Origin of the sequence: Parasedimentitalea huanghaiensis (assembly GCF_009753675.1) — a bacterium.
Lineage (GTDB): Bacteria > Pseudomonadota > Alphaproteobacteria > Rhodobacterales > Rhodobacteraceae > Parasedimentitalea > Parasedimentitalea huanghaiensis.
Window position 1 is genome coordinate 1 of record NZ_WQLV01000004.1, and the last position, 54,276, is coordinate 54,276.

Here is a 54,276-nt window from a genome sequence, read left to right on the forward strand (position 1 = left end):
GCGCATGTGGCCGAGTGCCTGCCCGAGATCTGCACACTGGACTGCGGCACCATGAACTTTGCCGAGGCCGATTACGTGATGACCAACACGCCGGGCATGTTGCGCGCAATGGGCCAGATGATGACAGATCTCGGCGTAAAGCCCGAGATTGAGGCCTTTGACACTGGCCATCTGTGGTTTGCCAAGGAACTGGTGAAAGAGGGCGTGCTGGAAGGCCAGGCGCTGGTGCAACTGTGCATGGGTGTGCCATGGGGCGCGCCGAATGATTTGAACACATTCATGGCGATGGTCAACAATGTGCCAGATGACTGGAACTGGTCGGCCTTTTCACTGGGGCGGGACCAGATGGCCTATGTCGCGGCGAGTGTTCTGGGCGGCGGCAATGTACGCGTCGGGCTGGAGGATAATCTGTGGCTGGGCAAAGGCGAGTTGGCTGAGAACTGGCAGCTTGTCGAACGTGCGGGCACCATTATTGAGAACATGGGCGCGCGGGTGATTGGGCCTGATGCAGTGCGTGAGAAACTGGGCCTGGTGAAGCGTGCACCGGTGGCGAAGTAGGCCTATCTCCGGCGCGTGAAAACATGGACAGATCCAGTCTCCCTCGCAATAATCTTTTCTATCAAAGGTATTGGAAAAGGAAATTCGACATGGTTTTGAAAGTGACACGCTATTCTATCTCTGTCCTACAAAAAGTGATTACCACTTTGGTTTTGACAACGGCGACCGCACAGGCCGCGGATGCGCCGCTGTGGGAAGGTCACTGGAGTGGAAACGCAAACTGGTGTGAGCGGGCAGGGGATGTCGGGGACGAAACCCCGACCTATTATGGCAAAGATGGCCTGTTTGGGATGGAATGGAGCTGTGATGTTGCCAAGGTCCAGGAAACAGGTCTGCCGAATTCCTGGGTCCTGAATCTCGACTGTCTGGATGCAGGCTACAGCTATCAGGAACAGATGATGCTTCTGGTGACCCACGAGGATCGATTGCTGATCCTTGGAGAAAGTGGCGTCACGGCAAATCTGGTCCGATGTAAGAAGTAAAAGGAAGATCACGTGAAAACAGCAGCAATCATCGGTGGTGGTGTTATTGGCGGCGGATGGGCGGCCCGGTTCTTGTTAAACGGTTGGGATGTGCAGGTGTTTGACCCGGACCCCGAGGCTGAGCGCAAGATCGGCGAGGTGCTGAGCAACGCGCGTCGCAGTCTGCCAGGGTTGGGCAATGTTGCGCTGCCGCCCGAGGGGAACCTGAGTTTTCATGGCTCGATGTCAGAAGCGGTGGTTGGTGCTGACTGGGTTCAGGAAAGCGTGCCCGAGCGGCTGGACCTGAAGCGCAAGGTCTATCAAACTTTGCAGGAACACTGTGATCCGAAGGCAATTCTGGGATCATCCACCAGCGGGTTTAAGCCAAGTGAATTGCAGGGCTGTGCCTCGCGGCCTGAGCAGATCGTAGTGACGCACCCATTCAACCCGGTTTACTTGTTGCCATTGGTCGAATTGGTCGGCACCGAGGCGAACCCGCCGGAAATGATCGCGCAGGCGAAAGAGATCATCACCAGTATCGGCATGTATCCACTGCATGTCCGTAAGGAAATCGATGCCCATATCGCGGATCGGTTCCTTGAGGCGGTCTGGCGCGAGGCGCTGTGGCTGGTCAAAGACGGCATTGCCACGACCGAGGAAATTGACAACGCAATCCGTTATGGTTTTGGTATCCGCTGGGCGCAGATGGGGCTGTTTGAGACCTATCGTGTGGCGGGGGGGGAGGCAGGCATGAAGCACTTCATGGCGCAGTTTGGTCCTTGTCTGACGGCGCCGTGGACCAAGTTGATGGATGTGCCTGAGTTCACAGATGAACTGGTGGACCTGATTGCCGATCAATCAGATGAACAGTCCGGTATGCATTCGATCCGCGAACTGGAGCGGATCCGCGATGACAATCTGGTTGGCATGATGCGGGCGATGTCGGCCAATGATTGGGGCGCAGGTGCATTGCAGAATGCGCAGGATAAGGAGCGTGAAGGTGAGGCCGGGTTGCTGAGCCATATCGACCAGATTGGTGATTTGTCCAAGCCGGTGCTGACTCTGAACCGCACGGTGCCGCTGGATTGGACCGACTATAACGATCATATGACCGAGAGCCGATATCTGGATGCCTTTGCGCAATCCACTGACCGGCTGATGTTGTTGATTGGCTGTGATGCCGAATACATCGCCTCAGGCGGTAGCTATTTCACCGCTGAAACCCATATCCGTCATATTGACGAGGTGCATGCTGGGCATTCCATTCAGGTTCGAACTCAGGTGATACTGGGAGCGGGTAAGAAGATGCACCTTTGGCACGAGATGTATGAGGGAGACCGCTTGCTTGCCACTGGAGAGCACATGTTGCTGCACGTGGACTTGGCGACCCGGCGCTCTGCACCACCTGCAGAACATGTAGAAGCTGCGCTGGTAAAACTGGCAACGGCGCATGCTACGTTGCCTGCACCAGATGGGTTAGGCCGTGCTATCGGTGCGCCGCGGTAATGGTGCGAGTTCTGATCACTGCCGGTGCGTCCGGTATTGGCCGCGCCATGGGGGAGGGATTTGCAGCTGCCGGTTATGAGGTCTGGGTTACTGATGTAAACGAGGCCGGACTGGGTGAATTGCCATCCAACTGGATCACTCATCGCGCTAATGCGGCGAGCGAAGATGATATGCGGGCGGTGTTTGCGGCTATTGCAGCAGCCGGCGGTGTGGATGTGCTCTGTGCCAATGCCGGTATTGCCGGGCCCACGGCCAAAGTAGAGGATGTGGAACTCGCAGACTGGCAGGCCTGCGTCAGCGTCAATCTGGAAGGGGCGTTTTTGGCAGCGAAATACGCAGCGCCGCTGATGAAGGCGGCGGGGAAGGGGGCCATCGTCGTGACGTCATCGACTGCAGGGCAGTACGGCTATCCCAACCGTGCGCCTTATTCGGCGGCGAAATGGGCGGTGATCGGTCTGACCAAGACGCTGGCAATGGAGCTGGGACCACATGGTATTCGCGCCAACGTCATCTGTCCTGGCGCTGTCGAAGGCCCCCGTATCGAGGGCGTGTTAGAACGTGAAGCAGCGGCCAAGGGGATGACCCGGGATGAGGTCTATCAGGGTTATGCCTCAGGCACCTCGATGGGGCGGTTTGTCGAAGCTAGCGATATTGCCAACATGGCAGTGTTCCTGGCCTCCGACGCGGCCCGTCTGGTGTCGGGGCAGGCCATTGCGGTGGATGGCCACACCGAAAATCCGGACCCTAAGGTCTAGTGCACCGGTGGCTCAGGTCACTGCCGTGACCTGAGCCTGAACGCCGCCCTGTGGGCGTCGTGCAGCCCTAGCTGGCAATGGTTGCCTTAAGTGCGCGCAGATGGCCCGGCAATTGCCGGGCTGTCAGGTCGGCTTCGCGGATCAGGGTGTCGAAGTGTTTTGTAAAGGTCTCAATCCGGTCGCTATCGCGAAAGGCCATATAGTGGCTACCAGCATAAAACACACAGAGTAACGGGCCGAAGATGGTCAGCGGTGATGAGTACAATCGTTTGGCATCAAACAGATAGACCCGTAGGCGCGGATACAGTTGGGTGCAGAGGCGCTCAAAATTGTCGAGCTGTTCAAGACGAGTTTCAAGTTCCAGGTCCTGATAGTAGCCGGTGCCATGCGCAAAGCTGTGCAGCTCATAGATTGGCAGGGCGATTTCATAATCCGACTGCGATTGCCGCATCCATGACAAGCGGTCCTCGGACGCACCAATCGCCTGGGTGGCTGTACGCCCCAGATGTGGGGTGTATTCCCATTCTAACATGGCGCGGGTTTTCATCATGTCGGGCAGGGTGGCGGGGACGTGACGGATCTTGTAACCCGCTGCTTCGCGGTGCCAGTCAAAGATGCGCGCATCGACCAGAGAGCGCGGGGCTTCGGACAAGGAAAGAGCACCGGCCAGAAGTTCAGCGGCGCTTTCGGGGCGGTCCGACAGGCTGAGTAACCAATCCGCCGAAACCCCCAATGCAGTTGCACAGGCTCCAACCACATGAGCATTGGGAAGCCGGGCGCCGTCACCAGTGAGCAGTTGTGAAATTGTTGACCGATCCACGCCGATTTGCCGCGCCAATGCACTTTGGCTTAGCCCGCTATCTTGCAATCCACGATTTAGACGGATCCGAAATTGTTCAGCGCGGACGCGTTTGTCGATTTTTGTGTTCATGTGTGGATTTATATCACCGTTGTTGAATTTTGTTAATCAGATACGGAATTTTGAACAATGCCACGTCGCGGTAGACCTGAACAGACATTTGCTCAGGAGGAACAATGGAAACGCGATTACGTTCACTGGTGAAAGCGCTAATCTGGAACGCCATTGGCTTGGTGATGATGGCACTGGTTGGTTTTTTTGCAACGGGATCAGTCGCGATTGGCGGAGTAATAGCGCTGACCAACACGGTCATCGGTTTCTCTTGCTACCTGTTGTATGAGCGAATTTGGTCGCGGATCCGGTGGGGGCGCCACCATGTCTAAACCGCTGTCCAGAGCTCCGGAGTGGGGTACATTTCTGCTCATACTGTCCTGTTACGGTCTATGGTTTGTTGCGTTGGCTTTGTTGCCTGATGTGAGCCTGTTTCTGACGGTAATTGTGAGTTCTGTGCTGATTGCCTTTCATTCCTCGCTGACACATGAGGCGCTGCATGGTCATCCGTTCCGTAGCAAGATGTTGAACGAGACGCTGATGGCCGCACAGCTGAATATGGCGATCCCATACAATCGCTTTCGCGACACCCATTTGGCCCATCATCAGGATGAATCCCTGACCGATCCGTATGACGACCCGGAAAGCAACTTTTTGGATCCTGCGGCCTGGCGAGAAATGCCGCGATGGAAGCGCCGCCTTTACCGTGCCAACAATACCCTTTTGGGTAGGATTCTACTGGGACCGATGATTGGGCAGTGTTGTTTCCTTGCAAGTGATGCGAGAGCCGCATGGAGGGGGGACCGTTCCGTGATATGGGCTTGGGCACTACATGTGCCGGGGGTGGTGATGGTGGTGTGGCTGGTCAGCCTGACTTCGATGCCATTTTGGGCGTATTGTATCGCCGCCTACCTGGGGCTGGGACTGGTCAAAGTCCGCACCTTTCTGGAACATCGCGCGCATGATCAGATGCATGCCCGCACTGTTGTCGTTGAAGATCGAGGGCCGCTAGCATTCCTGTTTCTGAACAATAACTTCCATGTGGTTCACCATTTGCACCCAGGCGTGCCCTGGTACGCGTTGCCGAAATTGTATCGCGAACGTCAGAGCGATTTCAGCGATGCCAATGAGGGCTACATCTACCCCTCTTACCGCGACGTGTTTCGCCGTTATTTTCTGCGTGGCAAGGACCCGGTGCCGCATCCGCTCTGGCACAGCGGCGAATAAGTCGCCATAACCCGACGTATGAGTTTATGGATTCCCGTCGCCATCGCCGCCGCAACGTTTCAGACCGTGCGGTTTATGCTGCAAAAGGTCTTAAGCAGCGTCAGTCTGTCACCAGCGGGGGCTACGTTTTCCCGCTTCATCTACTCGGCGCCCTTTATTCTCGCCGGATTATTCATCTATCTGATGGTTTCTGGGCAACAGCTACCGTCACTCCCGCCCAAGTTTTGGATGTTCGCCTCTATTGGCGGATTGTCGCAAATCCTAGCCACGATTTGTGTGGTGGCGTTATTCAAACAGCGCAACTTTGCGGTCGGCATCACTTTTAAAAAAACCGAGGTGATTCAGACTGCCATTGTTGGCCTGTTGGTGCTTGGTGATCAAGTTACGGTCTGGGGCTGGGTTGCGATTGTGATTGGTTTGCTGGCGGTGCTGGTGCTGGCCAAGCCCCCCAACAGCAGCGGGCACTGGTGGCAGCACCTTACCAACCGGGCGGCCCAGTTTGGGCTTGGATCTGGAGTGTTGTTTGCTTTCTCCGCCGTTAGCTATCGTGGGGCCTCACTCCAGTTGGGCGACCTGGACGCGATGTTCCGCGCGGGCGTTACACTGGCGGTGGTGGTCAGCCTGCAAACCCTGATGATGTTGGCCTGGCTAAGCTGGCGCGACAGGGCTGAGATCACCCGCGTCTGGGCCGCACGTCGCGTTGCGATCTGGGTAGGGCTGACCAGCATGGGCGGCTCGTTTTGTTGGTTTTGGGCTTTCTCTTTGCAAAACGCAGCTTACGTAAAAGCGCTGGGTCAAGTGGAGTTGATCCTGTCGATTCTGGCGACAGTTCTGTTTTTCAAAGAAAAAATCAACTCGCGTGAGATCTTGGGTATGGCACTATTGGTGGTGTCCATTTTGGCGCTGGTGCTGGCCATTTAAACTGGACGTTCGAGGCGACCCTGTCGGGGCTAGCCAGTTTCGGGCATTTCCGTACCGTGTAGCCGAAGGAACAGGCTGGCCTCGTCGTTGTTTCGAAAATAAGGCACCGAACTGGGCGGCGTCAGATCCGTAATACGAGCGGCGACTTCGGCCAATACCACTTCGGTAATGAACGGCAGGTCAAACTGGCGGGCCTGGGATAGTTTGATCCACTGCAAATGGGACAGTTCGTCAGAGGCCTGTGAAAAATCATCCAGATCGCCGGAGATCTGGTCCGCATCAACAAGGAAAAACCGGGCATCAAATCGTCGTGGTCGCCCGGGCGGGGTCAGGGCGCGGAATACATATTGCAGGCCGTTGCCTGATGGTAGAAATCCTGTTGAAGCAAAATCAGCCCAATCGGCTGGCGGGACGTCAGGCCAATCGCCGCGCTCACCCAGTACCAACCCGGTTTCTTCCCACAGTTCACGTATTGCAGCCACTGTCAGGGCGGTTTGCAGGTCGTTAGGTGCCTGGTCGGCCAGCCGTTTGTGGCAAAGGTCGGAAATGTGAGAGGCCAAAGGGATCTCAGCATCTGCTACATCGACCGCACCGCCTGGAAACACAAACTTGTTGGGCATGAACGCAGCTTTGGCGCCGCGTTGCCCCATAAGGATCATTGGATCTTTGCCCATCCGGTCGCGTACTACAATGACTGTGGCCGCATTGCGGATGGCCGTTTTGTCGATCACTGGCTGATTGTCCCGATTTGCGCTCATAAGATTCTCATCACCTTACTATGGGTTACGAGTCCTTGTCGAACCCATGCATGCGTCGCGCCCATTGGTAGCCAACGACAATACCCTTCATTCGGGGTAAGAGGAACAAGGACAACGAGACGCAGCCGAGGGTAACAATGGAAAACATGACCAGTGGTTCAGGGCGCCAGGTAACATAGGCGATATGCAACAAAGGGGCCAGCAAGTGACCAACGATCAAAATGGTCAAATAGGCTGGCCCGTCATCTGCGCGTGCATGCGACAATTGCAATCCGCAGCTGTCGCAGTTGTCGTTGATTTTGAGATAGGAATGCAACAAAGCGCCTTTCCCACAGCAGGGGCATTTCTTGCGCCACCCTTTTAACAGAGCGGGTGCTGTTGGGCGATCATTTTCAATTTCTGAAGCGGGTACGGCCTGAGACTCAGTCATGACAAATCCTATGTGTTTGGTACATGTTTGCGCCCTTAAAGCCCCAATGGGTAGGGGCTACGCGAGTGCTGCGGCGTGATGCCGCAAAATTGTTTGCTCTCAACACGAGTTACTCTGACCACTCCAAGGCAGGCATGCTTTTGGGAAAGGGTATGTCAAAGGATGTAAGCAAACTGTAACGATCGTGAGGAGTTACCCTTCAAAGTTTTTTGACCTTTTCAATATTGGAGCGACGGAACTGCAGCCTTGCAACGTTTGACTACCATGATCGGCGACACTGGGTCGCTTTGGACAAAGGAATTGGACATGAAAAAAGCAGGTATCTTCGCAGTGATTGCCGCTTCGGCTGGACTTGTTGGTGCAGGCGCAGTTCTGGCGAATAGTGGTCCGGGACGCCAGGGTATGAATATGACGTTTGAGAAACTGGATGCTGACGGCAACGGGGAGATTACGCAGGCTGAGGTTGACGGGCTAAAGGCCGCACGTTTTGCCGCCGCAGACGCCAATGGCGATGGCGCGCTGTCTCTTGAAGAGCTACAAGCTCAGGGCATGAAGAAGGCAGAACAACGGGCAGCCGGAATGTTGGAGAGGCATGATGCAAACGGCGACGGCGTGTTGAGCCAGGATGAGTTGCCCAAGCCGCGCCGGTCGGGCCATATGTTCGAACGGATGGATGCCGACGGGAATGGCACCATTTCCAAGCAGGAATTCGAAGAAGCGCGCAACCAAATGCGCTCGAACGGAATGGGTAAACACCGTCCGGGGCAACCAGAAGTGACAGAACCGGAGCAAAACTGATTAGTCTGACGTGTATCTTAACCCAGACATATCCCGGCGGCGGCCTCGTGAAATGGGGCCGCTACTGATGGGGGAGCCAGATCCCACGTTAAGCGATGACGCTTTGCTGGTTCTCTATGCCAATGGTGATGGCCGTGCGGCACAGGAGTTAACCGGCCGACTGGCTCCTAGGTGCCTAGGCGTGGCGATGCGGGTTCTGGGAAATCGGGCAGAAGCTGAAGACGTCACGCAGGAGGCAATGATGCGATTGTGGCGGATGGGGCCTAACTGGCAACCGGGACAGGCGCAACTGTCAACCTGGCTGTATAGGGTGACGATGAACCTGTGTATTGATCTGAAACGCCGTCAGAAAGGTGGCTATGTGGATCTCGATGCGGTGCCAGAACCAGAAGATACTGCCCGTAGTGCTGCCGAGCAAATTCAGGACGGAACGCGTCATGATGCGCTGCAAGCGGCCCTGATGCAGTTGCCAGAGCGCCAGCGTCAAGCGGTGGTGTTACGCCACATCGAAGAACTGGCCAATCCCGAAATCGCGGGGATTATGGATATTAGTATTGAGGCGGTTGAGAGTTTGACCGCCCGTGGAAAACGGGCATTGGCGGCCGTTCTGGCCAACAAGCGTCAGGAATTGGGGTATAACGATGGCTGAGTTGGACAAAGCAATGCAAGAGCTTGACGATCTGTTTGCTTCCGCACGCGAAGCGCCCAGGCATCTACCTGACCACCTGAATAAAGCAATTTTGGCGGATGCAGTGACCGCGCGATCTGAGGCTGCGGTGGCAGAGCCTGCGGTGAAGCCGGTGGTGCTACAACGTCAAGGGTTCTGGAGGCAGTTGTTACTGGCAGTTGGTGGTTTACCGACGATTGGCGGGTTTGCCGTGGCCTGTGCAGCTGGCGTGTGGATAGGTCTGGAGCCGCCGTCATTTTTGCCCGACCCAGCCCAATTGGTTGGGTATTCAGACAGCACTTCGGTGCCCTATGACAGTTACGACCTGGCGGTGATGCTGGGCGAGGAGGTGCAATGAGCACGACGCAAACGCCAAAAATGAAACTCTGGTTACGGATTGTATTGGCGGGATCGCTGGGGCTGAACTTAATGGTTGCCGGACTGGCTGTTGGGGCGGCACTGCGGTTTCGTGATGATGTACGGCCCCGCCCGATGCCATCCTTTGGAGCGATGTTGTTTCGTGAGCTGGATAGCGAGACGAGGCAATCCCTGCGTAAGCAGGCCGGAGGTGATCACGGCAATTTTCACAAACGGCGGCGGGCAGAAGGCGAATCTGTCCTGGCCCTGTTGCGTGCAGACCCTTTTGTAGTTGAGGCTCTGTCCAGTTTTCTGCAAGGGAAAGCCACCTCTGGCCATGAATTTCAGATGTCGGTTCAAAAGGCCTGGATCGAGAGGGTGGCCGCCATGAGCGGATCTGAGCGTGAGAGTTATGCTGATGAACTGCAACAGCGCATGCATCGTCCACCCAAGCCCCCACGCCATCGTGGTTCAGCGCGAAATTGAGAAGAAAGTCGTTGAGGCGGGCCTGTAAAGGCCCGTTTTAGGCCGCGACAGGGCTAAGTGTAACCTGGTTTCGACCCGCATGTTTTGCGCAATATAGTGCCCGGTCGGCGTCTGCGATCAGATCGCTAACGCTGGGGTGGGCCCGAGAGGTACGTTTGGAGCAGAGATCACCACCGCCAATGACAACCCCAATGCTGGTGGTGACGGAGATCGGTTCGGCGACGCCTGGAACGCGAAACGGGGTTGAATTGATTTTCCGACACAGCTGTGCGGCAACTTCCGCAGCCTTGGCTTCACCGATGCCGGGTAAGACAATCATAAATTCTTCCCCGCCTACACGCGCCAGTAGATCCACCGGGCGCAGCTGTTTTTGCAGCCTGTTGGAGGTTTCGATCAATACCGCGTCACCTGCCGGATGGCCAAAGCGGTCATTGATCTGTTTGAAGTGGTCAAGGTCGATCAGCATCAAGGCAAAGTTTTCGCCACAATCATTGGCATTGCGGGCGACCCGATCAAGGAACGGCTTTGCATAGCGGCGATTATATAGGCCGGTCATGGGGTCTTCGACAGCGGCGCGCAACCCATTACGAACCGTGTCACGCAGGCGATCGGTTCGCACTTTATGCTGCAACTGTGTCGACAGCCTTAGGGCCAGTTCCTGAACGTTGAATCCTGATTGCAACACATCATGGGCACCGCGGTCCAGCGCTTCTGCCGCGACATGGGGATTCGCCGGACTGGGAATTGCGATCACTACTGAATTCCGGGTGGCGGCACGCGCGCGCAGATCAGCCAGCAATCGTAGACCTTGACCCGTTTCAGCCTCGTTCAGCTCTACAACGATCACGTCCGGGACTGGGGCACTCATCAACTGTTGTATATCGTCAATCTGGTGCGGATGCAGGTGATAAGGGACTAAGGGTTGCAACCGCGCGGTCCATTGCGCAGCGGTAGGCGCATCATGGGCCACCAGCGCAACTTTGGAACCGCGAATTTCTGCGAGGCATTCCCGATTGCTGAGCGGAGGCTCAAAGCTCTGTGCGGCGTCGTGCTGCAGGTGTAGATCCTCATTGATGTTGCGAACCCGGATCAGGCTGCGGATCCTCGCCTGTAGAATTACGTCATCCACAGGTTGAACTAAGATGTCATCAATTCCAGCTGCTAACGCGTTTATTCGGGTTGAATTGTCATTTTGCGCTGAAATTGCAATCACAGGAATACCAGATAGCGAGGCGTCGCTTGCCAGAGTTCGCTGAACATCAGCTGCAGTCCCATCCGGTAGGGACATGGCGGTCAGAATCAAGTCCGGGCGGCAACGCCGCGCTACGGACATCAAATCCGTAACACAGTCGGTTTGGACTACGCGGTAATAGGCTGCTGAAAGCTGCACTTTCAACATAATGCGGTTGGTTGCGACGCCATCTATGATCAGGATTGTGCCTTGCACGCGCTTCCCTTTCCGCCCTTGCATTTCACTTGCCTAGAGTCTTTATGACAGGAGTTAACAAACCCTTTCCCAAGCCCGTAAAAGTGTCGCAAAATGCCAGTTTCCGCCCAATCCGCCGAAACCCTTGCCCTGCAGGCGTTGACCTGGCTTGTAGGGAACGAGGATCTACTGCCGGTTTTCCTTGGTGCATCGGGGGCCAGCGAGGCGGATCTGCGTGAAAGCGCAGGTGAGCCGGAGTTCTTGGGGTCAGTGTTGGACTTCTTGATGATGGACGACGCTTGGGTGATTGGGTTCTGTGATGCGCAGGGTATCGCTTATGAGGCCCCGATGCAGGCACGAATGGTTTTGCCAGGAGGCGCACAGGTCAACTGGACCTGATAGATTTTCATGGAACGCTGCTCCCAATTAAGGAACTGTCATGCCCGTTGATGCCATATTGTTCGACAAAGATGGAACCCTGTTTGATTTTGGGGCCACTTGGAACAGTTGGACCGCCAAGACAATTCACCATCTTGCTCAGGGACGACCCGAAGTGGTGCAGGGGTTGGCCAAGGTGCTCAGCTATGATCTTGACCGGGGAGAGTTTCGTCGGGACAGCATTGCAATTGCGAGTACCAATTCAGAAATTTCGGCTGTGATGGCCCCCTACATCGATCATATGGATGTAGCTGAACTCGAGAAGTATCTCACCACAAGTGCTGCGGATGCCACGCTGACCGAGGCAGTACCTTTGGTCGCGTTTCTTGATGACTTGCTAGCACGTGGCAAGGTTCTGGGCGTCATGACTAACGATTCCGAATTGTCGGCGCGTAACCAACTGCAACAGGCGGGTGTGATGGATCATTTTGCCTTTGTCGCCGGATTTGACAGTGGTCATGGCGCTAAGCCTGATCCTGACCCGCTGCTGGCGTTTTGCACTGCTGTCGGGGTGGATCCTTCCCGGACTGCCATGGTTGGCGATAGCCTCCATGATCTGGAGGCAGGCGACGCCGCAGGAATGCGCAGGATTGCAGTCTTGACCGGGATGGCATTGCACGAAGATCTGGCGCCCCTGGCCGACGTGGTGCTGCCAGATATCGGACATATTCAGGCTTGGCTGGACAGCTGACCGAACACCACCGCTACGAGGTTTTGGCCGAGCTATACGCTGGTTTTTCGGCTGTACTGGTCACTTATGTACAGAAAAGATGAATCGCGCCGTGCTAAGCAATGAAAACGACAGATGATGTCGTGAATGAAGCGGCGACATAGCCAAGAATTAGGCCTGCTGGAATTCAACAGCAGGCCCAAGGGAGATGGTGATGTCGAGGAGCGAGGGACGCAGGCGGCGCGGCGGTGGCCGGGCAGGGGCAACAGCAAGACGAGGTGGTGCTGTCATCGAACAAATGCCCTGGCAAATTCCTGTCAACATTGATCGACCAACAGAACCTCTTGGCCCCGAGGGCATTCAAGCGATCCATGAAGGCGCTATGCGAATACTTGAGGAAATCGGCGTGGTGTTTCTGAACCCCGATGCCTTGGCGATATTCAAACAGGCTGGCTGTCGTGTCGAAGGGGATTTGGTCCGAATGGACCGTGATTTTGTGATGGAGATGATTGGCAAGGCGCCCAGCACGTTTACCATTACGCCCCGTAATCTGGAACGTACCTTGCCCATTGGCGGCAATCATATGTTGTTCGGCAATGTGTCGTCACCACCAAACTACTGGGATCTGGAGCTGGGTAAAAAGGTGTCCGGTACTCGTGAACAGTGCCAAAACCTGCTGAAGCTGACACAGTACTTTAACTGTATCCACTTTGCTGGAGGCTATCCGGTTGAGCCGGTCGACCTGCATGCATCCGTCCGCCATCTTGACGTACTGTATGACAAGCTGACGATCACCGACAAGGTGATGCATGCCTATTCGCTAGGGGCAGAGCGGGTCGAAGATGTTATGGAGATGGTCAAAATCGCCGGTGGACTAAGTGAAGATGAGTTTCAGGCCAAACCACGCATGTACACCAACATCAATTCGACCTCTCCGCTGAAACACGATTATCCAATGATCGATGGGTGTCTGCGGCTGGCCCGACGTGGGCAAGCGATTGTGGTAACGCCGTTTACACTGGCCGGAGCAATGGCGCCGGTGACAATGGCTGGGGCGGTGGCACAGTCTATTGCAGAATCCCTTTGTGCGATTGCTTTGTTCCAGTATGTGGCACCGGGTACGCCCTGTGTCATTGGAACATTTACTTCAAACGTCGACATGAAAAGTGGCGCACCAGCTTTTGGTACACCTGAATACATGCGCTCTACCCAAATGACAGGACAGATGGCGCGGTTTTATGGACTCCCGATGCGATCCAGTGGTGTGTGTACAGCGAATGTGCCTGATGGACAGGCGATGTGGGAAACCTCGAATTCGCTGTGGGCTTCGGTTCAGTCGGGGACCAATATGGTCTATCATGCGGCTGGCTGGCTGGAAGGCGGGCTGATTGCCAGCCCTGAAAAGTTTATCATGGATTGCGAAGTGCTGCAGCATATTCAGCGCTATATGCAGCCTGCAACCTTTGCCACCACTGCGGATGACATTGCACTCAGCGCAATCAAGGAGGTTGGGAACGAAGGTCATTTCTTCGGTATCCAGCATACTCAGGACCGCTATACCGAAGCGTTCTATCAACCGTTTTTGAGCGACTGGCGCAATTATGAGGCTTGGGAAGAGGCGGGGGCGGAATGGACCGCGCAACGAGCGCACAGAATGTTCAAGGACATCACCGCCAGCTTCCAGGAACCGGCCATGGACGACACGCTCCGTGGCGAACTGCAAGAGTTTGTAGCACGCCGGAAGGAAGAGGGTGGCGCGCCGACTGATTTTTGAACCATGGTTCTTGAGATATGTGATTTTTGCCAGTTGGTAGACTGGGGCTGAGCCACCACTTGATGTGACACAAAATGTTGCAGAGGGAACAGCCTAAGCGCTAGATGGATAGAAAATTTAAATCATTAGGTTTCGCCCATGTCTCTGAATGCTGCAGTAGAGCTGTCCAAGAACCGTGCCATTTTGTTTGGATTAGGCTTTGTTTCTGGACTTGAGCTTTGGCTGCTGTCCGAACATTGGGATAACCCTGCGTTGCCGCCCTGGCTTTTACTGGCATTGCTGAGCTTTATCGGGAGTTATGTCTCAGTCGCGTTGGCGCTCTGTGGGCCAGTTTCAGTGTTTCGTGCGCTGGGCGGTGCACTCGTTTTGTCAGTACCGTTTACAGCACTGACCTCCTTGGCCGGGCGCCGGTATGAGCTGGCAACCGGAATCCTGGATCAGCCGATCCCCATCAGTGTCAGCATTCTTGTGTTGCTGTTGGCCACTCCGTTTCTGATCGTCGGTCTTCAGAACCGCCCTGCATGGCGCAGTTACACAGCTCTGTTCGAAGCAGCCTGGGCGCTGACCATCCGATACCTGTCAGCATGGGCATTTGTCGGCATGTTTTGGGTGCTGATGTTTCTGTCCGATGCCTTGCTATCTTTGGTCGAGGTCAAAGTCATCGACTGGATTACCGACGAAGAGTGGTTGGTTTTTGGCTTGACCGGAGGGGTGTTGGGTCTTGCTATGGCAGTGGTGTTTGAACTTCGTGCAGCGGTTTCACCTTTCTTATTGTTACGGTTGTTGCGCCTGTTGGTGTTGCCTGTGCTGGCCGTGGTCGCGGTATTTTTAATCGCCATCCCTCTGCGGGGCCTTTCGCAGCTATTTGGTGATTTTTCAGCCGCCGCAACATTGATGAGCGTGGCTATGGTGATGATCACCTTGATCGCAGTGGTGCTAGAACGTGACGATGCAAGAATGCGGGAGAGTGTTACAATCTCGATTTCGACACAGTATTTGGCCGTTCTTTTGCCATTTGTGACTGGTTTGGCTGCTTGGTCGATCTGGCTACGTGTCTCAGACTATGGATGGACCCCTGATCGGGTGCTTGCTGCCTGCTTTAGCGCTGTTTTACTGGGGTATGGGGTACTGTATCCATTGGCCGTTTTGCGTCGTACGGGGTGGGAGGAGCGGATTAGACGCATCAATGTTTCGCTGGCATTGGTTACGATCGCTATTTTGGCAGCTCTACTAACACCTTTGCTGAATCCAGATGTAATTGCGGCAAGTAGCCAGGTTCAGCGATATCAGGATGGGCGTCTTTCGCTAGATAATTTCCCCATCGCGCAACTTGAACATGACTGGGGGCGGGCTGGCCGAGAGGCATTGAAGGCACTTGAAGATAGTCCAGAGAGTCAATCACCAGAGTTAATCAGTCGGCTGCAAGACTTTCGGAGTGCGGACAATCGGTGGGCATTTGAACGTGGTGTTACATCCGAAAAGCTGGAGGGGCTAAAAGCCGAACTGGTGGAAAAACTGCCGATATTTCCCGAGGGTGAAACCTTGAATGTCGAAGACTTAGAGGGTTTGGAACAGTACGATCTTAGCCTCTGGCTGACCGGTTGTGATTTACCAGTGTCGAATGGACGACCAGGTTGTGTTCTGATTATTGACCAGTTTGATTTGAACTCTGACCGGCAAGGGATGTTATTGTACCGAAACTCCCATAGCGCTTTGACGGTTAAAACCCGTTTTCTGACTTTCGCTACTCAGGGCCTAGCTCTGTCTAAAGAAGCGCTGGTGTTGGCAGGACAAGTGCGACCTAGACTGAACACTTTGGCCATTGAGCAAATATTTGATGGGGAGTACTCGGTTGGCCCCAGTTCACTCAGAGCACTGCATGTCGGCGGAAGAGAAATCACCACAAGACCGTAAAATCGAAGCTGAAAGGTCACTAAAAACCGACTGCATTTTAATTGTTGGGCCTTTCTTAAGGTTCGCAGGTCAATTGTGTGTTACTTAAAACGAGGGGCCTTCTTATGCATGGGCTGATTAATAGGGCAATTCAGGCCTTTGTCTGCAGCACTTATGGTGAATCGCGTTGGCGCGATGTGACGGATTCGGCTGAACTCGGCTTTTCCGAGTTCGAAGCCATGCTGATTTACACGGATGAACAATCGCAAAAAATTCTGACTGCGATGGAACAAGTGCTGGAGCGCCCACTTCGCGAAATGCTTGAGGACATGGGCACCTATTTAGTGGCTAATCCACAGACTGAGGCGTTGAGACGTCTGTTGCGATTTGGTGGGGTGAACTATGTTGAATTCCTTCATTCGCTGGATGACCTGCCAGATCGAGTCCGGCTGGCAGTGTCTGATCTGAGTTTACCGGCATTAGAACTTGTTGAGACTGCGCCGGGTCAGTTCAAACTTATTTGCCAAAATGGCCTGCCAGGATATGCAAGTGTTATGATGGGGGTACTGCGTGCTATGGCCGATGACTATGGGGATCTGGTCATTCTGGAGCATTCTGGAAGCGAAGAGGACGCCGAGGTCATCTCGGTGATGCTTGTCGAGACCGATTTTGCCGAAGGCCGCGCATTTGACTTGGGGGCGAACATGCTATGATGAATAAAGATCAACTGGCTGAAATTGCTTCAAAAATCGCACCTATGTTTGTGTTGCTCGACGGCCAGGGAAACATCGGGCAGGTTGGGCCTACACTGCAGAAGTTGCGCCCTGATCAAGATTGGACAGGAAAGCCCTTCCTTGATGTGTTTGAACTGCGTCGTCCTCGATCGATTAGCAATATGACCGAACTGCTGCGGACGTCGGGCGTGAAGTTGCATATGCAGTTTCGTGATGAGCCGCAAACTGGTCTCAAGGGGGTGCTGGCACCTCTACCAGGGGATATGGGGGCAATTGTAAATCTGTCCTTTGGTATTTCAGTACTGGATGCTGTGCGTGACTATGATCTGACCAGCGCCGACTTTTCGGCAACCGATCTTACTATCGAGATGTTGTATCTTGTTGAGGCGAAGTCAGCCGCGATGGAGGCATCGCGACAGCTGAACCTGCGGCTGCAAGGGGCCAAAATTGCCGCGGAAGAACAGGCATTTACTGATACTTTGACCGGGCTTAAAAATCGCCGCGCAATGGATCACATTTTGTCCAGAATGATCAATACAGGTCGTGATTTTTCGCTGATGCAGGTCGATTTGGATTTCTTCAAGGCGGTCAATGATACGATGGGCCATGCAGCGGGTGATGCGGTCTTGCAAAAAGTGGCCGGAATTATGGTTGACTGCACACGCTCTACCGACACGGTGGCCCGAGTCGGTGGCGATGAATTCGTTCTGATCATAGATGGTCTTTTGGATCGGTCTCGCTTGGATAGCATTGCGAGCAGGTTGATTGAGCAATTGGAAGTGCCGATTCCCTTTGGTGGTGAAATGTGCCGGATTTCGGCGAGTATTGGAACGGCACTCTCTCCTTCGGGGGGGGGCGTTGAGGCTGCTCGGTTACTGCATGAGGCAGATGTGGCGCTGTACGCAGCAAAACGGGCCGGGCGTGCCTGTCACTTCTTCTTCGAACCCGGAATGGACAACGACAATAGCGATGAAGCGGATAGTCCAGACGTTGGGTTGCCTGTTTCAAGCGGAGATGGCGACGGGTTTGTCAAAAATGCTGCTCAGCGCACGGGTGGTTAGGTCGGTGTTCGCGTGCACGGTTGGGGGGGGCGAAGCTTTAGCCAAGCAGAGAATCGGATGCTGTGCGTGTTCAGCTGAAGAATTTAACCCCTCGTACCACTCGCTGGTCTGTGTTGAGCCTGTGTGAGGGGAGCCATATCCGAGCACGCCTAAACATCGTTGCAACATCTGCAAAAGGAGCAGCCTGCAACCCGGCCAAAGGCAACACATGTTCGAAACCAAACAGCCAGCAACGTGAGTTTTACAAATTCAGAGATGATAGGCAGTGGCAGCCCGTACGAGAATCGAACTCGTCTTTCCAGGTTGAAAACCTGGCGTCCTAACCGATAGACGAACGGGCCACTTAGTGCTTGAAGCGGTATCTAATTAACCCGCTTCCGGGACGCAAGTGGATATTTTCTAAAAAGTGCAATAATTTCTCACCTCATGAATTTCAGGCAAGCTTTTGACAAATAACAATAAGTTAACCGTTCGAAGGCGGTACTTTAGTTCTGTAAGGTGAGGGATGTGGCAGCCCGTACGAGAATCGAACTCGTCTTTCCAGGTTGAAAACCTGGCGTCCTAACCGATAGACGAACGGGCCACTTAGTGTCAGCGGGTATTAGTAATTCCAGATGCGCACCGCAAGTAAAAAATGCATGGCAGCGAAAATTCTTTGGACCGACCGTTTTTGCTTCGGTGTGTTAGGCGGGGGCGGCATCTTCCAACCGCAGTTGCGCAGTCTGACGGCCACCCCAACTGTTGATCTCTAACCGGCCAGCAAAGTGGAACCTGGCGCCACCATGGTCCAGTAGGTTTTGCCCCATCGCGGTGTCGAAGGCGCCAAAACAGATGGCATCAATGCCGCTGCTTATGCCGTCGCTCAGCGATAGCTTCAAATGTGACTCACCGACACGCTTGGCAAAGCGTACCTGCATATCTGGGAAGGCATACCGTGGTGCAGGTGCACCTGCGCCAAAGGGGCCAGCCTGTTCGATCTGTTCGATCATGCTAACTGTGGCGGCCCCTGGCATCAGAACGCCGTCCAGCTTTAGGTCTGCTGGGCCCAGATCGCCGGCGCCTTGTTTGTCCAAAAGTTCTGCCAGTCGTGCCATGGCCGGCTCCAGCTGGTCGCGGGCCACACTCAGCCCTGCTGCCATCTTGTGGCCACCACCTTTGATCAGTAGCCCATCACTGGCCAATCGCTGAATAGCTGCACCCAGATCGATACCGCTGACGGAGCGGCCCGACCCTTTGCCCTCGTTGCCATCCAGACCAATCACAACGGCAGGTCGTCCGGCAGCTTCTTTCAGCCGCGACGCAACAATACCCACCACCCCCGGATGCCAGCCCTCACCAGCGGCCCAGACCAATGGCGCATCCAGCCCACGCTCTTCGGCTTGCTCCATCGCAGCGGCACGTACTGCGTTTTCTATATCGCGGCGTTCTGTGTTCAGCTGGTCCAACCGCTCTGCTATAGAAGCGGCTTCATGTGCGTCTTCGGTCGACAACAACCGAGCACCAAGGTCAGCCTTGCCAATCCGCCCGCCTGCATTGACCCGTGGGCCCAGCATAAAGCCGAGACTATAGGTGGATGGTGCCGAATCCATCCGTGATACATCTGCCAGTGCCACCAGGCCGGGACGTTTTCGGGCAGCCATTACCTTTAACCCCTGACGTACAAGGGCGCGATTTGCCCCAATCAGAGGCGCCACATCTGCCACTGTTGCCAGTGCGACAAGATCCAGCATGGCCATCAAATCAGGGCCGGTACCATGACCGCCTTCACGCAACTGCCGACGCGCCTCGACCAACATCAAAAACACGACGCCAGCCGCGCAAAAGTAACCCAGCTCGCCGTCCTCGTCTTGTCGGTTCGGGTTCACCACAGCCACGCAGTCGGGCAGCGTCTCTGCGCCAAGGTGGTGGTCCAGAACCACCACATCCGCACCTGCGGCTGCGGCGATTGGGCCATGACTCATTGTGCCGCAATCGACGCAAATGATCAGATCATGATTTTTCGCCAGCGCTGACATGGCTTCGTCATTGGGTCCATAACCCTCGTCGATGCGGTCGGGCACATAAAGCGTTGCACCGAGTCCCATTTGACGTAGCCATACCAGCAACAGGGCTGCCGAGCTGCCACCATCGACGTCATAGTCGGCAAAAACGGCGATCCGTTCGCGTCGCTCTGCAGCCTGTAGAAAGCGCTTTGCAGCGGTCTCCATGTCTTTCATTCGTCGTGGATCTGGTAGCAGGTCTTTCAATTGTGGTGTCAGAAACCCTTTGGCCTCGTGCGTGGGGACACCTCGTCGGGCAAGAACCTGGCACACTGGTGCAGCAATTTCGCTTTGTTGCGCCATAGCTTCCGCTGCGCGTTCAATGTCAATTCCTGGCCCTTGCCAGCACCGCCCAGTCAGGGATTTTTCAACATTCAGAAACACCACGGCTCAATCCTTAGTATAAGAAGGCAAAAGGCCAGGTCTCTCTCAGACCCGGCCTCTCTTCGTATTTAGAAATACCTTCTCCGGACGTCGCCGGTGGAGGCAGCGGGACCTAGGCCCCGCAACGGGTTAGACCGGGGTGCGATAAGACATCCGACGGACCGAGCCGGATTTGGAGCGCATCAGCAGGGTGCTGGTTTCTACCCATCCGGGTTCGCGTTTGATGGCAGGCAGGAGGGTGCCACCAGTAACGCCAGTGGCCGCAAAAATCACATTTTCAGTGACCATGTCGTCGCGGGCATAAATCCGGTTCAGGTCGGTGATACCTGCCTTGGCTGCGCGACCGCGTTCGTCGTCATTGCGGAACAACAACCGACCATAGATCTGACCGCCCATACATTTTAGAGCTGCAGCAGCCAGAACACCCTCGGGAGCGCCACCAGACCCCATATACATATCGATGCCGGTGGTTTCGCTTTCGGCGCAGTGCATAACACCAGCGACATCTCCGTCTGTGATCAGGCGGATCGCAGCACCAGTTTTGCGCACTTCGGCAATCATGGCTTCGTGGCGTGGACGCTCCAGAATGCAAACCGTAATATCGGATGGGGCACATCCTTTGGCCTCAGCCAAGGCGACGACCCGTTCGGTCGGGCTCATGTCCAAGGTGACAACGCCTTCAGGCAGGCCGGGGCCAACTGCGAGCTTGTCCATATAAACATCAGGCGCGTGCAGCATGGATCCGCGTGGGCCCATGGCAATCACCGTCAACGCGTTAGGCATGTCTTTAGCGGTCAGCGTGGTGCCTTCCAGAGGGTCCAGTGCAATATCAACACCGGGGCCTTTGCCAGTGCCTACTTCTTCACCGATGAACAACATCGGCGCCTCGTCGCGCTCACCCTCACCAATGACCACCACGCCAGCGATGTCCAGCAGGTTCAATTGCTCACGCATGGCGTTGACGGCCGCTTGGTCAGCGGCTTTCTCGTCTCCACGACCCACCAAAGAGGCTGAGGCCAAGGCCGCCTGTTCGGCAACACGGGCCAGGCCCAGGGACAACATGCGGTCGTTAAAGGCCGCGTCGGAAAGGGTCGAAGTCATGATCAATATCCTGTCTCAAACAATGAGGGTTACTCGTCGCATACCCCGTGCGGGGCAGGGCTCGCAAGAGGCGAGTATGATCCGGGGCGGGTTGAGACCCCGCAGCCCGGGCTAATTTTGGTTTTTGTGCAGCAATGTGCTCAAAGTTCTTCGATACGCAACGCGACCGGCGTTTGGGCGACCACCGCACTGGCCTCGAGTGCCTCCAACGCGACATCCAACGTCGCCCGGGTACATTTGTGGGTGACGATAAGAACTGGTGCTGTTGGTTCCGAGTGGCTGTACTGGCGCATCCGGTCGATTGAGACGCCCGCATCTCCCAGGGCTGCGGCCACTTTGGCCAGGGCGCCGGGTTTGTCTTGCAATGCCATTCGCAGGTAGTAGGGGGCTGGCATGCCTGTTTGAGCTGCAGGAATTGTATGCAGACTGTTGGCGGGCTGGCCGAAGGTGGCAATGCGCAATCCACGTGCTAGGTCGCAAATATCACCAAGTACGGCGCTGGCTGTTGGGCCCTCACCAGCACCAGGACCGCGCAGAACGATCTGTTCCACTGCATCCCCTTCGATCACGACCATATTGGTGCCGCCTTCCAGCTGCCCAATCGGGGAGCTGGCCGGGACCAAGCAAGGTGACATGCGCTGTTCCAAACCGCGAGGAGAGCGTTGAGCTACCCCCAGCAATTTGATGCGAAAGCCCATGTCTGCAGCTTGATTGATGTCTTCCAGCGTGATGCGCTGAATGCCTTCCAGCTGCACGTTTTCAAAATCAGGCTTGGTGCCAAAGGCAATTGCAGCCAGCAATGCCAGCTTATGACCAGCATCAATGCCACCAACATCCAGATTGGGATCTGCTTCGAGGTAGCCCAGCTTGGCGCATTCTTCGAACAAGGCATTATAGCCCTGTCCGGTGGCCTGCATCTGGGTCAGGATGAAATTGCAGGTGCCGTTCATCACGCCCATTACGCGCGTTATTTCATTTCCTGCCAGCCCTTCAGTCAGAGATTTGATCACTGGGATACCGCCGGCGACAGCAGCTTCAAACCGGATTACCTGGCCTGCGGCTTCAGCCTGTTCAGCCAGTGATTGGCCGTGAATGGCCAGCAGTGCCTTGTTGGCGGTGACCACGTCCTTGCCCGTTGCCAGCGCGGCTTCGGTGGCTTGCTTGGCTGCGCCTTCATGCCCACCCATCAGTTCCACAAACACGTCAACATCGTCGCGTTTGGCCAGTGCGACCGGGTCCGTTTCCCAAGCATAGCTGCTAAGGGACAGGCCGCGGTCTTTGCTCGCATCACGGGCGGAAACAGCGGAAATCACCACTGGACGACCCGTTCGTGCCTCTAGCAGGTCAGCCTGGCGGCGGATGATTTTAATCACGCCCATGCCAACGGTACCTAAACCTGCAATCCCAAGACGAAGCGGCTCTGTCATAGTTGATGATCCCTTATTCTTAATCTTTCCTCCGCCTTAGCCAATTCAGGGGAGAGGCGCAACGGCGCTGAAGTTCGGAAGGTAAGGAAACGCATGGCTTATCTTGTCGACGCCTGTGCGATTTCGGTGCCAAAGCGAGGTTTGACCTAGGTCGAGGAGGCGGTGCCAGACGTTACGGCAAGACGGTTTAGTGGGTGGCGTCGACGCAGGTTAGATCAGTTGGAACTTGCAGCCAACGCGCCTGCACGCGCCTGTAATCGGGCACTTCGTGCAGCCAGCTCTTGTTCCAAAGCAGTGCTCTCTATCGCCGGGTCAGGCAGGGGAGGGGCCGCACTCTCTAATGGGACCAGCATCGGATAGTCGGCCCGTTTCAATGCCGGGGTCAACTGGTCTTCCAGCTCGGGTACCCGGGTGCAGGCGGCAGCCATCAGTGCAATGATGCAGGCGCAGGATTTCAACGCAGTTCGGCTACTCATGGCGGTTCGTCCTTTTCTCTTTCTCTTTGATGCCTGTTTGACGCAAAAGGCGCAAGCAGGGGTTTTTTCTGAACGTTTGTTCAGATAGTCTAGATGCATGGCACGAACTCAGGGATCACATTCCGGCATAACTGGCCCGCGTATTTCTGACGCGGCACTGCGTCTGTTTGCGCAACACGGCTATGCTGCTGTTTCCATGCGTCAGATTGCGCGGGAGGTGGGTGTGCAGGCGGGGGCGTTGTATAACTATACCCCAGACAAGCAAAGCCTGCTGTTTCGGCTGATGGAAAGCCATATGACCGAGCTTCTTGCCTCGTGGCGTGATTTGCCGCGCGACGGTGGGGCATTGTCACAGCTCGAAGCCTTTACACGGTTCCACATCCGGTTCCATATGAGGCGGCCGGACGCTGTATTCATCGCCTATATGGAGCTACGCAACCTGTCTCCGGACAATTTCACCTCTATCGAATCGCTACGTCGTGAATATGAAACCGCGCTAGAGATGATCCTTAAGCAGGGCGTAAGTGAAGGCGTGTTTGTAGTGCCGGATACTAAAATCGCAACGCTGGCTGTGATCGCCATGCTAAATGGGGTCAATACTTGGTATCGCTCTGGTGGGCGGCTTTCCTTGGATGAAGTTGAGACAACATATTGGGAGATGGTGCGGCGGGCGATGGTGTCATGACCCTGCTCGCGGTTAGGTCGGATCAGCTGTATTGTGATGATTGGCGCCTGCTGTCCCCGCACGATTTGTCGACCTTCTTCACGCCCGAAGTGGTGAAATTCCTACCCGGTGGGTTTCACGACCTTCTTAGTTTTTCAGCGCAGAGGGATTTCCTGACCGAATTATCTCGTGAGGCCGAAGTGGTCGCTTTGTTTGATATTTCGGGTGCAGGTGTTGGACTGCTGGTCCTTTCTTATGCAGAATCAAGTAGCAAGGAGCGCCATCTTGGGTATCTGTTTGCCCAGAGCGTCTGGGGGCAAGGGCGGGCAACCGAACTCATTTCGGCGCTTCAGCAGCATTTTGGAGATACTGATACTGTACTGTGCGGTGGGGTCATGGCCGACAATACCGCGTCTGCTCGCGTGTTGCAGCGGGCCGGCTTTCACGGCGAAGGTGGCGGCGACGAGGTGGTCTATCGTTGGTCTGCCACATCTGACGTTAGTACAGGTCAGGCTTGATATTGCCCTGGAACAAGAGATTCTGCTGCCTGCTTTAGAGTTGCAGGGTCGGCCCCGGGTGGGAGCAGCTTGCCATAATGAACGTCGTATCGCCCGCCCAGCTTTTCAATCAGCTCAGCCGTATACCGAAGTGACGCTACCATGGCGCCAAAATGGTCATTGCCTCCGCTAAGGAACCGGGCAACGGCGCGTATGCGGTAGTAGGCTCTGGAGTTTCTGGCATCTAGTGTTGCGGGTACAATTGGCGCCTGGCTGGCCAAGGAAACCAGTGTGGAGCCGTTTCGCCATGCGGGTTCTACCAATTGACCCTGTTTGGAATCGGGAACCCTTCCTGATCCGAAAATTAAAACTGCCCCATCGTTTGCAAGGTGATTTAGCATCGCCTGCCGGGTTTGTTTTCCCGATACAGCGCGGTTTTGTTTGTTGATCGTGACTGGAATGATGTTTTCTGCACCAAGAAACTTTTCTGTCTCTTGGTTGGCAACGACTTTCATGTCGGGGCGTTTTTCCAACAGGGCTCCTGCGTGGGCGGGAAAGTCAAAGATTCCTGTTGGATGGGTTGATGCGATTATAACTGGACCGGTGGCAGGGATGTTTTGCAGCCCATGAGCTGTGATTGTGGTGCCTCCATCTCGTGCCAGCAGGGCGTTGACCAAGGCCTGGCCCTTTAGCCCGTCTACCTGATCGAAAAGGGCTTCGCTTTCACGTAGTGCAATAAGCGGGTGGCCAAACAGTGTCCGGCTAACAGTGTCGCTGGTATGGATCAGGCCGCGAATGAGTTTCAGCACAATGGTACTTCCGCTGCGAAGATGCAGACGTTCTCTCATTGCTTTGTCCAGCGGCCGTTCGGTCGTCCGTTGATATTTCATTTGGGAACACCCCAAGGCAAAACGATAAAAAAACACTTCGGACAAAAAGGTCCGATTTCAATTTAGAAGAGAGTAACCTTATATTTGCTTACGATGTCAGGTTGCGGCCGCAATTTCCAGAGTCACGTAACGGTAAATGACTCATTTGGTTGTTGCGACCGCTGAATTTGCTGATTAATGGGCGGGCCGAATGAAGCTACCATTGCGCAATTCGTCGAAGGCCTGTTGCAATTCAGCACGGGTATTCATCACAATAGGACCATGCCAGGCGACTGGTTCGTCAATTGGCGCACCTGAGATGAGCAGAAACCGAACGCCTTCCGGACCTGCCATTACCGTGATTTCGTCTCCGCTTCCAAACCGTACCAGCGTCCGATCGCCTGACATATCCCGGATGTGCAGTTCTTCACCGGCCACTTCTTTTTCCAGCAAGACACCTTGAGGGGCCGAAGCATCGCTAAAGGCAGCCTGACCATCAAATATATAGGCAAAGGCGCGTCGGTAGGTGTCAATCTTGAAGGTCTTCTTGACCCCGGCCGGGACATAAACGTCCAGGTACTGTGGATCGGCGGCTATGCCATCAACCGGTCCGCGCTGTCCCCAGAATTCACCGACGATGACTTTGACCCGAGTCCCATCGTCATCAATGACCTCAGGGATGTCGCTATTGCCAACATCTTGGTATCGCGGCGCTGTCATTTTCTGGGCGCCGGGCAAGTTGCCCCACAACTGGAAGCCATGCATCTGTCCAGACGCGTTCCCGTTGGGCATTTCCTGGTGCATGATCCCCGACCCAGCCGTCATCCACTGCACATCACCTGCACCCAAGGTGCCGGAGTTGCCGAGAGAATCCGTGTGGTCAACAGTTCCGGACAGCACATAGGTGATGGTTTCGATGCCGCGATGGGGATGCCATGGGAATCCCTTTTTGAAATCTTCGGGGTTTTCATTACGAAAATCGTCGAACAACAGGAATGGGTCCAGCTCACTGGGGTCTTGAAAACCAAAGGCACGATGCAGCTTGACGCCAGCGCCTTCCATAGTTGCAATTGCGTTGCGGGTTTCGAGTACGGGTCTGAGCGACATGTGATTGCCTCCGGTTCATGCTTGGTTGACCTAAAGATAGTCGTGCGGAGGTGCGGCGCAATCGGCGTCGAGTAACGGATCCTGTGCGAATATGCGCAATAGCGCCTTTGGCAGGCGCCAAGATGCGCGACTAATTGCGGCAGTAGCGAGATGGGGCTTGAAACCGACATTGAAAATTATCTATTAACTGATGCAGCCGGGATGGTCTGGCGTGAAAATTATCTATAATTTCCTCTTGGGAGATCACATGTTGGACGCCAGCCCTATCCGTAACAACTGGACACGTGAGCAAGCCGAAGCGATTTACAATCTGCCTTTCATGGATCTGCTGTTTCAGGCGCAGACTGTGCACCGTCAGCATTTTGACCCCAATCAGGTTCAGAAATCGAAATTGCTCAGCATTAAGACTGGTGGTTGTGCCGAGGATTGTGCCTATTGCTCGCAGTCGGCCCGCAATGGCGCGCAACTGTCGGCCAGTAAGCTGATTGAAGTTGAACGTGTGATTGCAGAGGCCCGTAAGGCCAAAGTGGGCGGCGCGACACGCTATTGCATGGGCGCAGCTTGGCGCTCGCCCAAAGATCGCGACATGGCCGCGCTAGAGGCGATGGTGAAGGGTGTTAAAGATCTGGGCATGGAAACCTGCATGACCTTGGGCATGCTGGACGAGGAACAGGTGTTCCGTCTGCGCGATTCCGGTTTGGATTACTATAACCACAACATCGACACTTCAGAACGCTACTATTCGGAAATCATCACAACCCGTACCTTTGCCGACCGCATCGAAACCCTGAATAAAGTACGCGAGGCCGGTATCAAGGTCTGTGCTGGCGGGATCGTTGGTATGGGCGAGCAACAGATGGACCGTATCGACATGATGCTGGCCCTTGCCACGCTCGAAGAACACCCGGATTCGGTTCCGGTCAACATGTTGATCCCAATTGCTGACACGCCGCTGGCCGACGTGGCCAAGCTGGACCCGATCGAATTTGTCCGCACCGTAGCCTTGGCACGTATCCTGATGCCAAAGTCGCATGTGCGCCTGTCGGCAGGACGCACGGATATGAGTGACGAGATGCAGGCCATGTGTTTCTTTGCTGGGGCCAACTCGATCTTTGTTGGCGAAACCCTGCTGACCGCCGACAACCCCGAAGAAGACAAAGACAGCGCGCTGTTTGCCCGTCTGGGCATTTCGCCCATGGCGGTGGGCTGCGACGGATCTAAATGAGCACGGGCGCTTTCCCGCGCCATCAAAAGGCGCTGGATGCGCTCAGGTCGCGGGGCCGCTATCGCAGCCTGATGCCCCGCGCAGGGCAGGATTTTGCGTCAAATGACTACCTCGGGCTGGCCGGGTCGGACCTGCTGCGCGACGCCGCCAGCGCCGCGCTTGAGCGTGGTGTACCTGTTGGAGCAGGCGGCTCACGCCTGCTGCGCGGTAATGCAGACGAACACCAACTATTGGAAACCGAGGCGGCAAGTTTTTTTGGTACGCAGGCTGCCTTGTTCATGAGCGGTGGGTTTCAGGCCAATCTGGCCATCTTCTCGACACTACCGCAGCACAGCGATCTGGTCCTGCATGATGAGTTGATTCATGCCAGCACCCATGATGGAATGCGATTGGGCCGCGCACAAACACGCAGTTTCGCCCACAATGATGTTGCTGCTGCCGAGGCTGAAATTGCAAAATGGCACGCCGACGGTGGCACTGGGCAAGTCTGGATCGCGGTTGAAGCGGTCTATTCGATGGATGGCGACTGTGCGCCCGTGGCGGCGCTTGCAGATTTGGCGACCCGGGTGGGCGCAGTTCTGGTGTTAGACGAAGCCCATTCGACCGGTGTGTTTGGTGACCTGGGGCGAGGTTTGGGGCATAAAGTGGCTCATTTTCCTAACGTCCTGTCTTTGCACACCTGTGGCAAGGCACTTGGAGCATCGGGCGCCTTGATCTGCGGCGCCTCCGCTCTGATCGAAACCCTGATCAACAAAGCACGTGCCTTTATTTATGCAACGGCTCCATCACCTCTGAATGCGGCCTTGGTGCGCGCTGCCTTGTCAGAACTGTTGCACAATCCCATGCGTCAGGATCAGCTGTGGAGCGCAATCCATCATGCTCATAGCGAGGCTGAAACTCACTGTGGCCTGAGCGGGTTTCAAAGTCAGATCCTTCCCATTATCATCGGTGACGACAAACGTACCATGGCTATAGCCATCGCTCTGCAGGACCGCGGCTATGACATTCGCGGAATCCGCCCCCCCACTGTTCCGCGCCGTACTTCGCGGTTGCGAATTTCGGTGACATTGAACACGTCAAAGCAGGTGATTTCAGCTCTGTTCGCTGATCTCGCCAAGGAACTGGAGGCCGCGACATGAGCGCTATTGTTGTCACAGGCACCGATACTGAGATCGGCAAAACCGTGTTTTCCGCTGGCCTAACCGCCGCGCTCAACGCCACATATTGGAAACCAGTGCAATCGGGGCAGGAAGAGGAAACCGACAGCCAGATTGTCACCCGCCTGTCTGGTCGCCCGTCCTTGCCCGAGGGCTATCTGCTGCAACTGCCTGCTTCGCCACATCTGTCGGCCGAGGCCGAAGGCGTCGAAATTGATCCCGACTCTCTGGACCTGCCACAGGTGGACGGCGTTCTGGTTGCCGAAGGTGCCGGTGGCTTGATGGTGCCGCTGAACCGCGAGGTTCTGTATCTGGATCTCTTTGCCCGTTGGGGCGCGCCTGTGATCCTTTGTGCCCGCACACAGTTGGGTACGATCAACCACACCTTGCTGTCCTTGCAGGCCCTACGTGGCGGGGGTTGCGACGTGATCGGCGTAGCCTTTATTGGTGAGGCAGAAGACGCGGTAGAAGAGACCATTTGCCAATTCGGCAAAGTCGCGCATCTGGGACGCTTACCGATGATCGAGGGATTGAACAACGCAACAGAAGCGCCTGATCTTGGGGAGGTGCAAAGCGCCTTCCCAGGGGGAAGGTCAGGCGCGGACCAGCCTAGCGGCCGGTCTGAAGAGCTGCATCAAGCCTTCGCCAAACACATCGACCTCGACACGATCAAAAAGGCGATCCTGCCATGAGCGCATCTGACCTAACCCAGCTGGAATTCGATCAACAGCACCTTTGGCATCCCTATACTAACGTCACGCAACCGGGGCCGACCTTTATGGTGAAAGAGTCGCAGGGTGTTCACCTGTCACTGGATGACGGCTGCCAATTGATCGATGCAATGTCGTCTTGGTGGTGCATGATGCATGGGCATCGTAACCCACGGGTTACCCAGGCGATGCACGACCAGCTGGACAAGCTGCCACATGTGATGTTCGGCGGGTTGACCCATGACCCGGCAATCAACCTTGGTCGCAAGTTGCTCGAGATTACGCCAGAGAACCTGACGCGAATATTCTATTGTGACAGCGGCTCGGTCTCGGTCGAGGTGGCGATGAAAATGGCCGTTCAATATCAACACGCTATGGGATTCCCAGGGCGATCTCAATTCGCCACCGTGCGATCCGGCTATCACGGTGACACATGGAAGGCGATGAGCGTCTGTGACCCTGACACCGGCATGCACCACCTGTTCCAAGGTGCGCTAAGTGTGCAGCATTTTGTCAACCGTCCACCGATCTGCCTGAACGAAGATTGGAATGATGATCCGGCGAAAAATGGTTTGGCAGATCTGCGCCGCCTGCTTGAAACGAACAAGGACAAGATTGCAGGGTTCATCCTTGAACCCGTGGTGCAGGGAACTGGTGGGATGTATTTCTACCATCCCGAATACCTGAACCAAGCTCGCGCGATCTGCGATGAGCTGGGCATCTTGCTGATTTTTGACGAGATCGCCACAGGTTTTGGCCGCACCGGTGAAATGTTTGCCACCGACTTCTGCACCATCGAGCCGGATATCATCAGCCTGGGCAAGGGTCTGACCGCTGGGCATATCTCCTTCGCATGTACCATGACCAACGATCGTGTGGCGGAAGGTATCGGCGGCGGCAATCCCGGTATCTTTATGCATGGTCCCACCTATATGGCGAACCCGTTGGCCTGCGTTGCAGCACTGGCCTCGCTGGAACTGCTGACCGAACAGGACACGCGCGCAACCGTTTCTGGCATTGCGGACCAAATGACAACTGAACTGGCCCCTGCGCAAGCATTACCCAATGTGGCGGATGTCAGGGTTCTGGGGGCAATTGGGGTGATTGAAATGAAGCACCGTGTTTCAGCCGATCAGGCCCATGGCTTGGCCCGTGAGATGGGCGTGTTCCTGCGACCCTTTGGCAAAAATGTCTATACCATGCCGCCCTTTATCACCACGCCCAACCAGTTGACCCAGATCACCGACGGCATGTTGCGATTGGCACGAGAACTGTAATGGACTTTCGCTGGTTAAAGAGAGAGTATGAGGCCGAAGCCATTGTCGTCTTTGGCGGTTGGGCGGTTGGTTCGCAAGTGTTCGACCACCTGACCGGCCCATACGACGTTCTCTTTGCTAGCGACTTTCGTGACCTTAATGCCGATCTGCCGGACCTGACCGCATATGACAGGATCAACCTGGTCGCTTGGTCCTTTGGCGTAGTGGCTTATGCCCATTGGCAGCAGGGACGTGCCGATCCTTTTGGCCACAAGGTTGCTGTGAACGGCACATTGACGCCAGTTGACCGGATGACTGGCGTGCCGCCCGTGGCTATGAGCAAAACGATTGAAACCTTAAGTCAGGAGACCTACCAGCTGTTCTTGGCCCGTGCTTTCAACAAACGTCAGCAAAATGTTCCGATTGACTGCGTTGCCCGTCGCGAAGAATTGTGTGAAATTGAAGCCCGTGGCGATGCGCAGGGGATAGAGTTTGATCTTGTCTGGATCAGCGACGCCGACAAGATTTTTCCAACGGCCAATCAAAAACGTGCTTGGCCAGACGGATGGTCCCGACAGGTTTCCGCTCCTCATGCTCCATTCGGACATTTTTCAAATTGGCAGGAGTTATTGTCTTGAGAGACAACATGACCTCAAATTTGAACCAAAACCGGGTGCGGCAAAGTTTTCGCCGCGGGCTGAGCAGTTACCACATGGGTGCTACGGCACAGGCAAAGATTGCTACCAATCTGGTGCAGATGCTGCGTGAACAAGGTGCTCCAGCCCGGTTTGAAAATGTTCTTGAGTTTGGCTGTGGCACAGGACATTTAACGCGGCCGCTGATTGAGAATTTCGATATTCACCACCTGTCTCTGAATGATCTGGTGGCTGAGGCCGTGTCTGGGTTAAGCGTGCTGACTTCGGATCGGGCTGAGAGAACAGATTTCACTTTTGGCCCAATAGAAACAGTGCCGCTTCCCAAAGAATTAGACTTGATCGCTTCTGCTTCCACTGTTCAATGGGTCAGTGATGTTCCAGCATTGATGGCGCGACTGGTCGCCCGGCTATGTCCCGGAGGTTGGCTAGCTGTTTCAGGATTTGGCAGAGCCCAGTTTCACGAGTTACGAAATCTAGGATCAGACGCTGCTGCGCCAAGCTATCATGATGCCCAAGATTGGCCTGCATTGCTGCCTCGCGATGTCGAGCTGATGCATGTAGCGCAAGAACCGATGGTTCTGCAGTTTGACAGCGCTGTTGAGCTGTTGCGTCACCTGAGGAAAACTGGTGTCAACGCCCAGGCTTCACAACGTTGGAGCCGCGGGCGGCTGGGGGAATTTGAAACCGCTTATCGGGATCAGTTTGGTCAGGATGGAAAGTTGCCATTGACCTATGATCCAGTCTACATGATCGCCAAGAAATGCCGCTAACCGGATTTCACGATTAGAGGAAACGAATTCCAAGCAGTGTAGTTTACTACTGTCTCTTCTTCCTGAAGGGGTCGGATGTGGCAAACGGGTCCGAACTGCCATTCAAAGCTTCGAGGTAAGACCTTTGGCAGGCCACCACCTCATTGAAGGCCTTGCGAGATCCGCGAAGGGTGTACCGACCCAGAGGACTGTTGCCAAAGCTCCAAGTCATAGAACCTTTGCGTTGGAATTCATCAATGAACAAACCTGCTTGATCTGAATTGGCATCGATCAACATGTTTAACCCCGGAAACCCGTCGACCTGAATGCCATCCATCGCCAGTGTCCATGGGCTCTCATTGCCAAATTTGGCCGTGATCGAATATTCACTGCCGTTTTCGATTGATCTCCATCGATTGTCCAGCAGGGTGATGTCTAGGCTGAGGTTGCCACCGGTATTGTCAAAACCGATAAAAAAGGCGGTGTCTTCTTCGAATAGGGCAAAGGCCTGACAGCCTTCGGAACTGGGATAGAAAGAAACATCCCAACCGCCTACAGTTTTCCAGTCGATTGTGTCGGCGGCAGTACTGCTACCAATACTAAATAGTGCGCCGATGAAGCCGAGACGCAGTGCAGATGGAATCGAATAACTGGTTGTCATGTATACCCCCTGATTATCCCTGTCTTTAATAATATTGCGTTTTTGCTGCCTGCCAACTGTTAGGCTCTAGGTTGGGAGCCTTTTGCTGTGGATACAGCAGTTAATCTGAGTTCAAGGATTCTGGAGGTCGGCAGATTTAGCGGAGAAGACAGGTTAAATCTTGATCGTTCGCATCAAAAATTGAACGGTGGAACAAAAAATGGAGAAATGAGCCGCAATTGCTCGACAAAGTGTCGTTATCTGGTCAAGCACTAAGAGGCACACCGGTCAATCTGATGGTGAGACTCATCCTGATCGGGACAAAAAAACAGATTGCGGATCCAGTGGCCTTTTCAAGCTACGAAAGTTCAGATTCCAATTAGAATGCCGGTCTGTTCACGGGCGGGCGCAGAACAACAACACTGGGAGTAGATTTATGAAGATGACGAGATATGCGGCGACGCTTGGAGCGGCCACATTTGCGGTAACAACCGGAATGGTACAAGCGGCTGATCTGGGCGCGGTGGACAAGCCCATCCGCCTGGCGGTCAACGAATGGACCGGACAGCACGTTACCACTCATATCGCTGGTGAAATGCTAAAGGCGGCTGGCTATAAGGTTGAATACGTCTCGGCTGGCATGATGAACCAGTTCCAGGCGATTGCGGATGGCGACATCCACGCAACGCTGGAAATCTGGTCTTCGAACGTATCCGATGACTATGCTAAGAAAATTGGTGAAGGCACTGTGGTAGAGCTGGGTGATCTGGAATTGGCCGCCCGCGAAGGTATCGCCTATCCAGCACACGTGGGTGAGCTGTGCCCAGGTCTGCCAGCATGGGAAGCCTTAAAGGACTGCGCGCCGCTGTTTGCCTCGGCTGAAACACTGCCAGCAGGTCGTTTGGTTGACTACCCCGCTGATTGGGGCACACCGGGTGCTGACCGTATGACAGGCCTGGACCTGCCGTTCAAAGCTGTGCCTGCCGGTTCCGAGGCTGCTCTGATTGTTGAACTGCGCGCCGCAACCGAGCGTAAGACACCATTGCTGGTTACCTTCTGGCAGCCACACTGGGCGATGTCGGCCTATGATGTGAAATTTGTTGATCTGCCAGCCGGTGAAGATGCCTGTTTCTCAGATCCAGCTTGGGGCCCGAACCCCAATGCGATCAATGACTGTGACTTTGCCGCTTCGCGCATCTTTAAGGCTGGTTGGTCCGGTCTGGCTGAAACATGGCCTGCTGCCAGCGAAATCCTGTCAAACTACACCCTTGCTGTCGAAGATCAGCAGCCGATGATGGGTGCCGTCGACGTAGACGGTGGCAAGGTCGAAGAAGTGGTTGCTGCCTGGATGGCCGAGAACGAGGCCACATGGCGTCCGGTTGTCGAAGCAGCCACCAAGTAAGCTGACGGTCGTGAACGATAAGCCTCAGGCTGCCATCTCCTGCCAGAATGTCTGGCAGGTGTTTGGCCCCAACGCAGACAGCGCCTTATCAGAGGCGCTGTCTGTCCATTCCGAACCCGAAGCCGCCGCAGCTGCGCTGCGTGAAAAAGGGCTGATCCCCGCGGTGCAGGACGCCAATTTTGAGGTGGCCGAAGGCGAGCTATTTGTCATCATGGGGCTGTCCGGTTCGGGCAAGTCTACCCTGATCCGCTGTATCTCGCATTTGTTGCATGCGACCCATGGCGAAATCCGCATTGACGGTGAAAACATTGTTGAGGCAACGCCTGATCGGCTAATCGAGCTGCGGCGCAAAAAGCTGGGCATGGTGTTCCAGCATTTTGGTTTGTTCCCGCATATGAGCGTGATCGACAACGTGGCCTATCCGCTGCGCGTGCAGGGCGTGAAACGCAAGGCGCGTTTGGAAAAGGCCCAGAAAGTTATCGAACTGGTTGGTCTGACTGGGCGCGAGACGCACCATCCGCGTGAACTGTCCGGTGGTCAGCGTCAGCGCGTTGGCATTGCCCGTTCGCTGGTGACCGATTGTTCTGTCTGGTTCCTTGATGAGCCGTTTTCGGCGCTTGATCCGCTGATCCGTCGGCAGTTGCAGGATGAGTTCCTGCAAATTCAGGCTGAGCTGAAAACGACGATCGTATTCATCACCCATGACATCAATGAGGCGCTGAAACTGGCCGACCGCATCGCCATCATGCGCGATGGTAAGGTTGTACAGATTGGCACGCCATCGGACATTATCCTGAACCCGGTTGATGACTATGTGCGCGAGTTTTCCAAGGATGTGGCCAAGGGGCGCCATGCCCATGTCGCCTCGGTGATGGAACCCGGCGAGGGGCATGTCTATGGTGCTGATGATCCGGGGTTGCGCGTAGATATGACGCTGGATGCTGCATTGGCGCGGTGTATGGACCTGTATGAACCGGTTCCGGTACGCGCCGAAGATGGCACGTTGTTGGGTGTTGTGAACCCAGCTAATCTGGCTGCTGCCCTGCATGTGGAAGCTGGGTGATGGCGGGTCTTAGCAAGGGAAGCCTTGCCGCATTGGTGGCCCTGGTCGTGGGTGCATTGTGCCTGCTGCTGGAAACCACGATGCCCTGGCTGGTGACATTCCCCGAGACGTTAGTTGTGCCAGCAACCGAATGGGTTGGCGCTGCCATGACCTGGCTGTTGCAACTGCTTAAGCCAATTGCACGGGCGTTCTCGGCGCTGATGTCCTATCCGATGGAGGCCACCAATCTAGTATTGGGGAGCTCGCCTTGGATCTTGGTGATTGCGGTGGTGACAGCCATTGGCTGGATGCTAGGCGGTGTGTCGATGGCGCTGATGGCCGTTGTGGGGTTGGGCTTTGTGCTGGCTTCGGGCTATTGGCATGAAAGTATGAACACCCTGTCGCTGGTAGCGGTTTCGGTTCCTTTGGCGTTGATCGTCGGCGGTGGCATCGGTGTGTTGGCCAATGAATACCCGCGTTTTCGCAAACCGGTGCAGGCGATGCTGGACATCATGCAGACGGTGCCGACCTTTGCCTATCTGACGCCGTTGTTGGTGCTGTTTGGCTTTGGTCCTGTGGTGGGGCTGATTGCCAGTGCGATCTATGCTGCGCCACCGATGGCGCGCAATGTGCTGCTGGGACTGGAACGGATTGAACCAGAGATCAAAGAAGCCGCGATCATGGCCGGGGGAACCCGGTTGCAGCAGCTGTTTCAAGTCGAGATCCCCTCGGCAGCGACGCAGATTTTGGTGGGGGTCAACCAATGTCTGATGGCGGCGCTTTCGATGGTGATCATCGCGGCTGTGATCGGTGGCTTTGATGACATCGGCTGGGAAGTTCTGCTGACCATGCGCAAGGCGCAGTTTGGTCCGGCGTTGATGGCTGGCTTGGTCATTGTGGTGTTTGCTGTGATCATTGACCGGATGAGCGGTACCTTGGCGCAGGACAATCGCAAACGCTATGATGCACGGGTCGCCTGGGGCATTCTGGCGGTTGGTGTTGTCGCCAGTGCAGTCACTTGGAACAGCCTGCCGAATCCATCCGAGTATTCAGCCTTTGATGGCGCAGTTAATGCGGTGGATGCGGGGCTAAGCGCCTTTACCACGGCCAATTGGCAATGGTTGGCGGCCATCAAAAACAACGTGCTGTATTTTGGGTTGCTGCCGCTGCGTATTGGTCTGGATGAGGCCGTTCTGCCGTTCACCTGGGGGTTCCAGTGGACAACGCAATGGAGCATGGGACTGTTCGCTGTTGGTGCGGTTGCCGGACTGGTTCTGGCGCTGCGCGGGCAAGTGACATGGGGAATCATGACATTGATCTTCGTTGGGATGCTGGAAACTGGGATCACCAATCTGCCATGGCCGTTTGTTCTTGTCGGAGTCGCATCCCTAGGCTGGGTGGCATCGGGGCATGGGCTTGCGGTTCTGTCGGTCGGGTTGCTGTTGACTATTCTGCTGTCGGGGCTGTGGGATCGTGCGATGTTGTCGCTGTACCTAAGCGGCGCTGCGGTGTTTGCCTGTGCGATCGCTGGGGGCGGTATCGGTTTGCTGTGTGCGGTGTCACCTATGGCGTGGCGGATCATCCGGCCGATTTGTGACATGTTGCAGACCATTCCGTTGTTTGTCTTCCTGATCCCTGTGCTGATGGTGTTTCAGATTGGCGAGTTCTCGGCGTTTCTGGCGATCATCGCTTATGCCATCGTGCCGATGATCCGCTACAGCCGTCATGGGCTGACCGAGACCCCGGACGAGATGATCGAGGCAGCAATTGCATCTGGAGCCACTACTTGGCAGATCCTGCGCGATGTGCGTGCGCCCTATGCGGCGCCGACCATCCTGTTGGGGTTGAACCAGACTATTCTGTATGCCTTTGCAATGCTGGTGATCGCCGCGCTGATCGGTACCACCGGTTTGGGTCAGTTGATCTATCTGGCGCTGGGTCAGGCAGATGTGGGTCTTGGAATCTCTGCAGGTGCTGCCATGGCAATTCTGGCATTAATTGCCGACCGCATGGTTCAGGGCTTTGCCGAGGAACGGCGTAAGGTGCTGGGACTGTAACTAAAACTTGGTTTGGCCTGGCAGTGCCGGGCCGCACCTGACCTTTCCGTCAAACCAAAAGTTTGCCTGCAGCAATACGGGAAAGCGCTTTGCACCTCCTCAAGGTCAAGCGCGCTCCTCATTTGGTGGACGATGCTATTGGCTTGGCCTACACATTCTCTCAGCTTTCAGAATTTCCGGAAATTGAGATGACAGACTGGCTCGAATTCATTGCAGCACTGACCCTGTTCATGGTTAGCCACATGTTCCCTGTGCGCCCGCCGATGCGACCCTGGCTGATCGCGCGGTTGGGAACAAAAGGGTACTTCATATCCTATTCCTTTCTATCGTTACTGGTTCTAGGATGGCTGATCGTGGCCGCTGCGCGCGCACCCTTTGTCGCTGTGCTGCCTCAATGGGAAATCTTTCGCTGGGCGCCGCTGGTGGCGATGCCGCTGGCCTGTCTGATCGCTGTGGGCGGCATGATGGCGCAGAATCCGCTTAGCTTTGGTGGTTTGGGTAAACAGCCTTTTGACCCTGATAGACCCGGCGTGCTGGCCACTACTCGGCATCCGCTGTTAGCGGCGATGGCCCTGTGGGCAGTGGCACATGTGTTGGCCAACGGCGATTTGGCGCATGTAATCCTATTTGGTTTGTTTGCGGGCTTTGCTGTGATGGGCATGTTCCTGATCGACCGTCGTAAACAGCGACAATTAGGGCAGGGCGAGTGGCAACGTTTAGCCCGGGGCACTGCACGGCTAAATCTGATACGGTTGCCGCTATCGCCATTGCCGTTGGTCCTCGCAGGAAGTGTCATGTTAGTGTTGATTCTCCTGCACGAGCCGGTCATCGGCTATGTGCCGCTGCCCTGGTAGTGCTTGAAAACGATGCGTGGTACTGCCGCTACTGGTCGGGGTGCGATAAAAGGTTTATCCGTGCCCTCACCGAAGTAAGAAAGAGATATGTGATGCATCTGGCCTACGTGATGACCCAAGACCGCGGCGCAACCGATCGGCTGTTAAGCGCGTTGGCAGAACACCTCCAAGCGCAGGGGACTTCCATTGCCGGAATTGTACAGACCAACACAGAATGCCACGATGACGCGTTGTGTGACATGGATGTTCGCGTTCTGCCAAAAGGGGAAACCATTCGTATTTCGCAGTCGTTAGGGCCGCAGGCTCGTGGTTGTCGATTGGACCCGGCTGCGCTGGAGCATGCCGTTGCACAGGTCACGAATTCACTACATGCCACACCTCTACCCGAGGTGCTGATTGTCAATAAATTTGGCAAGCACGAGGCCGATGGCCGCGGAATGCGCCCGGTAATCGGAGAAGCAATGGCATTGGGAATTCCGGTTGTGTCTGGTGTCAATAAAATGAATGTCGACGCGTTTAAAGAGTTCTCGGACGGTCTGGCCGTTGCTGTCGAGCCCAGTGTTGAGGCTCTGATCAACTGGCTGACCACTGCGCAGCAGCCAGAGATCTAAAGAAAAGTCTGAAGCGAGTTTGAGCAATGGCTTTGTTCGTCGACCAAGCCATAGATAGCAATCATGGATGGTTAGGGTTGGCTTTGAGTTTTGTTGCGGAAATTCTTTTGGGTGGGGCCATACGCCTGCCGGGCGTCGCTAGAGTGTTTCGACCTTCAGTCGCAGATCCAGCCTGAGGTCAAGCTCAGCATGGTATTTGAGAAGGGGCAGGCTATCCTCGAACAATAGAGCCTGCAGGAGCGCTTGGGGCGGCGTGGCTGGAGCACTTTCCCGCAACGCCTAGTTACTTGCTAGGGCGATAGTTTCGTCGCTGAGGTCTGGGAAGCGATATACAACATTGGTAAATACACAAAGGCTTGCCCAAGCCGCATCGAAACCCGCGCCAAGTTAGCGACACCAACTTTAGCGATCATTTACAGTATTTGAGAGCCATAGTTTCAGGTTGTAGTTCGGTGATTGTACCTAAGTATCTTCTAAACTCTGCATTATCCGTGTGGCTGACGCGTGACTAATTGGCCCGTGAGTACACACGTCAAAGTATCCTTCTTGCCTGCTGAACCTGAGGATTGCCCGGAGCGTAGAACGGGTGGCCAGTCCATTTACATACCCGGAATACATCCCTCGCGACTTGAGTTGTCGTTGTAGTACGAAAACATAAGCCCGTGGTTCAATTGATCTAAGCCTCAGGGCTCCCTTGGCGAGGCCTACTGTGTCTAACCCTTCGAGGTATTCCGCTGACGCTAGCCGTGAGATCTAATGATAAGCGCTTAGATAGATCAACGCTGTAGGAGAAGTGGTGGGCGACCCTGGAATCGAACCAGGCGTGCGTCTCCGCGAGGGAGTTACAGTCCCCTGCCACACCTTGCGGCCTGTCGCCCACTATCAGGTGACTGTTGCACCTGATGTGGGGCGTGACTACAAGCGCACCAACGGAGCGTCAACAGGAAAATCACTGGTTTTTCAGGATGGCTCAAAATTCCTTTTTGCCGGAGAGCAAGATGACCAAAAAACCTAAGTGGGTAGTTGAAAAAGAACAGTCCAAAAAGGCCGCAGCTGCAGAAACCGTCTGGCTGTTCGGCCTTCATGCAGTGCGTGATGCGCTGCTGAACCCAAAGCGCCAGAAATTGCGATTGATGGTGACGCTGAACGCCCAGACTAAATTGGCGGATGCAATCGCCGAATCTGGAATTGAGGCGGAATTGGTTGACCCTCGCAAGTTCAAGGCGCCGATTGATCCGAACTCAGTCCACCAGGGGGCGGTGCTGGAAGTGAAACCGTTACATTGGGGCAGCCTAGCTGAAAATTGCATCGGCGCCGAGGTGCCAAGGGTGCTTCTGCTGGACCGGGTGACCGATCCGCACAACGTTGGCGCAATTCTGAGAACTGCTGAAGTTCTGGGAGCCAGCGCGGTGATTGGAACCCGGCATCACTCAGCACCTGAAACCGGTGCTCTGGCCAAAACCGCCAGCGGTGCTCTGGAACGCCAGCCCTATCTGCGCATGCGCAACCTTTCGGATACAATTGTTGAACTACAGAACATGGGTTTCATCGTACTAGGCCTGGATGGCGAGGCCGAACAGACAGTCGAGGCGTCCTTGGAAGGGCGACGGGATCGCCCGGTGGCACTGGTGTTGGGGGCCGAGGGGCCTGGGTTGCGGCAAAAGACCAAGGAAACAGTGGACCAGCTGGTCAAAATCGACGCGGCTGGTGAATTTGGATCGCTGAACGTCTCGAACGCGGCGGCACTGGCGCTCTACGCATCTGTGGCGCGGTAACGTGCTTTTGATGCTCTGTTACGTCGTGTTCACAACTGCGTATCGCGCCTAGGCAGGGTGGGATTGATCCGGCACATTGGTGCAATCCCGCCGCTTGGCGATGCCTTTTCTTGATGGAGTCTTCTTTGCTACAGCGTTTTGCCATTCTGACCCTTTTTGCCCTGCTGTTTCAGCTGCCAGATCGTGCCTACGCGGATCAGCCGATGTTCCATGCAGAACAGGGCGTGGCAATTGGTGGCTATGATACCGTGGCGTTTTTTGTCGAAGGGCAGGCAATCAAGGGGCACAGAAAATTCGCAGTCATGTGGAAAGGTGCAGTTTGGCACTTTGTAACTAAAGACAATCAGATAAGTTTCGAAGCTGATCCTCGTGCCTATGCTCCTCGTTTTGGCGGTTACTGTGCGTTTGCTGTGTCACAGGGATATTTGATGTCGGGAAGTCCCGAATCCTGGCAGATCATCGGTGGGGAGTTGTTCTTGCTGTATGGCCCTGGCGTGCATCAAATTTGGCAATATCAATCCACAGAACTGATTTCGCAGGCACGAGACAACTGGCCTTCTGTTCTGAAGCAATAAACCGGATTGCTCACGAAACCGCGATCTGACCTTTCAATTGCGTGTTATCACCCCATATCAGTGTTGTGACTGCGGCGCGGAACCACCGCAGATCTTATTTCACTGTCCCTCGTTCCAGACCTTGCGCCCGGGCCCAGACCTGGGCGCTTTTTTATGGGCTTCCCTTTCTCGATCTCACGCGTAGGGTGCCGCTATGACTAATTATAGCGATCCGTTCCTAAAAGATATCCTGCACCGCACCAAGACGGTGGCAGTGGTTGGTGTCTCGATGAACCCTGTGCGCCCAAGCTATTATGTAGCGCGGTATCTGGGCCTGAAGGGTTATCATGTAATTCCGGTTAATCCTCGCCATGCGGGTGAGCAGCTGTTCGGCCAGGTGGTGCAGGAGAGCCTGACTGCGATAGAAGGGCCGGTGGATATGGTGGATATCTTTCGCCGATCTGAGGCGGTGCCGGACATTGTCGACGAAGCGCTGGCAGTTCTTGCCGACTTGCGGACGATTTGGATGCAGATCGGTGTTGTACATGCTGCAGCGGCAGCAAAAGCAGAGGCTTGTGGGGTCGATGTGGTGCAGAATCTTTGCCCAAAGATCGAATACCAGAGATTACATGGCGAATTGCGCATGGGCGGGTTTGCTACTGGGGTCATCAGTTCAAAACTGTAGAACGTAGGGGGGGCTTTGCCCCCTCGGCCTGCGGCCTCACCCCCAGGATATTTTTGGCTAGATGAAGATCAGGTGTTTGGGCGAGCAGCCTTCTCGTCGATGCCGCTGAGGCCTTGGCGGCGGTCCAGTTCGTTTAGCACATCATCCAATGGCACATCGCGAGCCGCGAGCATCACCAAGAAGTGGTAAAGCACATCGGCGCCTTCGGATGTGAGTTTTTCGCGGTTGCCTTTGACGGCTTCGATGATGGCCTCGATGGCTTCTTCACCAAATTTCTCAGCGCATTTTTCCGGGCCCTTGGCGAGCAGTTTTGCGGTCCAGCTGCTAGAGGGATCAGCGCCCTTGCGGGCCTCAATCGTGGCGGCGAGGTCGTGGAGAAGGGTCATTGGCGTATGTGCTCCAGTCGGCTTTCATTCATTAAAACAGCGTCAACGCAGGCCCAGAGCTGCGGTGCATAATCGCTGTTTAAAACATCATCTCGATTGAGCGGAGTGAACATGGAAATTTCTTTTTGTTCTTCGGCAGACCAGTCCATCAAAGAGCACCCGCCGTCGTCGCCCTGATGCACTGCAATACGCGTAGCCCATCGGTGGCTTTGGGGGGCATCTTCCCCCCAGTCGCCTGTGTCGATGGTAATGTGCATCGGAATGTCTGGGTGTGCATCAGACCAGAGGGCAGTGTACCATGAATGAAACGAGTTAAGGTGCAGGACATTTCCTGTAACCTCTGTTGTAGAGGAACCGCAACAATCGCAGGGCGTGTCTGTGCGCTCTTCTTCCTCCAAAGAACAGTCTTGCCACCGCACTAGGTGAGCCTCATCGGGATACCGGCGGCCTGCATATGGGCCTTGGCCTCGGCGATGGTGTAATCGCCAAAATGGAAGATCGAGGCGGCGAGCACGGCGCTGGCGCCGCCTTTGGTGACGCCTTCGACCAGATGGTCGAGGTTGCCGACACCGCCGGAGGCGATGACTGGAACGCTGACAGCGTCTGAAATGGCGCGGGTCAGGGGCAGGTTGAATCCTGCCTTGGTGCCGTCGCGGTCCATCGAGGTGAGCAGGATCTCTCCGGCGCCTTTGGCGACCACGGTTTTGGCAAATTCCACAGCGTCGATGCCGGTTTCGCGGCGGCCACCGTGGGTGAAGATCTCCCACTTTCCGGGCGAGACGGTTTTGGCGTCAATGGCGCAGACGATGCATTGGCTGCCAAACTGATCAGCGGCCTGGGCGATGACGTCGGGATTGGCCACGGCGGCAGAGTTGAACGAGACCTTGTCTGCGCCAGCCAACAGCAGGGCACGCACATCTTCCTTGGTGCGGACACCTCCACCTACGGTCAGTGGGATGTAACATTGCTCGGCGGTGCGGCGCACCACGTCGAACATGGTGCCGCGGTTTTCCTCGGTGGCCATGATGTCGAGGAAGCAGAGTTCATCGGCCCCGGCGGCGTCATAGGCCTTGGCGCTCTCAACGGGATCACCGGCATCACGTAGGCCAACAAAATTGACGCCTTTGACCACACGGCCATCAGCGACGTCGAGACAGGGAATGATACGGGTTTTCAGCATGGTTCGCCTCTGGTTACGGCGCATTCATAGAGGGTTGTCTGGTGGATTTCCAGTGCTCAGGTAAAGGTGTTGAACAGGCCCAGAAGGGCGGCGTAGCGCAGGGTTTTGGAGGCGGTGACGAGGATCAGGAAGGTGAGCCAGTGCATGCGCATGACACCGGCGGCAACGGTGATGGGGTCGCCAACAATGGGGAGCCATGCGCCTAGAACTGACCATTGGCCCCAGCGGGTGAACCAGTTTTGCGCCTTGGCCAGATGTTTGGGCGATACCGGAAACCAGCGGCGGGTTTGGAAGTGCAGGGCGTAGCGGCCCAGGGCGTAGTTGACCAATGAGCCGAGGATGTTGCCGACGCTGGCTACGGCAAGCAGGATGAGAGCGGCATAGGTGCCTTCGTTCGCCAGCCACAGCAACGCCGCCTCAGATCCGCCGGGTAAGAGCGTGGCGGCAGAGAAGGAGACCAGGAACAGGCCTGGCAGGGACCAGATCATGTGGCCGTTCGGTCGGGGCGCCAGATTTGGCTGACGGCATTGCGCACGATCAGCACGTGAAACGGCATGATCACGGCGAGATAGATACGGCCCAGCCAGTTGTTGCGATGCACCCAAGTGGCGCAGTAAGCCTGCGTTCCTGTTGTCAGGATTGAGATGCGGAAGTTCAGGTGGGAATCATCAACGCCAAGAATGATTTCATTTTCATTGCGCTGGTCGATGGGGAAGGGGCCGATCTTTTCGCCATCGTCGAACTCATTTTTTAGTCCCAGTGGAGCCACGAGAATATTGCGCAGGCGGAGCAAGGTCTTGGCCCACCGGGGAAAGGCCATGGCGCGGGCGGCGGCTTGATCGACCGAGAGATCGGTTGCGCAGGTGTAGCAATCTACGAAGTCTCCCTGTTGCATATAGCTATGCAGCAGGGAGTGTGTCGGCAGTTCGGTTTTGCTGGTGCGTGACATGGGTCAGGCTTTGAGCACCGACAGGGCCTGTGCCAGATCAATTGCACCATCATAGAGCGCGCGGCCGGAGATGGCGCCGTTCAGATCGGCGCCACAGGATTTCAGCGCGCGCAGGTCGTCGAGCGACGAAACACCACCAGACGCAATCACCGGGATTGAGACGGCATTGGCCAGATCAGCGGTGGCGCTGACGTTGGGGCCCTTCATGGCGCCGTCGCGCATGATGTCGGTGTAGATGATGGCGGCCACACCTGCGTCTTCGAACGATTTGGCCAGATCTGTGACCATGACGTTGGTTTCCTCGGCCCAGCCTTTGGTGGCGACCTTGCCGTTGCGGGCGTCAATGCCGACGGCAACCTTGCCCGGGAACTCGCGGGCGGCTTCGCGGACCAGATTGGCGTTTTCGACCGCAACGGTGCCAAGGATCACACGGGCGAGGCCCTTGGTGATCCAGGCCTCAATTGTGGCCATGTCGCGGATGCCACCGCCCAGTTGGGCAGGGACCTTGGTTTGCTTCAGGATTTCCTCGACCGGGGCGGCATTGACCGGCTCGCCGGCAAAGGCGCCGTTCAGGTCTACCAGATGCAGCCACTCGCAGCCAGCCTCTACAAACTCCAACGCCTGAGCGGCAGGATTGTCGTTGAACACGGTGGTTTTGTCCATGTCGCCATGCAGCAGCCGCACGGCCTGGCCGTCTTTGAGGTCGATGGCGGGGTAGAGGATCATGGCGGTGCCTTTCAGGAGTGCTCGGCAGTGTTTTGCACAAGCGTGGCCAGGAATGCAACGCGACCCCAAGTCAACCTTGCTTGAAATTGACGGACTGGGTCACTGTGACGCCATCAAAGGGAGGAAGTGAGATGAATAGATGGGTAGTTGGGCTGGCGATGGGGCTGGGGCTGGCTGGTGTGGCCTCGGCAGATCCGGTGGCGGGTGTCTGGCGGACAGCACCGGGTGAAACTGGTGGCTATTTGCATGTGAATATTGCCCTCTGCGGCAGCGCGATCTGCGGCAGAATCGATTCCGCATATGACAAGTCGGGTACGGTTCAGAGCGATTATGAGCATTTGGGCAAGAAAATGCTGTGGGATATGAGTGGTGATACTGAGGGGTACTACAGCGGTGGTAAGATCTGGGCGCCAGACGCAGACAAGACCTACGCATCGAAGATGTCGTTAAGTGGCAATACTCTTGAGGTCAAAGGATGCGTCGCGGGGGGATTGATCTGTCGCGGTCAGGACTGGACGCGAATTAAGTGACTTAGGGCTTACAGCAGGCCCAATTGCACCGGGATCGGGACAAACCCGCGTTTGACCTGCCTGTCGCGGTGGTTTTCAACGGTGCTCAGCGCCTCGGCATAACTGCCGAGGTACAGGCGTTTTTGCTGTCCGCCCGGGGCGCCAAGAGGGCCTGCAATCCGTTCCACGCACCAATCACCAAACAACGTCTGATACAGGCTCAGCACGCAATAGCGATGCTGACCCTGATGGTGGTCGAATTTTTCGAGACGGATCTGCAAGGGCTGGACCTGATTTGAAAGCGTCTGGCCGGTATGCCCTTAACTGCTTGGAGTGTCCATTACTTGCCTTCGCTAGGGCTAAACCTCGCCAGTATATTCGCCGCGGGCTGGGTAGTCGTTGGCGATGGCGAAATCCAGTGCCCCAACCAACTCCGAGAAATGTGGTCGCACGAATGGCATGGTTTGGACCGAGCCATAGTACAGCGACTGGTCCGGGCTGACCATGAATAGGCCGGGTTCGGCAAACAGGGCGGGTTCTTCGATCCCAATCGAGGTTTTCCCGCGTGAGGTCGAAATATAAAGCCCCCAGTCCTTGGCCACGCTCAGTGGCAGGTCATAGCCAAAACGCAGCGATTTCGCCTCGATCTTGTCCGCCATGGCGCGGGTGCGTTCTTCGCTGTCGGTGCTGAGCGCGATGCAGCTGACGCCACGTTCAGCAAAATCGGCGACGCGCTTTTCCAGCTCTTTCAGGTAATTGGCGCAGATCGGGCAGTGCAGCCCACGGTAAAAGCAGATCACCGTGCCGCGTTCACTGCCTTCAGTGGTCAGATCGAAAGTGCCGTTGCCGAGGGTCGGAACTGTCAGGTTGGGTGTCTTTTGGCGTGGGATCAGCATTTGGTACTCCTGTTATCTGCTTGATAGTGGTTATGTCAGGCGTTAAGGCTTGGAAAATCCGAAAAAACCGACGAGAAATCCGAAATGGATCGACTGACAACATTGATGGAGCGATTTCACCTGTCGGTGCAGGCGACACCTGTAGAAGAGGCAAACCTGTTGGCCCTAGCCGAATTTGGCGATGACCCCACGCAGTTGGTGTATTTCCCAGCTGGCCTATATCCGGCGGAAATGGGCGGTGACGTGGTTTTGTCGGCGCTGGTGGATTGGTCTGGACATAGCAACCCGTTCTTGGCCGCACTGCCCGAGGTGGTGGATTACGACCTGAGCCAATCCACTGAAGCGCAGGCACTAGTGCGATTGATGATGAATGAGGCGCAGGGTGGACGCTGTGGGGCGCAATCGGTGGTCAACCGGTTAGGCGAAGTGCTGATGGTGCGGCTGTTACGCGAACAGATCGAACGAGGGGCAACTGAGCCGGGGCTGTTGGCGGGCCTGTCGGACGCTCGGCTGAGCCGGGCGATTGTAGCAATGCATGATCATCCGGGTCGTGTCTGGACCACATCAGACCTGGCGCAAGAGGCGGGACTGTCGCTGTCGCGCTTTTCCGAACTGTTCGGGGCCGAGGTGGGCGAAACACCAATGGGATACCTGCGCCGCTGGCGGCTGATTCTGGCGCGGCAGGATCTGCAACGCGGTGATCGGGTTGAGGCGGTGGCGCGGCGCTATGCCTATGGTTCACCCGAGGGGTTCAGCCGTGCGTTTCGCAAGGCTTATGGAGAAGCGCCGGTGGCGTTGCGGCGTGTTGGCTCGAACATGTAGTTTGGTCATGTGGGAAGAGAAAGGGTTTAAGTTCATTACCGCTTAGGTTCTAACTTGCGTCGCGAGGCATAGTAGTAGGTAGCGGTTCAGACCGTTTCCCTTTCTTGTTACCGCGCCGATATTTGCTCTGATACTCCCGTCGCTGCTTGGTCACTTCATACAAAACGATGCCAGAGCTGGTGCCCAAATTTAAGCTCTCGATCATGCCAAACATAGGAATTGCGACACACATTTCGCTTCGTTCTACAGCAACCTCGCTGATGCCGCGCTTCTCGTTTCCAAACCAAACGGCAAGTTTTGTATGAGTTGTGTAATCCCCTTCATTTAGGAAGACATTAACCTTTCCCTTGACGTGCGGGGACGTGACAGCGGAAACAAATCCCTTTTCTTCGAGGTGTTGGAAGCACTCAATCGTGCTGTTGAAACGTTTGACAAAGGTCCATTTCACTGCGGAAACAGATGTCTTTGAAAGCGACTTTCGCTCGCGCATGTCTTGCCAATCTTCGGGCAGCGCATTGCGAGGGTCGACAATATAGACCTTTTCAACGCCAAGAGCGTTTACGTTTCGGATTACTGTTCCAATGTTTTTGATGTCTGTAGGATCTTCAATTACCGCAATTAGGTTCTTGCAACGAAAATCCTAGATTGCGTCAGCGCGCTTACGAACCGAGGCCTTAGATTTTTTGGTTTCCGTGGTATCCATGTTAGCTTTCTACTTATCCAAATTAGGTTCGATGAATGATTTTTATCTATCTGTGCTACATCAAGCCAACGTCGGCTTGAAACAGGAAGTTGGCAACTGGAAGTGGATACAGGTTTCTACTAACCCGCGGTGGCGACAATCTACAGTAAGGTCAGAGCCGGACCGTGGCAGCTAAAGTCCTATGTCGCAATGGACGAAAACTAACTACTCAGGTGCTTTTGATCTAAGGCTTCCAAGTCAAAAAATTCCCGATCATGCGCAGGCCCACGTCTTGGCTTTTCTCGGGGTGGAACTGCATGCCGACCATGGTGTCGCGGCCGATGACGGCGGTGACGTCGCCGCCATAGTCCACATGGGCCAGACGTTCCGCCGCATTGCGGACCTGGAATTGGTAGGAGTGCACAAAATAGGTATGATTACCTGACTTGATGCCATCAAAGATCGCGTGGTCGTTTTCGATGACCAGATTGTTCCAGCCCATGTGCGGTACTTTCAGGCTGCTGTCGCTCGGCGTGATTTTCACCACGTCACCGCCTATCCAGCCGATGCCTGGAGTCTCTTCGTATTCGTGCCCGGTGGTAGCCATCAGCTGCATGCCGACGCAGATGCCCAGAAACGGGCGGCCCTTGTTTTCAACTGCGTCAACCATGGCGTCATAGATACCCTTGTGACCGCGCAGCTCGGACGCGCAGGCCGGAAAGGCGCCGTCGCCGGGCAGAACCAGCCGGTCCGCACGGGCCACAACATCTGCGTCTGAGGTCACGACCACGTCGCCAGCGTTCATTTCCCGCGCCATGCGCTGAAACGCCTTTTCTGCCGAATGCAGGTTTCCGGATTCATAGTCGATGATGGCGGTCAGCATGTGTATGGTCTCTTGTAAGGTCTCTTTCACCTGTCGTGAATGGCGTTAAAGGTCAAGCCTTGGTAGCGTTGCTGACTACCAGTGCGTCAAGCAAAGACACCACTTGATCAAAAGGGCCGCGCGCTTGATGGCTGAGGTCAATCCGGCCAAACCGGCTGGCCATATACAGGTGGGTGTAGCCGTGGATCAGGGACCAGACCTGAGTTTCAATGATCATCGGGTCCTGGCCGGGCTGAACAAAGGGCGCACAGGCTTTGCGTAATACGTCATAGGAAAAGGCAGTGCCGGACTTGAGGTTCGATTCCAGACCCTCCATCGGGGCGGAGCTGAAAATCAGGTCAAACAATGCCGGGTTATCAATGGCAAAGTTAAGGTAGCCGCTGCAGATGGCCTTGAGGTGGTCAAGTTCGCTTTGATTTTCGGTGCCACTGGCATTGAGCATGGACAGACGAAATAAGCGAAACCCTTCCTGGGCAATGGCACCGCGCAATCCGCTGATTCCATCAAAATGATGGGCCGGGGCTGCGTGTGATACGCCAGCCCGTGCCGCGCACTTTCGGAGAGTTAGCGAATCTTTGCCACCTTCACTCAACAAGGCAATGCCAGCCTGAATCAATGCGCTACGTAGATCGCCGTGGTGATGCGGCTTTGTGTTTTGATCATCGGTCATTTGCAGAAATTATCAGCTGACTTGACAGTGTCAAGTTGATCTGATCTTTACAATGTCAAGTTCAGCAATGACGCAAGGATGTCTCATGGTTTATGTATCGCGGATGCGGGTGTTTCTGGTTTGGTTCTTATGCTTAGGGGTGGCGCTGGCCTCTTGGCGGTTTATGGCCTTGGGAGTCGAAGCATCGATGGATTTTGTCGCCTACCACGCCGTCGAGCGACGATGGGCCTTCTTTGCCCATATCACTTTGGCGCCCTTGGCCCTGATTTTGATGCCGTTTCAATTCTGGAAAGGGCTGCGGACAAGGCGGCCGGACGTGCATCGTTGGATTGGGCGCGTTTATGGGGTAAGCATTCTGCTGGCCGGTATTGGTAGTCTGCTGATGGCATTTGGCACCACATCGAGTCCGGTGGCCGCCTGGGGCTTTGGCTTGCTTGCAGTGGCCTGGTTAGGCAGCACAGGTTACGGAATTTGGTTGGCGCGGCAGGGGCGCATTGCTGAACACCAGCGTTGGATGATCCGCTCAGCCGGTTTGACCTTTGCCGCAGTCACATTGCGGGTCTATCTACCGTTTCTGTTTATGACACTGGGCGAAGAGGCCGGTTATACACTGGTGGCTTGGCTGTGTTGGGTGCCCAATTTAGTGGTCACAGAATGGTTTCTCAGGCGGTCAAATGTGCCGTCACCTGCGGCAGCCTAAGATCAGGACATGGGGATAGGGGCGCTTAAAGCGCCCCTTTTGTTGATGGAATAGCGTCGGCCTTACGTGGGTCCGTTTCAACCGCTGGACGCAGGGCGCGGGCAACCGATTTGAACGCGGCCTCGACGATGTGGTGGCTGTTAAAGCCGTGAATTTTGTCGACGTGAAGCGTGATGCCGCCGTGTGTGGAAAATGCGGTAAAGAACTCGCGCACTAGCTCGGTATCGAAGGTGCCGATTTTCTGGGTTGGGATATCCAGGTTCCACACCAAAAACGGCCGTGCCGACAGGTCCAGAGCGCAGCGTACTTGAGCCTCGTCCATTGCAAGGTGGCACTCACCGTAACGGCGGATACCTTTCTTGTCGCCAAGTGCAGCGGCTAGGGCTTGCCCCAGCGCGATGCCGGTGTCTTCCACCGTGTGGTGGTCGTCGATGTGATAGTCGCCTTCGGCGCGGATGGTCATGTCGATCAGCGAGTGGCGCGACAACTGGTCCAGCATATGGTCGAAAAAGCCAACGCCGGTCTGATTGTCATAGACACCGGTACCATCCAGATTGATCTCGACTGAAATCGAGGTCTCGGCAGTCGAGCGGCTGATCTTGGCTGTGCGCATGGGGCAAATCCTTATTACATCCGGGGTGCTTATAGGGGCAGGCTGGGGGGCGGCTCAAGCCTATGGTGGGGATTGGCTGACAGGTGTTGCTAAAAGGGACGGGGGATTGCGCCCGGCAGATGGGCGTGCCAGCTTGGGGTCAACACATCCTGAAAACCTGAGGCTTCTTATGTCCATCTGTGTCTTTATCCAAATTCGCTGCAAACCCGGCACCACCTATAAAGTTGCCGAGGACATTGCGCTGCGGGAAATTCATTCCGAGTTGTATTCCACCAGTGGGGACTTTGATCTGCTGATGAAGCTGTACATTCCGGCGGATGAGGATGTGGGCAAATATATCAATGATCACCTGCTGGTGATCGAGGGTATCGAGCGGTCGCTGACTACGATGACTTACAAGGTATTTTGAGCGGGAACATGAGAAGATTTGCTCGGCGGTAACGCCGGGCAGCGCCCGACCCTCCCCACGGGAGGGCGCTTTCGCACCCACCCAGGGTCAGGCGCTGCCCTAGTGTGTATCAGCCTGCGATCAGGCCTTTGTCATTCAGCTCGGCATATGCGCTGTCAATCGCGGCCTTCAGCTTATCCATCAGTTCATCGACCTCGTCACGGGTGATGATCAGCGGCGGGCACAGGGCCAGAGCGTTCCCGGCTACCGCACGCAGGATCAAGCCGTTGTCCTGACAGAACTTTTGCGATGTGGCTCCGGCGAGGCCGCCATCAAAGCTGGCGCCAGTGGTTTTGTTGGAGACCAGCTCTAACGCTGCGATAAGACCTTTGCCGCGAACCTCACCTACCAGTGGGTGATCGGTGAAAGCTTCGCGCAGCTGAGCTTGCAAATAGTCACCGACATTGGCGGCGTGCACGAACAGGTTGTCGCGCTCATAAATCTCGAGGGTCTTCAAAGCCGCAGCGCAGGCCGCTGGGTGGCCGGTATAGGTATAGCCTTGGCCAAACACACCTATCTGATTTGTCTGTTCAATCATTGCTTCGTACATCCAACCAGGAATGACTGCAGCTGAGATCGGGAAATAGGCAGAGCTGAGCTGTTTGGCAAAGGACATCAGGTCGGGTTTGATGCCCATGGTGGTACAGCCAAAATCATTGCCTGTGCGGCCAAACCCGGTGATGACTTCGTCCGCCCAGACCAGAATATTGTGCTTGCGCAGAACCGCCTGCAACTTTTCGTAATACCCTTCGGGGGGGACGATGACGCCAGATGCGCCGGTGATAGGCTCAACAATCATCGCGGCGATGGTGTCGGGGTCTTCTGCGACGATCTGTTCTTCTAGATTATTGATGATCCGGTCAACAAACTGCGCCTCAGTCTCGTTGCCCTGACGACCTGTGAAATAATGCGGAGCATCGGCGCGCAAAACGCCTAAGGCCTCTACTGGGGCATCAAAATGGGCCAAGTTGCCGGGCAGCGACGTCAGCGATCCTGCCGCAACGGTCACTCCGTGGTAGCCGCGCTCGCGGGTGATGATCTTGCGCTTTTCTGGTTTCCCGATGGCGTTGAAGTAATACCGCAGCATTTTGTAATGGGTGTCGTTGGCATCAGAACCCGAGTTGCCAAAGAAGAAATAGGCGTCTTCAACCGGCACCATATCGCGCAGTTTATCAGCAAGCTGCTTGATCGGCTCATGCGTCTTGCCACCAAAAGTATGGGTGAACGGCAAGGTATTGAGTTGTTCTGTAATGGCATCGACAACTTCTGTGTTGCTGTATCCCAGTGAAGTACACCATAGGCCAGCCATGCCTTCGATGTATTTATTCCCGTCGGTGTCATAGACATAAATACCTTCGCCGCGCTCCAGGCACAGTTGTTCGACGGCGGTGAAATTTGTGTAAGGGTAGATGACTGGGGCCATGCCGGAACTCCTGTTGTGGCGCGGTTGCTTGAGCGCAGGATTGACCGGTTTTTAGGTCTGCGTCAAAGGAATTTGATCAAAAAAACTGGGCGTGCAAAGATTACGGTCCAAAACGCGAAAAGGCCGCCCTAAGGCGACCTTTCGAAATCCACCGGGGTATTGGTGGTCCAACTGGAGCGGGCGAGGCGATTCGAACGCCCGACCCTAACCTTGGCAAGGTTATGCTCTACCCCTGAGCTACGCCCGCATTCCGTTGGTGAAGCGGTGAATAGGATTTCCTAGCGGGGGCCGCAAGAGCGAAGTGACGAAGGGGGATAAAAAATGTTCCAGTGGGTCAAAGGCGAATTCCCCGCAACTATCTCCGCCTTAGTTGATCCTTGAAAGAGGGAAGCTAGCTTCCCTTTGAATTTGCCGTATCGCTCCGGTTTTTGACGACCGAAGGAGACCTTTGAGCGCGCAATTGAAAGGACCTATTTTGCCCTAGGGGCTGCGGCAGATGTTTGTGACGCTAATTGTTGATTGGGGTGTTGCCCGGATCGTCAATTTTGGCGCGACTGAGGATTAATTGAGGATCGTATATAGGGCGAGGAATCCGTTTGGGTTCTGGACGACTGCGCCAAATGCCAACGGCCGCCCGTTTCGCTGGTTCCGATTGGAGCGGGCGAAGAGATTCGAACTCTCGACCCTAACCTTGGCAAGGTTATGCTCTACCCCTGAGCTACGCCCGCACTCCGTATCGGTGAGGCGCTGAATAGAATTTCCCGGCCCGCGCCGCAAGAGGTAAAATGGAAAAATTTGTTGAGGACGGAATTTTCGCGATTAATCGGCAATCTGGGGAAGATCGAAACCGGCCTGTGCTGCCATACGGTGTTGCAAAGCAGTGGTTGGTTGGCAGGAAATAAAATCGCTGGGCGAGCAATGGGGTAGGTCCAACGCTTTGATCAACTGGCCGTGTAACTGGCCTTGCAGCAACAGGATTCCGTCCTGCGCGAGTAGATCACGGGCACCACGTCCTTTGTCAGATCGTACGCGGCGCATGAAGTCTTTTTGCATCGCTACAGCCTCGACCACATCGCGTGAGATCGGTTGGTTCTGCATTGCGCGAAACAGTGCTGCCATGCGGGCGTTTCCAGTGTCGTGGGTGAAAATCTGTTCCACGATGGATTCGTCCACCGTGCGCCAAAAGTTGGCCGGATAGGGGTGATCACACAGCAGCCACAGGATGTGCTGGAACCCATAAGCCGAGATGGACCGCTTGGCGTCCTTGTTCTGACCGGCGGTCAGATAGTCATGTTTTGCGACGATTAAGCCCAGATAACATCGAGCGCGTACCTCATCTGCTGCGACCAGCATACAGACCTGATTCACCGCTTCGGTGGGGATCATCCAGTTGCTGCCCATGGTGTTTTTGATGTCGACATCATGGTCTAGGATGACGGTGTCCAGTTTGCCGCGTTTCAGGCGCAGCAGGGCGCGTAATTCAATCTCAACCCGGGTGCCGATGTAGGTCTTTTCAGTTTTCTCCAACTCTTCATAACTGCGCCGCCCAGTTTTGGGGGTCATGATGACATCGTCGATGCAGGTGCGCAGCATGGCGGGGAAGTCATCCGCGAAGGCAAGGG

Annotated in this window: 61 protein-coding genes, 5 tRNA genes and 1 pseudogene (1 of these 67 only partly in view); 37 read left to right on the forward strand and 30 right to left on the reverse strand. The window is 55.5% G+C overall.

The window, feature by feature from the left end:
• The 4 genes and pseudogenes from bcoG to GO984_RS07610 all read left to right on the forward strand — a co-directional run.
• Positions 1-558 (forward strand): annotated as a pseudogene (bcoG, locus tag GO984_RS07595) (3-dehydrocarnitine:acetyl-CoA trimethylamine transferase BcoG); the annotation flags it as partial.
• 89 nt (positions 559-647) lie between these two features.
• Entirely contained in the window at positions 648-1,040 is a 393-nt protein-coding gene (locus GO984_RS07600) for a hypothetical protein (protein ID WP_157021965.1), read from the forward strand.
• Positions 1,041-1,052: 12 nt separating this feature from the next.
• Positions 1,053-2,525 carry a carnitine 3-dehydrogenase gene (locus GO984_RS07605; protein ID WP_167740265.1) on the forward strand — a complete coding sequence of 491 codons (1,473 nt, stop codon included), beginning with the start codon at positions 1,053-1,055 and terminating at the stop codon, positions 2,523-2,525.
• Positions 2,525-3,280, forward strand: coding sequence for an SDR family oxidoreductase (locus tag GO984_RS07610; RefSeq protein WP_157021966.1), 756 nt, complete (start codon positions 2,525-2,527; stop codon positions 3,278-3,280). The genes GO984_RS07605 and GO984_RS07610 overlap by 1 nt, the downstream gene beginning before the upstream one ends.
• A 67-nt stretch (positions 3,281-3,347) precedes the next feature.
• Here the strand turns inward: GO984_RS07610 and GO984_RS07615 are convergent, their stop codons facing one another.
• Entirely contained in the window at positions 3,348-4,211 is an 864-nt protein-coding gene (locus GO984_RS07615) for a helix-turn-helix domain-containing protein (RefSeq protein ID WP_157021967.1), read from the reverse strand.
• 104 nt (positions 4,212-4,315) lie between these two features.
• Between GO984_RS07615 and GO984_RS07620 the strand changes: the two genes are divergently transcribed.
• From GO984_RS07620 to GO984_RS07630, 3 genes are read left to right on the forward strand one after another with little or no spacing between them, the layout of a single operon-like run.
• Complete coding sequence (locus tag GO984_RS07620) at positions 4,316-4,522, forward strand: DUF2061 domain-containing protein (protein WP_138161939.1); 207 nt, start codon at positions 4,316-4,318, stop codon at positions 4,520-4,522.
• Complete coding sequence (locus GO984_RS07625) at positions 4,515-5,417, forward strand: fatty acid desaturase (protein ID WP_157021968.1); 903 nt, start codon at positions 4,515-4,517, stop codon at positions 5,415-5,417. Before GO984_RS07620 ends, GO984_RS07625 begins: the two co-directional genes overlap by 8 nt.
• Positions 5,418-5,435: 18 nt before the next feature.
• Positions 5,436-6,338, forward strand: a complete 903-nt coding sequence (locus tag GO984_RS07630; protein WP_157021969.1) for a DMT family transporter — start codon at positions 5,436-5,438, stop codon at positions 6,336-6,338.
• Between the two features lie 29 nt (positions 6,339-6,367).
• On the opposite strand, the gene GO984_RS07635 is transcribed toward GO984_RS07630, so the two are convergent.
• Both GO984_RS07635 and GO984_RS07640 read right to left on the reverse strand, forming a co-directional pair.
• Positions 6,368-7,096, reverse strand: coding sequence for an NUDIX hydrolase (locus GO984_RS07635; RefSeq protein ID WP_157021970.1), 729 nt, complete (start codon positions 7,094-7,096; stop codon positions 6,368-6,370).
• Positions 7,097-7,121: 25 nt separating this feature from the next.
• Positions 7,122-7,526: a DUF983 domain-containing protein gene (locus GO984_RS07640; protein WP_157021971.1), complete on the reverse strand. Its 405-nt coding sequence runs from the start codon at positions 7,524-7,526 to the stop codon at positions 7,122-7,124.
• Between the two features lie 306 nt (positions 7,527-7,832).
• Here GO984_RS07640 and GO984_RS07645 point away from each other — a divergent pair, with 306 nt between their 5' ends.
• Genes GO984_RS07645 through GO984_RS07660 form a run of 4 tightly spaced genes read left to right on the forward strand, consistent with a single transcriptional unit; the run spans position 7,833 to position 9,834 of the window.
• The gene (locus tag GO984_RS07645; RefSeq protein WP_157021972.1) at positions 7,833-8,324 is read left to right on the forward strand and encodes an EF-hand domain-containing protein; all 492 of its coding nucleotides are present in this window, start codon (positions 7,833-7,835) and stop codon (positions 8,322-8,324) included.
• Between the two features lie 52 nt (positions 8,325-8,376).
• A complete protein-coding gene (locus GO984_RS07650) occupies positions 8,377-8,973 on the forward strand; it encodes an RNA polymerase sigma factor (RefSeq protein WP_209279392.1) in 597 nt (198 codons plus the stop codon).
• A complete protein-coding gene (locus GO984_RS07655) occupies positions 8,966-9,349 on the forward strand; it encodes a hypothetical protein (RefSeq protein ID WP_157021973.1) in 384 nt (127 codons plus the stop codon). The genes GO984_RS07650 and GO984_RS07655 overlap by 8 nt, the downstream gene beginning before the upstream one ends.
• A complete protein-coding gene (locus GO984_RS07660) occupies positions 9,346-9,834 on the forward strand; it encodes a periplasmic heavy metal sensor (RefSeq protein WP_157021974.1) in 489 nt (162 codons plus the stop codon). The genes GO984_RS07655 and GO984_RS07660 overlap by 4 nt, the downstream gene beginning before the upstream one ends.
• Positions 9,835-9,871: 37 nt before the next feature.
• Here the strand turns inward: GO984_RS07660 and GO984_RS07665 are convergent, their stop codons facing one another.
• The gene (locus GO984_RS07665) at positions 9,872-11,281 is read right to left on the reverse strand and encodes a diguanylate cyclase (protein WP_167740266.1); all 1,410 of its coding nucleotides are present in this window, start codon (positions 11,279-11,281) and stop codon (positions 9,872-9,874) included.
• A 93-nt stretch (positions 11,282-11,374) separates the two neighbouring features.
• Here GO984_RS07665 and GO984_RS07670 point away from each other — a divergent pair, with 93 nt between their 5' ends.
• From GO984_RS07670 to GO984_RS07695, 6 genes are all read left to right on the forward strand, one after another.
• On the forward strand, positions 11,375-11,659 hold the full coding sequence (locus tag GO984_RS07670; RefSeq protein ID WP_157021976.1) for a DUF3572 domain-containing protein: 285 nt from the start codon (positions 11,375-11,377) through the stop codon (positions 11,657-11,659).
• A 40-nt stretch (positions 11,660-11,699) separates the two neighbouring features.
• Positions 11,700-12,389, forward strand: coding sequence for an HAD family hydrolase (locus GO984_RS07675; protein ID WP_157021977.1), 690 nt, complete (start codon positions 11,700-11,702; stop codon positions 12,387-12,389).
• 193 nt (positions 12,390-12,582) lie between these two features.
• Positions 12,583-14,142, forward strand: coding sequence for a trimethylamine methyltransferase family protein (locus GO984_RS07680; protein WP_157021978.1), 1,560 nt, complete (start codon positions 12,583-12,585; stop codon positions 14,140-14,142).
• A 138-nt stretch (positions 14,143-14,280) separates the two neighbouring features.
• On the forward strand, positions 14,281-16,056 hold the full coding sequence (locus GO984_RS07685) for a DUF4153 domain-containing protein (RefSeq protein WP_157021979.1): 1,776 nt from the start codon (positions 14,281-14,283) through the stop codon (positions 16,054-16,056).
• 104 nt (positions 16,057-16,160) lie between these two features.
• On the forward strand, positions 16,161-16,748 hold the full coding sequence (locus GO984_RS07690; RefSeq protein ID WP_157021980.1) for a heme NO-binding domain-containing protein: 588 nt from the start codon (positions 16,161-16,163) through the stop codon (positions 16,746-16,748).
• Positions 16,745-17,830, forward strand: coding sequence for a GGDEF domain-containing protein (locus GO984_RS07695; protein ID WP_157021981.1), 1,086 nt, complete (start codon positions 16,745-16,747; stop codon positions 17,828-17,830). The genes GO984_RS07690 and GO984_RS07695 overlap by 4 nt, the downstream gene beginning before the upstream one ends.
• 266 nt (positions 17,831-18,096) lie before the next feature.
• Here GO984_RS07695 and GO984_RS07700 read toward each other — a convergent pair.
• From GO984_RS07700 to GO984_RS07725, 6 genes are all read right to left on the reverse strand, one after another.
• Positions 18,097-18,171 (reverse strand) — tRNA-Glu (locus GO984_RS07700).
• Positions 18,172-18,338: 167 nt separating this feature from the next.
• A tRNA-Glu gene (locus GO984_RS07705) sits at positions 18,339-18,413 on the reverse strand.
• 100 nt (positions 18,414-18,513) lie between these two features.
• Positions 18,514-20,256, reverse strand: coding sequence for a single-stranded-DNA-specific exonuclease RecJ (gene recJ / locus GO984_RS07710; RefSeq protein ID WP_167740267.1), 1,743 nt, complete (start codon positions 20,254-20,256; stop codon positions 18,514-18,516).
• A gap of 126 nt (positions 20,257-20,382) precedes the next feature.
• On the reverse strand, positions 20,383-21,354 hold the full coding sequence (glpX, locus tag GO984_RS07715; protein WP_157021982.1) for a class II fructose-bisphosphatase: 972 nt from the start codon (positions 21,352-21,354) through the stop codon (positions 20,383-20,385).
• A gap of 140 nt (positions 21,355-21,494) precedes the next feature.
• Positions 21,495-22,781 (reverse strand): homoserine dehydrogenase, encoded by a 1,287-nt coding sequence (locus GO984_RS07720; RefSeq protein ID WP_157021983.1) that lies wholly within the window; start codon positions 22,779-22,781, stop codon positions 21,495-21,497.
• A 215-nt stretch (positions 22,782-22,996) separates the two neighbouring features.
• The gene (locus tag GO984_RS07725; protein ID WP_157021984.1) at positions 22,997-23,257 is read right to left on the reverse strand and encodes a hypothetical protein; all 261 of its coding nucleotides are present in this window, start codon (positions 23,255-23,257) and stop codon (positions 22,997-22,999) included.
• A gap of 97 nt (positions 23,258-23,354) precedes the next feature.
• On the opposite strand from GO984_RS07725, the gene GO984_RS07730 reads away from it, so the two are divergent.
• Positions 23,355-23,942 (forward strand): TetR/AcrR family transcriptional regulator, encoded by a 588-nt coding sequence (locus GO984_RS07730; RefSeq protein WP_157021985.1) that lies wholly within the window; start codon positions 23,355-23,357, stop codon positions 23,940-23,942.
• Positions 23,939-24,439, forward strand: coding sequence for a GNAT family N-acetyltransferase (locus GO984_RS07735; protein ID WP_157021986.1), 501 nt, complete (start codon positions 23,939-23,941; stop codon positions 24,437-24,439). The genes GO984_RS07730 and GO984_RS07735 overlap by 4 nt, the downstream gene beginning before the upstream one ends.
• Here the strand turns inward: GO984_RS07735 and GO984_RS07740 are convergent.
• Both GO984_RS07740 and GO984_RS07745 read right to left on the reverse strand, forming a co-directional pair.
• Positions 24,430-25,266: a 1-acyl-sn-glycerol-3-phosphate acyltransferase gene (locus GO984_RS07740; RefSeq protein WP_167740268.1), complete on the reverse strand. Its 837-nt coding sequence runs from the start codon at positions 25,264-25,266 to the stop codon at positions 24,430-24,432. The two genes, GO984_RS07735 and GO984_RS07740, sit on opposite strands and share 10 nt — an antisense overlap.
• A gap of 216 nt (positions 25,267-25,482) precedes the next feature.
• Positions 25,483-26,394, reverse strand: a complete 912-nt coding sequence (locus GO984_RS07745; protein ID WP_157021988.1) for a pirin family protein — start codon at positions 26,392-26,394, stop codon at positions 25,483-25,485.
• Between the two features lie 247 nt (positions 26,395-26,641).
• On the opposite strand from GO984_RS07745, the gene bioB reads away from it, so the two are divergent.
• The 6 genes from bioB to bioC are packed head-to-tail and all read left to right on the forward strand — an operon-like array spanning position 26,642 to position 32,168.
• On the forward strand, positions 26,642-27,619 hold the full coding sequence (gene bioB, locus GO984_RS07750) for a biotin synthase BioB (RefSeq protein ID WP_157021989.1): 978 nt from the start codon (positions 26,642-26,644) through the stop codon (positions 27,617-27,619).
• Entirely contained in the window at positions 27,616-28,758 is a 1,143-nt protein-coding gene (locus tag GO984_RS07755) for an 8-amino-7-oxononanoate synthase (protein ID WP_245231041.1), read from the forward strand. The genes bioB and GO984_RS07755 overlap by 4 nt, the downstream gene beginning before the upstream one ends.
• Positions 28,755-29,468, forward strand: a complete 714-nt coding sequence (gene bioD / locus GO984_RS07760; protein ID WP_157021990.1) for a dethiobiotin synthase — start codon at positions 28,755-28,757, stop codon at positions 29,466-29,468. The genes GO984_RS07755 and bioD overlap by 4 nt, the downstream gene beginning before the upstream one ends.
• Complete coding sequence (gene bioA / locus GO984_RS07765; RefSeq protein ID WP_157021991.1) at positions 29,465-30,763, forward strand: adenosylmethionine--8-amino-7-oxononanoate transaminase; 1,299 nt, start codon at positions 29,465-29,467, stop codon at positions 30,761-30,763. Before bioD ends, bioA begins: the two co-directional genes overlap by 4 nt.
• Positions 30,763-31,380: a pimeloyl-ACP methyl esterase BioG family protein gene (locus tag GO984_RS07770; protein ID WP_157021992.1), complete on the forward strand. Its 618-nt coding sequence runs from the start codon at positions 30,763-30,765 to the stop codon at positions 31,378-31,380. The genes bioA and GO984_RS07770 overlap by 1 nt, the downstream gene beginning before the upstream one ends.
• A gap of 8 nt (positions 31,381-31,388) precedes the next feature.
• Positions 31,389-32,168, forward strand: coding sequence for a malonyl-ACP O-methyltransferase BioC (gene bioC / locus GO984_RS07775; RefSeq protein WP_157021993.1), 780 nt, complete (start codon positions 31,389-31,391; stop codon positions 32,166-32,168).
• Positions 32,169-32,214: 46 nt separating this feature from the next.
• Here bioC and GO984_RS07780 read toward each other — a convergent pair whose 3' ends face one another.
• Entirely contained in the window at positions 32,215-32,808 is a 594-nt protein-coding gene (locus tag GO984_RS07780; RefSeq protein ID WP_157021994.1) for a hypothetical protein, read from the reverse strand.
• Positions 32,809-33,229: 421 nt separating this feature from the next.
• Between GO984_RS07780 and GO984_RS07785 the strand changes: the two genes are divergently transcribed.
• From GO984_RS07785 to GO984_RS07805, 5 genes are all read left to right on the forward strand, one after another.
• Positions 33,230-34,189 carry an ABC transporter substrate-binding protein gene (locus tag GO984_RS07785; RefSeq protein WP_425339646.1) on the forward strand — a complete coding sequence of 320 codons (960 nt, stop codon included), beginning with the start codon at positions 33,230-33,232 and terminating at the stop codon, positions 34,187-34,189.
• Positions 34,190-34,199: 10 nt separating this feature from the next.
• Positions 34,200-35,252: an ATP-binding cassette domain-containing protein gene (locus GO984_RS07790; protein ID WP_167740269.1), complete on the forward strand. Its 1,053-nt coding sequence runs from the start codon at positions 34,200-34,202 to the stop codon at positions 35,250-35,252.
• Positions 35,252-37,288: an ABC transporter permease gene (locus tag GO984_RS07795; RefSeq protein ID WP_157021995.1), complete on the forward strand. Its 2,037-nt coding sequence runs from the start codon at positions 35,252-35,254 to the stop codon at positions 37,286-37,288. Before GO984_RS07790 ends, GO984_RS07795 begins: the two co-directional genes overlap by 1 nt.
• Positions 37,289-37,476: 188 nt before the next feature.
• The gene (locus GO984_RS07800; protein WP_157021996.1) at positions 37,477-38,142 is read left to right on the forward strand and encodes an NnrU family protein; all 666 of its coding nucleotides are present in this window, start codon (positions 37,477-37,479) and stop codon (positions 38,140-38,142) included.
• A gap of 92 nt (positions 38,143-38,234) precedes the next feature.
• Complete coding sequence (locus GO984_RS07805) at positions 38,235-38,753, forward strand: DUF2478 domain-containing protein (protein ID WP_157021997.1); 519 nt, start codon at positions 38,235-38,237, stop codon at positions 38,751-38,753.
• Positions 38,754-39,547: 794 nt separating this feature from the next.
• Here the strand turns inward: GO984_RS07805 and GO984_RS07810 are convergent.
• A tRNA-Tyr gene (locus GO984_RS07810) sits at positions 39,548-39,631 on the reverse strand.
• A 120-nt stretch (positions 39,632-39,751) separates the two neighbouring features.
• Here GO984_RS07810 and rlmB point away from each other — a divergent pair.
• From rlmB to GO984_RS07825, 3 genes are all read left to right on the forward strand, one after another.
• The gene (gene rlmB, locus GO984_RS07815; RefSeq protein ID WP_157021998.1) at positions 39,752-40,528 is read left to right on the forward strand and encodes a 23S rRNA (guanosine(2251)-2'-O)-methyltransferase RlmB; all 777 of its coding nucleotides are present in this window, start codon (positions 39,752-39,754) and stop codon (positions 40,526-40,528) included.
• A 125-nt stretch (positions 40,529-40,653) separates the two neighbouring features.
• Positions 40,654-41,103 (forward strand): YHS domain-containing (seleno)protein, encoded by a 450-nt coding sequence (locus tag GO984_RS07820; protein WP_245231042.1) that lies wholly within the window; start codon positions 40,654-40,656, stop codon positions 41,101-41,103.
• 193 nt (positions 41,104-41,296) lie between these two features.
• Positions 41,297-41,767 carry a CoA-binding protein gene (locus tag GO984_RS07825; protein ID WP_157021999.1) on the forward strand — a complete coding sequence of 157 codons (471 nt, stop codon included), beginning with the start codon at positions 41,297-41,299 and terminating at the stop codon, positions 41,765-41,767.
• 68 nt (positions 41,768-41,835) lie between these two features.
• Here GO984_RS07825 and GO984_RS07830 read toward each other — a convergent pair whose 3' ends face one another.
• The 6 genes from GO984_RS07830 to hisA form a co-directional block, all read right to left on the reverse strand.
• The gene (locus tag GO984_RS07830; RefSeq protein WP_157022000.1) at positions 41,836-42,153 is read right to left on the reverse strand and encodes a phosphoribosyl-ATP diphosphatase; all 318 of its coding nucleotides are present in this window, start codon (positions 42,151-42,153) and stop codon (positions 41,836-41,838) included.
• Entirely contained in the window at positions 42,150-42,410 is a 261-nt protein-coding gene (locus tag GO984_RS07835; RefSeq protein WP_157022001.1) for a hypothetical protein, read from the reverse strand. The genes GO984_RS07830 and GO984_RS07835 overlap by 4 nt, the downstream gene beginning before the upstream one ends.
• Before the next feature lie 161 nt (positions 42,411-42,571).
• The gene (gene hisF, locus GO984_RS07840) at positions 42,572-43,333 is read right to left on the reverse strand and encodes an imidazole glycerol phosphate synthase subunit HisF (protein ID WP_157022214.1); all 762 of its coding nucleotides are present in this window, start codon (positions 43,331-43,333) and stop codon (positions 42,572-42,574) included.
• Positions 43,334-43,389: 56 nt separating this feature from the next.
• Positions 43,390-43,821 (reverse strand): YqaA family protein, encoded by a 432-nt coding sequence (locus tag GO984_RS07845; RefSeq protein ID WP_157022002.1) that lies wholly within the window; start codon positions 43,819-43,821, stop codon positions 43,390-43,392.
• On the reverse strand, positions 43,818-44,282 hold the full coding sequence (locus tag GO984_RS07850; protein ID WP_157022003.1) for a DUF2867 domain-containing protein: 465 nt from the start codon (positions 44,280-44,282) through the stop codon (positions 43,818-43,820). The genes GO984_RS07845 and GO984_RS07850 overlap by 4 nt, the downstream gene beginning before the upstream one ends.
• A 3-nt stretch (positions 44,283-44,285) precedes the next feature.
• Positions 44,286-45,008: a 1-(5-phosphoribosyl)-5-[(5-phosphoribosylamino)methylideneamino]imidazole-4-carboxamide isomerase gene (gene hisA, locus GO984_RS07855; protein ID WP_157022004.1), complete on the reverse strand. Its 723-nt coding sequence runs from the start codon at positions 45,006-45,008 to the stop codon at positions 44,286-44,288.
• 131 nt (positions 45,009-45,139) lie between these two features.
• Between hisA and GO984_RS07860 the strand changes: the two genes are divergently transcribed.
• The gene (locus tag GO984_RS07860) at positions 45,140-45,538 is read left to right on the forward strand and encodes a DUF2147 domain-containing protein (protein ID WP_157022005.1); all 399 of its coding nucleotides are present in this window, start codon (positions 45,140-45,142) and stop codon (positions 45,536-45,538) included.
• 8 nt (positions 45,539-45,546) lie between these two features.
• On the opposite strand, the gene GO984_RS07865 is transcribed toward GO984_RS07860, so the two are convergent.
• Together GO984_RS07865 and GO984_RS07870 are read right to left on the reverse strand one after the other, a co-directional pair.
• Complete coding sequence (locus GO984_RS07865; RefSeq protein WP_157022006.1) at positions 45,547-45,798, reverse strand: WGR domain-containing protein; 252 nt, start codon at positions 45,796-45,798, stop codon at positions 45,547-45,549.
• 78 nt (positions 45,799-45,876) lie between these two features.
• On the reverse strand, positions 45,877-46,413 hold the full coding sequence (locus tag GO984_RS07870) for a peroxiredoxin-like family protein (protein ID WP_157022007.1): 537 nt from the start codon (positions 46,411-46,413) through the stop codon (positions 45,877-45,879).
• Between the two features lie 84 nt (positions 46,414-46,497).
• On the opposite strand from GO984_RS07870, the gene GO984_RS07875 reads away from it, so the two are divergent.
• On the forward strand, positions 46,498-47,235 hold the full coding sequence (locus GO984_RS07875; RefSeq protein WP_157022008.1) for a helix-turn-helix domain-containing protein: 738 nt from the start codon (positions 46,498-46,500) through the stop codon (positions 47,233-47,235).
• Positions 47,236-47,284: 49 nt separating this feature from the next.
• Here the strand turns inward: GO984_RS07875 and GO984_RS07880 are convergent, their stop codons facing one another.
• The 3 genes from GO984_RS07880 to GO984_RS07890 form a co-directional block, all read right to left on the reverse strand.
• Positions 47,285-47,854, reverse strand: a complete 570-nt coding sequence (locus GO984_RS07880; RefSeq protein WP_342448070.1) for a TrmH family RNA methyltransferase — start codon at positions 47,852-47,854, stop codon at positions 47,285-47,287.
• A 307-nt stretch (positions 47,855-48,161) separates the two neighbouring features.
• Positions 48,162-48,800, reverse strand: coding sequence for an imidazole glycerol phosphate synthase subunit HisH (hisH, locus tag GO984_RS07885; protein WP_157022215.1), 639 nt, complete (start codon positions 48,798-48,800; stop codon positions 48,162-48,164).
• Positions 48,801-48,852: 52 nt separating this feature from the next.
• A complete protein-coding gene (locus GO984_RS07890) occupies positions 48,853-49,470 on the reverse strand; it encodes a TetR/AcrR family transcriptional regulator (RefSeq protein ID WP_157022009.1) in 618 nt (205 codons plus the stop codon).
• A gap of 85 nt (positions 49,471-49,555) precedes the next feature.
• Between GO984_RS07890 and GO984_RS07895 the strand changes: the two genes are divergently transcribed.
• Complete coding sequence (locus GO984_RS07895) at positions 49,556-50,170, forward strand: DUF2306 domain-containing protein (protein ID WP_157022010.1); 615 nt, start codon at positions 49,556-49,558, stop codon at positions 50,168-50,170.
• A 25-nt stretch (positions 50,171-50,195) separates the two neighbouring features.
• On the opposite strand, the gene hisB is transcribed toward GO984_RS07895, so the two are convergent.
• Positions 50,196-50,783 carry an imidazoleglycerol-phosphate dehydratase HisB gene (hisB, locus tag GO984_RS07900; RefSeq protein ID WP_157022011.1) on the reverse strand — a complete coding sequence of 196 codons (588 nt, stop codon included), beginning with the start codon at positions 50,781-50,783 and terminating at the stop codon, positions 50,196-50,198.
• A gap of 169 nt (positions 50,784-50,952) precedes the next feature.
• Between hisB and GO984_RS07905 the strand changes: the two genes are divergently transcribed.
• Positions 50,953-51,192, forward strand: a complete 240-nt coding sequence (locus tag GO984_RS07905) for an Lrp/AsnC family transcriptional regulator (RefSeq protein WP_157022216.1) — start codon at positions 50,953-50,955, stop codon at positions 51,190-51,192.
• Positions 51,193-51,301: 109 nt separating this feature from the next.
• On the opposite strand, the gene GO984_RS07910 is transcribed toward GO984_RS07905, so the two are convergent.
• From GO984_RS07910 to GO984_RS07925, 4 genes are all read right to left on the reverse strand, one after another.
• Positions 51,302-52,654: an aminotransferase gene (locus GO984_RS07910; RefSeq protein WP_157022012.1), complete on the reverse strand. Its 1,353-nt coding sequence runs from the start codon at positions 52,652-52,654 to the stop codon at positions 51,302-51,304.
• 172 nt (positions 52,655-52,826) lie between these two features.
• Positions 52,827-52,901 (reverse strand) — tRNA-Gly (locus GO984_RS07915).
• 406 nt (positions 52,902-53,307) lie between these two features.
• Positions 53,308-53,382, reverse strand: a tRNA-Gly gene (locus GO984_RS07920).
• A 91-nt stretch (positions 53,383-53,473) separates the two neighbouring features.
• On the reverse strand, positions 53,474-54,276 hold the 3' portion of the coding sequence (locus GO984_RS07925; protein WP_157022013.1) for a NaeI family type II restriction endonuclease. 100 nt of this gene lie beyond the right edge of the window; only the last 803 of its 903 coding nucleotides appear in the window; its start codon lies beyond the right edge, outside the window; its stop codon occupies positions 53,474-53,476.

Bases quoted from the DNA above. Each gene is read 5' to 3' on its own strand.
- GO984_RS07600 (WP_157021965.1), top strand. From the start codon at position 648: ATGGTTTTGAAAGTGACACGCTATTCTATCTCTGTCCTACAAAAAGTG.
- GO984_RS07610 (WP_157021966.1), top strand. From the start codon at position 2,525: ATGGTGCGAGTTCTGATCACTGCCGGTGCGTCCGGTATTGGCCGCGCC.
- GO984_RS07615 (WP_157021967.1), bottom strand. From the start codon at position 4,211: ATGAACACAAAAATCGACAAACGCGTCCGCGCTGAACAATTTCGGATC.
- GO984_RS07620 (WP_138161939.1), top strand. From the start codon at position 4,316: ATGGAAACGCGATTACGTTCACTGGTGAAAGCGCTAATCTGGAACGCC.
- GO984_RS07625 (WP_157021968.1), top strand. From the start codon at position 4,515: ATGTCTAAACCGCTGTCCAGAGCTCCGGAGTGGGGTACATTTCTGCTC.
- GO984_RS07630 (WP_157021969.1), top strand. From the start codon at position 5,436: ATGAGTTTATGGATTCCCGTCGCCATCGCCGCCGCAACGTTTCAGACC.
- GO984_RS07635 (WP_157021970.1), bottom strand. From the start codon at position 7,096: ATGAGCGCAAATCGGGACAATCAGCCAGTGATCGACAAAACGGCCATC.
- GO984_RS07640 (WP_157021971.1), bottom strand. From the start codon at position 7,526: ATGACTGAGTCTCAGGCCGTACCCGCTTCAGAAATTGAAAATGATCGC.
- GO984_RS07645 (WP_157021972.1), top strand. From the start codon at position 7,833: ATGAAAAAAGCAGGTATCTTCGCAGTGATTGCCGCTTCGGCTGGACTT.
- GO984_RS07650 (WP_209279392.1), top strand. From the start codon at position 8,377: ATGGGGCCGCTACTGATGGGGGAGCCAGATCCCACGTTAAGCGATGAC.
- GO984_RS07655 (WP_157021973.1), top strand. From the start codon at position 8,966: ATGGCTGAGTTGGACAAAGCAATGCAAGAGCTTGACGATCTGTTTGCT.
- GO984_RS07660 (WP_157021974.1), top strand. From the start codon at position 9,346: ATGAGCACGACGCAAACGCCAAAAATGAAACTCTGGTTACGGATTGTA.
- GO984_RS07670 (WP_157021976.1), top strand. From the start codon at position 11,375: ATGCCAGTTTCCGCCCAATCCGCCGAAACCCTTGCCCTGCAGGCGTTG.
- GO984_RS07675 (WP_157021977.1), top strand. From the start codon at position 11,700: ATGCCCGTTGATGCCATATTGTTCGACAAAGATGGAACCCTGTTTGAT.
- GO984_RS07680 (WP_157021978.1), top strand. From the start codon at position 12,583: ATGTCGAGGAGCGAGGGACGCAGGCGGCGCGGCGGTGGCCGGGCAGGG.
- GO984_RS07685 (WP_157021979.1), top strand. From the start codon at position 14,281: ATGTCTCTGAATGCTGCAGTAGAGCTGTCCAAGAACCGTGCCATTTTG.
- GO984_RS07690 (WP_157021980.1), top strand. From the start codon at position 16,161: ATGCATGGGCTGATTAATAGGGCAATTCAGGCCTTTGTCTGCAGCACT.
- GO984_RS07695 (WP_157021981.1), top strand. From the start codon at position 16,745: ATGATGAATAAAGATCAACTGGCTGAAATTGCTTCAAAAATCGCACCT.
- glpX (WP_157021982.1), bottom strand. From the start codon at position 21,354: ATGACTTCGACCCTTTCCGACGCGGCCTTTAACGACCGCATGTTGTCC.
- GO984_RS07720 (WP_157021983.1), bottom strand. From the start codon at position 22,781: ATGACAGAGCCGCTTCGTCTTGGGATTGCAGGTTTAGGTACCGTTGGC.
- GO984_RS07725 (WP_157021984.1), bottom strand. From the start codon at position 23,257: ATGAGTAGCCGAACTGCGTTGAAATCCTGCGCCTGCATCATTGCACTG.
- GO984_RS07730 (WP_157021985.1), top strand. From the start codon at position 23,355: ATGGCACGAACTCAGGGATCACATTCCGGCATAACTGGCCCGCGTATT.
- GO984_RS07735 (WP_157021986.1), top strand. From the start codon at position 23,939: ATGACCCTGCTCGCGGTTAGGTCGGATCAGCTGTATTGTGATGATTGG.
- GO984_RS07740 (WP_167740268.1), bottom strand. From the start codon at position 25,266: ATGAGAGAACGTCTGCATCTTCGCAGCGGAAGTACCATTGTGCTGAAA.
- GO984_RS07745 (WP_157021988.1), bottom strand. From the start codon at position 26,394: ATGTCGCTCAGACCCGTACTCGAAACCCGCAACGCAATTGCAACTATG.
- bioB (WP_157021989.1), top strand. From the start codon at position 26,642: ATGTTGGACGCCAGCCCTATCCGTAACAACTGGACACGTGAGCAAGCC.
- GO984_RS07755 (WP_245231041.1), top strand. From the start codon at position 27,616: ATGAGCACGGGCGCTTTCCCGCGCCATCAAAAGGCGCTGGATGCGCTC.
- bioD (WP_157021990.1), top strand. From the start codon at position 28,755: ATGAGCGCTATTGTTGTCACAGGCACCGATACTGAGATCGGCAAAACC.
- bioA (WP_157021991.1), top strand. From the start codon at position 29,465: ATGAGCGCATCTGACCTAACCCAGCTGGAATTCGATCAACAGCACCTT.
- GO984_RS07770 (WP_157021992.1), top strand. From the start codon at position 30,763: ATGGACTTTCGCTGGTTAAAGAGAGAGTATGAGGCCGAAGCCATTGTC.
- bioC (WP_157021993.1), top strand. From the start codon at position 31,389: ATGACCTCAAATTTGAACCAAAACCGGGTGCGGCAAAGTTTTCGCCGC.
- GO984_RS07780 (WP_157021994.1), bottom strand. From the start codon at position 32,808: ATGACAACCAGTTATTCGATTCCATCTGCACTGCGTCTCGGCTTCATC.
- GO984_RS07785 (WP_425339646.1), top strand. From the start codon at position 33,230: ATGACGAGATATGCGGCGACGCTTGGAGCGGCCACATTTGCGGTAACA.
- GO984_RS07795 (WP_157021995.1), top strand. From the start codon at position 35,252: ATGGCGGGTCTTAGCAAGGGAAGCCTTGCCGCATTGGTGGCCCTGGTC.
- GO984_RS07800 (WP_157021996.1), top strand. From the start codon at position 37,477: ATGACAGACTGGCTCGAATTCATTGCAGCACTGACCCTGTTCATGGTT.
- GO984_RS07805 (WP_157021997.1), top strand. From the start codon at position 38,235: ATGCATCTGGCCTACGTGATGACCCAAGACCGCGGCGCAACCGATCGG.
- rlmB (WP_157021998.1), top strand. From the start codon at position 39,752: ATGACCAAAAAACCTAAGTGGGTAGTTGAAAAAGAACAGTCCAAAAAG.
- GO984_RS07825 (WP_157021999.1), top strand. From the start codon at position 41,297: ATGACTAATTATAGCGATCCGTTCCTAAAAGATATCCTGCACCGCACC.
- GO984_RS07830 (WP_157022000.1), bottom strand. From the start codon at position 42,153: ATGACCCTTCTCCACGACCTCGCCGCCACGATTGAGGCCCGCAAGGGC.
- GO984_RS07835 (WP_157022001.1), bottom strand. From the start codon at position 42,410: ATGCACATTACCATCGACACAGGCGACTGGGGGGAAGATGCCCCCCAA.
- hisF (WP_157022214.1), bottom strand. From the start codon at position 43,333: ATGCTGAAAACCCGTATCATTCCCTGTCTCGACGTCGCTGATGGCCGT.
- GO984_RS07845 (WP_157022002.1), bottom strand. From the start codon at position 43,821: ATGATCTGGTCCCTGCCAGGCCTGTTCCTGGTCTCCTTCTCTGCCGCC.
- GO984_RS07850 (WP_157022003.1), bottom strand. From the start codon at position 44,282: ATGTCACGCACCAGCAAAACCGAACTGCCGACACACTCCCTGCTGCAT.
- hisA (WP_157022004.1), bottom strand. From the start codon at position 45,008: ATGATCCTCTACCCCGCCATCGACCTCAAAGACGGCCAGGCCGTGCGG.
- GO984_RS07860 (WP_157022005.1), top strand. From the start codon at position 45,140: ATGAATAGATGGGTAGTTGGGCTGGCGATGGGGCTGGGGCTGGCTGGT.
- GO984_RS07870 (WP_157022007.1), bottom strand. From the start codon at position 46,413: ATGCTGATCCCACGCCAAAAGACACCCAACCTGACAGTTCCGACCCTC.
- GO984_RS07875 (WP_157022008.1), top strand. From the start codon at position 46,498: ATGGATCGACTGACAACATTGATGGAGCGATTTCACCTGTCGGTGCAG.
- hisH (WP_157022215.1), bottom strand. From the start codon at position 48,800: ATGCTGACCGCCATCATCGACTATGAATCCGGAAACCTGCATTCGGCA.
- GO984_RS07890 (WP_157022009.1), bottom strand. From the start codon at position 49,470: ATGACCGATGATCAAAACACAAAGCCGCATCACCACGGCGATCTACGT.
- GO984_RS07895 (WP_157022010.1), top strand. From the start codon at position 49,556: ATGGTTTATGTATCGCGGATGCGGGTGTTTCTGGTTTGGTTCTTATGC.
- hisB (WP_157022011.1), bottom strand. From the start codon at position 50,783: ATGCGCACAGCCAAGATCAGCCGCTCGACTGCCGAGACCTCGATTTCA.
- GO984_RS07905 (WP_157022216.1), top strand. From the start codon at position 50,953: ATGTCCATCTGTGTCTTTATCCAAATTCGCTGCAAACCCGGCACCACC.
- GO984_RS07910 (WP_157022012.1), bottom strand. From the start codon at position 52,654: ATGGCCCCAGTCATCTACCCTTACACAAATTTCACCGCCGTCGAACAA.